At 59.8% G+C, this 55,968-nt stretch carries 56 protein-coding genes, 1 tRNA gene and 4 pseudogenes (2 of these 61 running past the window's edge); 32 read left to right on the forward strand and 29 right to left on the reverse strand.

Going from position 1 to position 55,968, the window contains the following annotated elements:
- A protein-coding gene (ruvX, locus tag AF71_RS14240) for a Holliday junction resolvase RuvX (RefSeq protein WP_018857015.1) crosses the window boundary here: on the reverse strand, positions 1-37 show its beginning. Its footprint begins 458 nt before the window's first position; the window shows 37 of its 495 coding nt (coding positions 1-37); it begins with the start codon at positions 35-37; the stop codon falls past the left edge of the window.
- 115 nt (positions 38-152) lie between these two features.
- Here ruvX and AF71_RS14245 point away from each other — a divergent pair, with 115 nt between their 5' ends.
- From AF71_RS14245 to AF71_RS14260, 4 genes are all read left to right on the forward strand, one after another.
- On the forward strand, positions 153-857 hold the full coding sequence (locus AF71_RS14245; RefSeq protein WP_018857014.1) for a metal-dependent hydrolase: 705 nt from the start codon (positions 153-155) through the stop codon (positions 855-857).
- A 124-nt stretch (positions 858-981) separates the two neighbouring features.
- Entirely contained in the window at positions 982-1,269 is a 288-nt protein-coding gene (gene gatC / locus AF71_RS14250) for an Asp-tRNA(Asn)/Glu-tRNA(Gln) amidotransferase subunit GatC (protein WP_018857013.1), read from the forward strand.
- Between the two features lie 54 nt (positions 1,270-1,323).
- Entirely contained in the window at positions 1,324-2,805 is a 1,482-nt protein-coding gene (gatA, locus tag AF71_RS14255; protein ID WP_018857012.1) for an Asp-tRNA(Asn)/Glu-tRNA(Gln) amidotransferase subunit GatA, read from the forward strand.
- 123 nt (positions 2,806-2,928) lie between these two features.
- Positions 2,929-3,204: a hypothetical protein gene (locus AF71_RS14260; RefSeq protein ID WP_169681818.1), complete on the forward strand. Its 276-nt coding sequence runs from the start codon at positions 2,929-2,931 to the stop codon at positions 3,202-3,204.
- Between the two features lie 37 nt (positions 3,205-3,241).
- Here AF71_RS14260 and AF71_RS14265 read toward each other — a convergent pair whose 3' ends face one another.
- Positions 3,242-3,499, reverse strand: coding sequence for a YjhX family toxin (locus AF71_RS14265; RefSeq protein ID WP_007792755.1), 258 nt, complete (start codon positions 3,497-3,499; stop codon positions 3,242-3,244).
- Between the two features lie 293 nt (positions 3,500-3,792).
- Between AF71_RS14265 and AF71_RS14270 the strand changes: the two are divergent.
- Positions 3,793-4,297 (forward strand): annotated as a pseudogene (locus AF71_RS14270) (GNAT family N-acetyltransferase).
- On the opposite strand, the gene AF71_RS14275 reads toward AF71_RS14270, so the two are convergent.
- Positions 4,289-4,603 carry a DUF1294 domain-containing protein gene (locus tag AF71_RS14275; RefSeq protein ID WP_018857009.1) on the reverse strand — a complete coding sequence of 105 codons (315 nt, stop codon included), beginning with the start codon at positions 4,601-4,603 and terminating at the stop codon, positions 4,289-4,291. The pseudogene AF71_RS14270 and the gene AF71_RS14275 sit on opposite strands and share 9 nt — an antisense overlap.
- A 139-nt stretch (positions 4,604-4,742) precedes the next feature.
- Here AF71_RS14275 and gatB point away from each other — a divergent pair, with 139 nt between their 5' ends.
- The 5 genes and pseudogenes from gatB (at position 4,743) to AF71_RS14300 (ending at position 8,270) form a co-directional block, all read left to right on the forward strand.
- A complete protein-coding gene (gatB, locus tag AF71_RS14280; RefSeq protein WP_018857008.1) occupies positions 4,743-6,245 on the forward strand; it encodes an Asp-tRNA(Asn)/Glu-tRNA(Gln) amidotransferase subunit GatB in 1,503 nt (500 codons plus the stop codon).
- A 4-nt stretch (positions 6,246-6,249) separates the two neighbouring features.
- On the forward strand, positions 6,250-6,753 hold the full coding sequence (locus tag AF71_RS14285) for a GNAT family N-acetyltransferase (protein WP_029792475.1): 504 nt from the start codon (positions 6,250-6,252) through the stop codon (positions 6,751-6,753).
- Between the two features lie 14 nt (positions 6,754-6,767).
- Positions 6,768-7,230 (forward strand): annotated as a pseudogene (locus tag AF71_RS14290) (GNAT family N-acetyltransferase).
- A 104-nt stretch (positions 7,231-7,334) separates the two neighbouring features.
- Positions 7,335-7,733, forward strand: a complete 399-nt coding sequence (locus tag AF71_RS14295; protein ID WP_007792741.1) for an NADH:ubiquinone oxidoreductase subunit NDUFA12 — start codon at positions 7,335-7,337, stop codon at positions 7,731-7,733.
- Between the two features lie 105 nt (positions 7,734-7,838).
- Positions 7,839-8,270 (forward strand): DUF2155 domain-containing protein, encoded by a 432-nt coding sequence (locus AF71_RS14300; RefSeq protein ID WP_029792474.1) that lies wholly within the window; start codon positions 7,839-7,841, stop codon positions 8,268-8,270.
- A 3-nt stretch (positions 8,271-8,273) separates the two neighbouring features.
- On the opposite strand, the gene aat is transcribed toward AF71_RS14300, so the two are convergent.
- From aat to AF71_RS14325, 5 genes are all read right to left on the reverse strand, one after another.
- The gene (gene aat / locus AF71_RS14305; protein WP_018857004.1) at positions 8,274-8,888 is read right to left on the reverse strand and encodes a leucyl/phenylalanyl-tRNA--protein transferase; all 615 of its coding nucleotides are present in this window, start codon (positions 8,886-8,888) and stop codon (positions 8,274-8,276) included.
- A 6-nt stretch (positions 8,889-8,894) separates the two neighbouring features.
- Entirely contained in the window at positions 8,895-10,241 is a 1,347-nt protein-coding gene (accC, locus tag AF71_RS14310; protein ID WP_018857003.1) for an acetyl-CoA carboxylase biotin carboxylase subunit, read from the reverse strand.
- Positions 10,242-10,251: 10 nt separating this feature from the next.
- The gene (gene accB / locus AF71_RS14315) at positions 10,252-10,728 is read right to left on the reverse strand and encodes an acetyl-CoA carboxylase biotin carboxyl carrier protein (protein WP_018857002.1); all 477 of its coding nucleotides are present in this window, start codon (positions 10,726-10,728) and stop codon (positions 10,252-10,254) included.
- A gap of 22 nt (positions 10,729-10,750) precedes the next feature.
- Positions 10,751-11,188, reverse strand: coding sequence for a type II 3-dehydroquinate dehydratase (aroQ, locus tag AF71_RS14320; protein ID WP_018857001.1), 438 nt, complete (start codon positions 11,186-11,188; stop codon positions 10,751-10,753).
- A 144-nt stretch (positions 11,189-11,332) separates the two neighbouring features.
- Positions 11,333-12,091: a DsbA family protein gene (locus AF71_RS14325; protein WP_018857000.1), complete on the reverse strand. Its 759-nt coding sequence runs from the start codon at positions 12,089-12,091 to the stop codon at positions 11,333-11,335.
- Between the two features lie 211 nt (positions 12,092-12,302).
- On the opposite strand from AF71_RS14325, the gene AF71_RS14330 reads away from it, so the two are divergent.
- Positions 12,303-13,460, forward strand: a complete 1,158-nt coding sequence (locus tag AF71_RS14330; protein ID WP_029792473.1) for an aminotransferase class I/II-fold pyridoxal phosphate-dependent enzyme — start codon at positions 12,303-12,305, stop codon at positions 13,458-13,460.
- A gap of 78 nt (positions 13,461-13,538) precedes the next feature.
- On the opposite strand, the gene AF71_RS14335 is transcribed toward AF71_RS14330, so the two are convergent.
- A complete protein-coding gene (locus AF71_RS14335; protein ID WP_018856998.1) occupies positions 13,539-14,543 on the reverse strand; it encodes a 2-dehydropantoate 2-reductase in 1,005 nt (334 codons plus the stop codon).
- A gap of 88 nt (positions 14,544-14,631) precedes the next feature.
- A complete protein-coding gene (locus AF71_RS14340; protein ID WP_029792471.1) occupies positions 14,632-14,847 on the reverse strand; it encodes a hypothetical protein in 216 nt (71 codons plus the stop codon).
- Between the two features lie 195 nt (positions 14,848-15,042).
- Between AF71_RS14340 and ftsZ the strand changes: the two genes are divergently transcribed.
- The 3 genes from ftsZ to AF71_RS14355 all read left to right on the forward strand — a co-directional run bounded on the left by ftsZ (position 15,043) and on the right by AF71_RS14355 (position 17,365).
- Positions 15,043-16,071 carry a cell division protein FtsZ gene (ftsZ, locus tag AF71_RS14345; RefSeq protein ID WP_018856996.1) on the forward strand — a complete coding sequence of 343 codons (1,029 nt, stop codon included), beginning with the start codon at positions 15,043-15,045 and terminating at the stop codon, positions 16,069-16,071.
- A 149-nt stretch (positions 16,072-16,220) separates the two neighbouring features.
- Entirely contained in the window at positions 16,221-17,069 is an 849-nt protein-coding gene (locus AF71_RS14350) for an oxidoreductase (RefSeq protein WP_029792468.1), read from the forward strand.
- 92 nt (positions 17,070-17,161) lie between these two features.
- On the forward strand, positions 17,162-17,365 hold the full coding sequence (locus AF71_RS14355) for a hypothetical protein (protein ID WP_029792467.1): 204 nt from the start codon (positions 17,162-17,164) through the stop codon (positions 17,363-17,365).
- Positions 17,366-17,581: 216 nt separating this feature from the next.
- Here AF71_RS14355 and AF71_RS14360 read toward each other — a convergent pair whose 3' ends face one another.
- From AF71_RS14360 to AF71_RS14405, 10 genes are all read right to left on the reverse strand, one after another.
- The gene (locus AF71_RS14360) at positions 17,582-17,908 is read right to left on the reverse strand and encodes a hypothetical protein (protein WP_018856993.1); all 327 of its coding nucleotides are present in this window, start codon (positions 17,906-17,908) and stop codon (positions 17,582-17,584) included.
- A gap of 2 nt (positions 17,909-17,910) precedes the next feature.
- Complete coding sequence (locus AF71_RS14365) at positions 17,911-18,165, reverse strand: DUF2188 domain-containing protein (protein WP_026371762.1); 255 nt, start codon at positions 18,163-18,165, stop codon at positions 17,911-17,913.
- A gap of 380 nt (positions 18,166-18,545) precedes the next feature.
- Positions 18,546-19,409 (reverse strand): MBL fold metallo-hydrolase, encoded by an 864-nt coding sequence (locus AF71_RS14370; RefSeq protein WP_246733657.1) that lies wholly within the window; start codon positions 19,407-19,409, stop codon positions 18,546-18,548.
- Between the two features lie 191 nt (positions 19,410-19,600).
- Positions 19,601-20,431, reverse strand: a complete 831-nt coding sequence (locus tag AF71_RS14375; RefSeq protein WP_029792462.1) for an alpha/beta hydrolase — start codon at positions 20,429-20,431, stop codon at positions 19,601-19,603.
- A gap of 369 nt (positions 20,432-20,800) precedes the next feature.
- Positions 20,801-21,040 carry a hypothetical protein gene (locus tag AF71_RS14380; protein WP_169681820.1) on the reverse strand — a complete coding sequence of 80 codons (240 nt, stop codon included), beginning with the start codon at positions 21,038-21,040 and terminating at the stop codon, positions 20,801-20,803.
- Positions 21,041-21,197: 157 nt separating this feature from the next.
- Positions 21,198-25,019: a vitamin B12-dependent ribonucleotide reductase gene (locus tag AF71_RS14385; RefSeq protein WP_169681822.1), complete on the reverse strand. Its 3,822-nt coding sequence runs from the start codon at positions 25,017-25,019 to the stop codon at positions 21,198-21,200.
- A 591-nt stretch (positions 25,020-25,610) separates the two neighbouring features.
- The gene (locus tag AF71_RS14390; protein WP_018856986.1) at positions 25,611-26,198 is read right to left on the reverse strand and encodes a hypothetical protein; all 588 of its coding nucleotides are present in this window, start codon (positions 26,196-26,198) and stop codon (positions 25,611-25,613) included.
- A 196-nt stretch (positions 26,199-26,394) separates the two neighbouring features.
- Positions 26,395-26,892 (reverse strand): xanthine phosphoribosyltransferase, encoded by a 498-nt coding sequence (gpt, locus tag AF71_RS14395; protein ID WP_025659992.1) that lies wholly within the window; start codon positions 26,890-26,892, stop codon positions 26,395-26,397.
- A 182-nt stretch (positions 26,893-27,074) separates the two neighbouring features.
- Positions 27,075-27,917 (reverse strand): universal stress protein, encoded by an 843-nt coding sequence (locus AF71_RS14400; RefSeq protein WP_018856984.1) that lies wholly within the window; start codon positions 27,915-27,917, stop codon positions 27,075-27,077.
- 109 nt (positions 27,918-28,026) lie between these two features.
- The gene (locus AF71_RS14405; protein WP_018856983.1) at positions 28,027-28,803 is read right to left on the reverse strand and encodes a competence/damage-inducible protein A; all 777 of its coding nucleotides are present in this window, start codon (positions 28,801-28,803) and stop codon (positions 28,027-28,029) included.
- Positions 28,804-29,019: 216 nt separating this feature from the next.
- On the opposite strand from AF71_RS14405, the gene wrbA reads away from it, so the two are divergent.
- Entirely contained in the window at positions 29,020-29,616 is a 597-nt protein-coding gene (wrbA, locus tag AF71_RS14410; RefSeq protein ID WP_018856982.1) for an NAD(P)H:quinone oxidoreductase type IV, read from the forward strand.
- 68 nt (positions 29,617-29,684) lie between these two features.
- Here wrbA and AF71_RS14415 read toward each other — a convergent pair whose 3' ends face one another.
- Positions 29,685-29,822, reverse strand: coding sequence for a hypothetical protein (locus tag AF71_RS14415; protein WP_018856981.1), 138 nt, complete (start codon positions 29,820-29,822; stop codon positions 29,685-29,687).
- Positions 29,823-30,365: 543 nt separating this feature from the next.
- On the opposite strand from AF71_RS14415, the gene AF71_RS14420 reads away from it, so the two are divergent.
- From AF71_RS14420 to AF71_RS14470, 11 genes and pseudogenes are all read left to right on the forward strand, one after another.
- On the forward strand, positions 30,366-31,616 hold the full coding sequence (locus AF71_RS14420) for a flavin-dependent oxidoreductase (RefSeq protein ID WP_018856979.1): 1,251 nt from the start codon (positions 30,366-30,368) through the stop codon (positions 31,614-31,616).
- 36 nt (positions 31,617-31,652) lie between these two features.
- Entirely contained in the window at positions 31,653-33,398 is a 1,746-nt protein-coding gene (locus AF71_RS14425; RefSeq protein WP_029792490.1) for an iron ABC transporter permease, read from the forward strand.
- Positions 33,399-33,432: 34 nt separating this feature from the next.
- Positions 33,433-34,494, forward strand: a complete 1,062-nt coding sequence (locus tag AF71_RS14430) for an extracellular solute-binding protein (protein WP_049809236.1) — start codon at positions 33,433-33,435, stop codon at positions 34,492-34,494.
- A gap of 38 nt (positions 34,495-34,532) precedes the next feature.
- On the forward strand, positions 34,533-35,588 hold the full coding sequence (locus AF71_RS14435; protein ID WP_246733654.1) for an extracellular solute-binding protein: 1,056 nt from the start codon (positions 34,533-34,535) through the stop codon (positions 35,586-35,588).
- A 96-nt stretch (positions 35,589-35,684) separates the two neighbouring features.
- Positions 35,685-36,791: an ABC transporter ATP-binding protein gene (locus tag AF71_RS14440; protein WP_018856975.1), complete on the forward strand. Its 1,107-nt coding sequence runs from the start codon at positions 35,685-35,687 to the stop codon at positions 36,789-36,791.
- Between the two features lie 42 nt (positions 36,792-36,833).
- Complete coding sequence (locus AF71_RS14445; protein WP_169681824.1) at positions 36,834-37,823, forward strand: ABC transporter substrate-binding protein; 990 nt, start codon at positions 36,834-36,836, stop codon at positions 37,821-37,823.
- A gap of 7 nt (positions 37,824-37,830) precedes the next feature.
- Entirely contained in the window at positions 37,831-38,538 is a 708-nt protein-coding gene (locus AF71_RS14450) for a class II aldolase/adducin family protein (RefSeq protein ID WP_169681826.1), read from the forward strand.
- A gap of 189 nt (positions 38,539-38,727) precedes the next feature.
- The gene (locus tag AF71_RS14455) at positions 38,728-39,669 is read left to right on the forward strand and encodes a LysR family transcriptional regulator (protein WP_018856972.1); all 942 of its coding nucleotides are present in this window, start codon (positions 38,728-38,730) and stop codon (positions 39,667-39,669) included.
- A gap of 448 nt (positions 39,670-40,117) precedes the next feature.
- A complete protein-coding gene (locus AF71_RS14460; protein ID WP_018856971.1) occupies positions 40,118-42,097 on the forward strand; it encodes an ABC transporter ATP-binding protein/permease in 1,980 nt (659 codons plus the stop codon).
- A gap of 323 nt (positions 42,098-42,420) precedes the next feature.
- The gene (locus AF71_RS14465; protein WP_018856970.1) at positions 42,421-42,627 is read left to right on the forward strand and encodes a CsbD family protein; all 207 of its coding nucleotides are present in this window, start codon (positions 42,421-42,423) and stop codon (positions 42,625-42,627) included.
- A 234-nt stretch (positions 42,628-42,861) separates the two neighbouring features.
- Positions 42,862-43,359 (forward strand): annotated as a pseudogene (locus tag AF71_RS14470) (amino acid permease); the annotation flags it as partial.
- A 546-nt stretch (positions 43,360-43,905) separates the two neighbouring features.
- On the opposite strand, the gene AF71_RS14475 reads toward AF71_RS14470, so the two are convergent.
- Both AF71_RS14475 and AF71_RS14480 read right to left on the reverse strand, forming a co-directional pair.
- Positions 43,906-43,990 (reverse strand) — tRNA-Leu (locus tag AF71_RS14475).
- Between the two features lie 53 nt (positions 43,991-44,043).
- Positions 44,044-44,403 carry an antibiotic resistance protein VanZ gene (locus tag AF71_RS14480; RefSeq protein WP_018856969.1) on the reverse strand — a complete coding sequence of 120 codons (360 nt, stop codon included), beginning with the start codon at positions 44,401-44,403 and terminating at the stop codon, positions 44,044-44,046.
- 178 nt (positions 44,404-44,581) lie between these two features.
- Here AF71_RS14480 and ilvA point away from each other — a divergent pair, with 178 nt between their 5' ends.
- From ilvA to AF71_RS14495, 3 genes are all read left to right on the forward strand, one after another.
- Complete coding sequence (ilvA, locus tag AF71_RS14485; RefSeq protein WP_026371759.1) at positions 44,582-45,832, forward strand: threonine ammonia-lyase; 1,251 nt, start codon at positions 44,582-44,584, stop codon at positions 45,830-45,832.
- Between the two features lie 35 nt (positions 45,833-45,867).
- Positions 45,868-46,194 (forward strand): HlyU family transcriptional regulator, encoded by a 327-nt coding sequence (locus AF71_RS14490; RefSeq protein WP_018856967.1) that lies wholly within the window; start codon positions 45,868-45,870, stop codon positions 46,192-46,194.
- Between the two features lie 197 nt (positions 46,195-46,391).
- Positions 46,392-47,663, forward strand: coding sequence for a GGDEF domain-containing protein (locus tag AF71_RS14495; protein ID WP_210258271.1), 1,272 nt, complete (start codon positions 46,392-46,394; stop codon positions 47,661-47,663).
- Here AF71_RS14495 and AF71_RS14500 read toward each other — a convergent pair.
- On the reverse strand, positions 47,660-48,442 hold the full coding sequence (locus AF71_RS14500) for an SDR family oxidoreductase (RefSeq protein ID WP_113470104.1): 783 nt from the start codon (positions 48,440-48,442) through the stop codon (positions 47,660-47,662). The two genes, AF71_RS14495 and AF71_RS14500, sit on opposite strands and share 4 nt — an antisense overlap.
- 104 nt (positions 48,443-48,546) lie before the next feature.
- Between AF71_RS14500 and AF71_RS14505 the strand changes: the two genes are divergently transcribed.
- Positions 48,547-49,125 (forward strand): TetR/AcrR family transcriptional regulator, encoded by a 579-nt coding sequence (locus AF71_RS14505; RefSeq protein WP_169681830.1) that lies wholly within the window; start codon positions 48,547-48,549, stop codon positions 49,123-49,125.
- Positions 49,126-49,172: 47 nt separating this feature from the next.
- Here the strand turns inward: AF71_RS14505 and AF71_RS14510 are convergent, their stop codons facing one another.
- On the reverse strand, positions 49,173-49,787 hold the full coding sequence (locus AF71_RS14510) for an FMN-dependent NADH-azoreductase (protein ID WP_029792480.1): 615 nt from the start codon (positions 49,785-49,787) through the stop codon (positions 49,173-49,175).
- 141 nt (positions 49,788-49,928) lie between these two features.
- On the opposite strand from AF71_RS14510, the gene AF71_RS14515 reads away from it, so the two are divergent.
- On the forward strand, positions 49,929-50,897 hold the full coding sequence (locus tag AF71_RS14515) for a LysR family transcriptional regulator (RefSeq protein ID WP_018856962.1): 969 nt from the start codon (positions 49,929-49,931) through the stop codon (positions 50,895-50,897).
- Positions 50,898-50,931: 34 nt separating this feature from the next.
- Here AF71_RS14515 and AF71_RS14520 read toward each other — a convergent pair whose 3' ends face one another.
- The 4 genes and pseudogenes from AF71_RS14520 to AF71_RS14535 all read right to left on the reverse strand — a co-directional run bounded on the left by AF71_RS14520 (position 50,932) and on the right by AF71_RS14535 (position 54,860).
- Positions 50,932-52,920 carry a bifunctional 2',3'-cyclic-nucleotide 2'-phosphodiesterase/3'-nucleotidase gene (locus AF71_RS14520; protein WP_169681832.1) on the reverse strand — a complete coding sequence of 663 codons (1,989 nt, stop codon included), beginning with the start codon at positions 52,918-52,920 and terminating at the stop codon, positions 50,932-50,934.
- Positions 52,921-53,012: 92 nt separating this feature from the next.
- Positions 53,013-53,342: pseudogene (locus AF71_RS14525) on the reverse strand (PilZ domain-containing protein); the annotation flags it as partial.
- A gap of 69 nt (positions 53,343-53,411) precedes the next feature.
- Complete coding sequence (locus AF71_RS14530) at positions 53,412-54,308, reverse strand: DMT family transporter (protein WP_018856959.1); 897 nt, start codon at positions 54,306-54,308, stop codon at positions 53,412-53,414.
- Between the two features lie 90 nt (positions 54,309-54,398).
- Positions 54,399-54,860, reverse strand: a complete 462-nt coding sequence (locus AF71_RS14535) for an Lrp/AsnC family transcriptional regulator (protein ID WP_018856958.1) — start codon at positions 54,858-54,860, stop codon at positions 54,399-54,401.
- A 156-nt stretch (positions 54,861-55,016) separates the two neighbouring features.
- On the opposite strand from AF71_RS14535, the gene ald reads away from it, so the two are divergent.
- Positions 55,017-55,968 carry the 5' portion of an alanine dehydrogenase gene (ald, locus tag AF71_RS14540; protein ID WP_025659112.1) on the forward strand. 167 nt of this gene lie beyond the right edge of the window, so the window shows 952 of its 1,119 coding nt (coding positions 1-952); its start codon is at positions 55,017-55,019; the stop codon falls past the right edge of the window.

The raw sequence follows: 55,968 nt of genomic DNA on the forward strand, positions 1-55,968 counted from the left end.
GCGCAGTTGCCAGTTCTTCGATCGTCAGCACCGTCATCGTCGTTCCATCCCGTCAAAAGAATTTGAAGCAGTGCCGCTTTTCTTTGTAGCGGCATCGGATATGTCCATAACGAGCAAAGCAGGCTTTTGCATCGGCAATAAAGGAGAATTTCATGAAGATCACTTGGCTTGGTCACTCTGCTTTCCGCATCGAGATCGGAAGGGCAAAAATCCTGCTGGATCCGTTCCTCACGCACAATCCGTCCTTTGCGGGGCAGGCTGCAAAGGATGTTGCCCGCGGCGTCACGCATATTCTTCTGACGCACGGTCACGGCGACCATGTCGGCGACTCGGTTGCGCTTGCCAAGGAAACCGGTGCGGTCGTTCTCGCCAATGCCGATCTCGCCGCCTGGCTAGGTTCGAAGGGCCTGACGAAGATCGAAGCGGGCAACACCGGCGGCACGATCTCGTTCGACGGTTTTTCGGCGACTTTCACCAATGCGCTGCATTCGTCCGCGCAGATCACCGAGGACGGCGTCTCTCATGCGCTCGGCAATGCCAACGGCCTGATGCTGCATTTCGACGAGGAGGCTTCTATTCTTGCCATGGGCGATACCGACATCTTCTCCGACATGGCGCTGATCAACGAACTGCACCAGCCGGATATCGGATTCGTGCCGGTTGGCGACCGATTCACCATGGGCGGCGCGGTTGCCGCTCTCGCCTGCCAGCGTTACTTTAACTTCAAGACCGCCATACCCTGCCACTACGGCACGTTCCCGATCATCGACCAGACGCCCGAGAAGTTCGTCTCCGGCATGGATGGATCGAAGACGGCGGTGAAAACGCCGACGCCGGGCGAAAGCCTTTCTCTCTAGTCGAGGTCCGCTGAACCGCGTCGACTTCGGTCGCGGAATTCTACACAATCCAAAGGCCATGCCCGTTGCACGTGGCGGGCATGGCCTTTATAGCGGGTAGGAAAAATCCTATCCGGAGAATGTCATGTCCGTCGACTTTGCCACCGTTAAGCGCGTAGCGCGCCTTGCCCGTATTGCCGTTTCGGAGGAAGAGGCAAACCGCATGGTTGGCGAGTTGAATGGTATCCTCGGTTTTGTCGAGCAGCTCTCCGAAGTCGATGTCGAAGGCGTCGAGGCAATGACATCGGTCACGCCGATGAAGATGAAGAAGCGCACGGACGAAGTTACCGAAGGCAACAAGGCCGCCGACATCGTCTCGAATGCGCCCGTTACCGATCAGAATTTCTTCCTGGTACCCAAGGTCGTCGAATAAGGCTTTTCGCCGCTTTCCGAACCCGTTGCCATTCCAGATTTGAAGCGAATTACCATGAGCGAACTTACCAGCCTGACCATTGCCGAAGCCCGCACGAAGCTGCGCGCCAAGGAGATCAAAGCGACCGAACTGACCGAGGCCTACATCTCGGCGATCGAGGCCGCCAACGACAAGCTCAACGCCTATGTCAAGGTTACGCCGGAGAAGGCGCTGCAGATGGCCGAAGCCTCCGATGGGCGGCTTGCCAGCGGCAAGGGCGGTGCGCTTGAAGGCATCCCGCTCGGTATCAAGGACCTGTTCGCCACCGAAGGTATTCATACGCAGGCCTGCAGCCACATCCTCGACGGTTTCAAGCCGCATTACGAGTCGACCGTCACCCAGAACCTGTGGGACGACGGTGCCGTGATGCTCGGCAAACTCAACATGGACGAGTTCGCGATGGGCTCCTCCAACGAGACCTCCTACTACGGCGCAGTGATCAACCCCTGGCGTTCGGCCGGCTCCAACCAGCAGCTGGTGCCCGGCGGATCCTCCGGCGGCTCGGCAGCAGCCGTTGCAGCTCACCTCTGCGCCGGCGCCACGGCAACCGATACCGGCGGGTCGATCCGCCAGCCCGCAGCCTTCACCGGCACGGTCGGCATCAAGCCGACCTACGGCCGCTGCTCGCGCTGGGGCACGGTGGCCTTCGCGTCGTCGCTCGATCAGGCTGGCCCGATCGCGCGCGATGTGCGCGACGCCGCAATCCTCCTGAAGTCGATGGCCTCAGTCGATCCCAAGGATACGACCTCCGTCGATCTGCCGGTTCCGGACTATGAGGCAGCCCTCGGCCAGTCGCTGAAGGGCATGAAGATCGGCATTCCGAACGAGTACCGTGTCGATGGCATGCCGGAGGAAATCGAAACGCTCTGGCAGCAGGGAATTGCCTGGCTGAAAGACGCCGGCGCCGAGATCGTCAACATCTCGCTGCCGCACACCAAATATGCCCTGCCGGCCTACTACATCGTCGCCCCGGCCGAAGCCTCGTCGAACCTCGCCCGCTATGACGGCGTCCGCTACGGCCTGCGCGTCGATGGCAAGGACATCGTCGACATGTACGAAAAGACGCGCGCAGCGGGCTTCGGCAAGGAAGTCAAGCGTCGCATCATGATCGGTACCTACGTCCTCTCGGCCGGCTACTATGACGCCTATTACATCAAGGCCCAGAAGGTCCGCACGCTGATCAAGCGCGACTTCGAACTGGCGTTCAACGCCGGCGTCGACGCGATCCTGACGCCCGCAACCCCCTCGTCCGCCTTCGGCGTCGCCGATGAGAATCTCGCCTCCGATCCGGTCAAGATGTACCTGAACGACATCTTCACGGTGACGGTGAACATGGCCGGCCTGCCGGGTATCGCCGTTCCTGCTGGTCTGGACCATGGCGGCCTGCCGCTCGGTCTGCAGCTGATCGGCAAGCCGTTCGATGAAGAAACGCTCTTCAAGACGGCGCATGTGATCGAACAGGCTGCAGGCAAGTTCACGCCCGCCAAGTGGTGGTAACGAGTCGCATCGGTATCAGCCGCCCAAGAGGCGGCCGCTTCGTTGTCGGGTGATTGAGTCCGCTACCTCAGGGGTCGCGGATTTCGCGTTTGTCCATCGCTGGTGACACCCAGGAGGAGGCTCATGTCGGCGTCAGATATCACGCTGATGATCGAAGCATTCGACCGCCTATCGGCGGCAGGTTTCACCGTGGGTCCTGAATGGCAAGCCGCGCATGAAGTCTGCCAGGCGCATGAGGGCGAGGCACCTTTCGACTGGGGGCATGCCATTTGCCACCGCATCGAGGGCGACGACTGGAATGCCGATTATTGGTATCGCCGCGCAGGCAAACGCCGCGGAAGCGGTACGGTTGCCGAAGAATGGTCGGTGATGAAGGCGGCGCTTTCCAAACACCTTTGAAGGGAGCCGCGCGCCATGCGACGCGCGGCTTGGACAGCTATCTGTTGTCCTGTTCTGCTCTTACGAGAACCAGTCCTCGTTCGGTGATCCGGTAAGGCTTGCCGCCCGACGATTTGATGGCCCGCTTCTGCTTCAGTTTCCGAAACAGCTCGAGGCCGAAGCCGGGATAGACCCAGCCGTCGCGAGTGAAGCATTTTACGGCCTCGATTTTCCGGTTGTCGTCGCGTTCGATTTCAATGCGGCCACCTTGGGCCAATAGGTGCAGGATGCGCTGCTCCGTGCGTGAAATATCCATGGAATGTTGATCCGGTCTTGCGCCATGAAGGCGCGCAAAAACGATCTGGCGCCCGAAGAGGCGTCAGGGCTTCGCTTTTTTCGGGCCCGTGCGCGCAAGGAAAACCTGCGGGCAGGGCCTCTACCGGGTCTGAGAAGACGAATTCAACATGCGGCCTTGATACTGGCTAGGCGACATCGCGTCAAGATTTGCAACCGATAGAGGATCTTTCTGCCGCGCCTCGCGCACGAAACGCAAGGCTTGGAGAACGGGGTGATTCGGTGATTTACTTTCGTGGAAACGCGGAGGTAGTGTTGATCCATATTCGCATTGCCCGCGAAGACGAAGCGGAGCTCTTGAGCGAGATCGGAGTAAGCCTGGCAGAAGGCCATGGCGGCCATCGGCGAAGGAGATGCCATGGTCGATGCCGCCCGAAGTGCGTTTTTCAATTTCGTCGCAAGTAGCTGGATCACCGCCACTGTCATCGAATGGAACGGACATCCGGCAGGATGGGCAGCACGCGAGAGCCTCGACGAGAAGATTTCGGATTTCTGGATTGATCCTGCCTTTGTCGGTCATGGTCTCGGAACGGCACTCTTGCAGAATATCGAAGAAGACATCGCAGCGCAGGGGTTCGATACGGCGATGATGCAGACGCACTCAGGGAACTCCGAAGCGATCAGCTTTTTCCAGAAGCATGGATACGCAATTCATTGGCTATCAATTGCCTACAATCCCAAGCTCGATCGTGATGTGCCGTCCGTCGGCCTGTCAAAGTCATTGGAATCTGCGGACGATGGCACTTACGGGCTAGTCTAGCAACTGACCTTCCAGCGTGAAGTAGCCGAGAGCGCCCGATAGCAGAAGCGTGGCCACCACATGAAAGACGACGATCGCTCTGAGGTTCGATCGGAAGGGTTCCTTCCGGGTCTTGTGGCGCAGGAGCCGTTGCGCGCAAACAGCGCCGAGGCTGCCGCCGACGAATGCAAGCGTCAGCAAGGTCCTCTCGCTGATCCGCGTGCCATGGTGGCGAGAGGCTTGCTTGTCGAGGAAATAGATCGAGAACACGAAGGCATTCAGTGCCAGGAAAAGCGCGATGAACTTGAGGATATCGGTTGCCATCATGCGGGTCACGCTAGCGACATTGAGTTAACACGCCCCAAACCGGTTGGCTCCCCGCCGCGGAATAGCCGAAAGCCTTGCACCGGCAAGCCATTTCCGTTACCTCACCAGTTGAACAGAACAGCCTGAAAAGAGCATCTCAATGACCATTGTCGACGTTCGCACGCCCGATCCGAAACGCTTCATTCCCGGCGCCACTGGCGATTGGGAAGTCATCATCGGCATGGAAGTCCATGCGCAGGTGCTGTCGAATTCGAAGCTGTTCTCGGGTGCAGCAACGGAATTCGGCAAGCCGCAGAATTCCAACGTGTCGCTCGTCGATGCGGCCATGCCCGGCATGTTGCCCGTTATCAACGAGGAATGTGTCAGGCAGGCCGTCCGGACTGGCCTGGGCCTGAAGGCGCAGATCAACAAGCGCTCGCTGTTTGATCGCAAGAACTACTTCTATCCCGACCTGCCGCAGGGCTATCAGATCTCGCAGTACAAGGATCCGATCGTCGGCGAGGGCAAGATCATCATCTCGCTCGGCCCCGATCGCCAGGGTCAGTTCGAGGATATCGAGATCGGCATCGAGCGTCTGCATCTGGAGCAGGACGCCGGCAAGTCGTTGCACGACCAGCATGCCACCATGTCCTACGTCGACTTGAACCGCTCGGGCGTCGCGCTGATGGAGATCGTCTCCAAGCCGGATATGCGCTCGTCGGATGAAGCCAAGGCTTACATGACGAAGCTGCGCTCGATCGTCCGCTATCTCGGCACCTGCGACGGTAACATGGACGAAGGCTCGATGCGCGCTGACGTCAACGTCTCCGTCCGTCGTCCGGGCGAAGGCTTCGGCACGCGTTGCGAGATCAAGAACGTCAACTCCATCCGCTTCATTGGCCAGGCAATCGAATATGAAGCCCGGCGCCAGATCGGCGTTCTTGAGGACGGGGGGCAGATCGAGCAGGAGACCCGTCTCTTCGACCCGAACAAGGGCGAGACGCGTTCGATGCGTTCCAAGGAAGATGCGCACGACTACCGCTACTTCCCGGATCCGGACCTGCTGCCGCTGGAGTTCGACGATGCCTTCGTCAAGGCGCTCGAAGCCGACCTGCCGGAATTGCCTGATGACAAGAAGGAGCGCTTCGTGCGCGAACTCGGTCTTTCGATCTACGATGCTTCCGTCCTGGTCTCGGAAAAGGCGATCGCCGACTATTTCGAAGCCGTGGCGGAAGGCCGCGACGGCAAGACGGCTGCCAACTGGGTCATCAACGATCTGCTCGGCGCCCTGAACCGCACGGGCAAGAGCATCGAGGAAACATCCGTTTCGCCGGCTCAGCTTGGTGCGATCATTGACCTCATCAAAGCGGAGACTATTTCCGGAAAGATCGCGAAGGACCTGTTCGAAATCGTGCTGAACGAGGGTGGCGATCCGGCCGAGATCGTCGAAACCAGAGGCATGAAGCAGGTGACCGATACCGGCGCGATCGAACGGGCCGTGGACGAGATCATCGCCGCCAACCCCGATCAGGTCGCAAAGGTCCAGGCCAAGCCAACGCTTGCGGGATGGTTCGTTGGTCAGGTCATGAAGGCCACCGGCGGCAAGGCCAACCCGCAGGCCGTCCAGGCTCTCGTGAAAGCGAAGCTCGGCATCGAGGAGTAAGACCGTGTATTTCGTGCGCACTGCCAGCGAGGGTGATCTCAGCAAGATGCGCACTTTGCTAGATGAGGGTTTTCGCGCAACCTACGCGGGCCTCTACGGCGAAGCAAAGGTGAATGAGATCATTGCTCACCTTTTTTCGCCAGCTGCGCTTCAGGCGCGGCTGGCGAAGAAGAATGCGGAGTTCCTCGTTGCCGACAACGGCAAGGACATCGGCGGCATCGGTTATGCCGCCATGTCCGACGAGATGACAAAAACCGTCATGCTGCACCTGCTCTATGTCCGTCCGCCGCTGCATCGCCAGGGCATCGGTCGGGAGATCTTTGCCGAGTTGGAAACCTGCTTTCCCGATGCCGAAATCATGCGCCTCGAGGTCGAGCCGCGGAACAAGGCGGCGATCGCTTTCTACCATGCTCACGGCTTCGAGGATGTCGGCCGCAATGAAAACGACGGGCCGGGCCAATCCGGCATACCGACGCTGATCCTCGAAAAATTTCTCGAACAGCGCTAGGCCGCAATACGATCATGAGCCAAACCACGATTCGCGAGGCACGCAGCTCCGACGTCGCCGCGCTGGTTGCCATCTTTGCCGCTGATGAACTCGGCGGTCACGGCGACACGACCGCGCCCGAGATATTCGGCAAGTATCTTCGGGCTTTCGAGCGGATTGCTTCATCGCCCGACCAAACGCTTTACGTCGCGGAGCGTGACGGGCAGGTGCGTAGGCACATTTCAGACCATGGTCGTGACGTCGCTGATCGGTCGTGGCTCCTCGTCGATGATCATTGAGGCGGTGCAGACGCGGGGTGACATGCGTGGCCAGGGCATCGGTGCCCAGATGATTGAGTTTGCCATTGCGGAGGCAAAACGTCGCGGTTTGCGGCTCGTGCAACTGACGTCGAATGCCAGCCGCACGGATGCGCACCGCTTCTACGAAAGACTTGGTTTCAAGCAATCGCATCTCGGCTTCAAGATGGCGCTGAAATGAGCCGGTGTGGCACCGGAATCACTGGACAATGCGGATCGCTGGCGGCATAAGCGAGGGATCAAATTCTGGTCCCGCTTGCCTTCCGGCTAGCTCAAGGAAAAGACATGAAGAATCTCCTCGTGCAAATCTTCACCTGGTGGAACGGTCAGACGATCGGTACGCGTTTTGCGACCTGGCGTTTTGGCAAGCGCGTCGGTGAAGACGAATTGGGTAATGTTTATTACGAAGGCGGTATGTCATCCTACGGTCTTCCGAAGCGTTGGGTGATCTACAAGGGTTATGCCGAAGCCTCTGCAATTCCGCCGGGCTGGCATGGCTGGATGCATCATCGCACGAATGTCCCGCCGAGCCAGGAAAACTACGTTGCCAAGGAATGGCAGAAGCCGCATCGCGCAAACCCGACCGGGTCGCCGCAGGCTTATCGTCCGCCGGGCTCGCTCGTCGTTCCCGGCGAACGTCCGCGGGTTACCGGCGACTACGACGCCTGGACGCCTGGCAACTGAGAAGCTGGTCGCCGACCCTGCTTTTAGCCACAATTGACTATTACCCGCAGAATGGCCGCAGCGATTGCGGCCTTCGATTTTCAGACGCTGTGGAGACGGGCAGATATGAAGCTTATCACGCGGATCCAGCTCCTGCGTGCCGCCGGGCTTTCCCTGGTGCTTGGCTCGATCCTTCTGCCGCAGGCTGCCTCCGCTGCCCGCATTGAGAACTCGGTTGCCGTTTTCTCCGGCCTCGACAAGATCACCGGCCGTATCACCACCTTCGACGTCTATGTCAACGAGACCGTGCAGTTCGGTGCGCTGCAGGTGACGCCGAAGGCCTGCTATTCGCGCGATCAGGCGGAAGCGCAGAAGATCGATGGTTTTGTGGAAGTCGACGAGATCACGCTCGACCGTAAGATCCGCCGCATCTTCACCGGCTGGATGTTTGCCGACAGCCCCGGCCTCAATGCCGTAGAGCATCCGATCTATGACGTCTGGCTAAAGGACTGCAAGCAGAACTCGGACGTTCCCGCGCCTGACAAGGCAGCCAACTAGTTCCTAGAATTCAAGGTGCGGCGATTCCATTGCCGCCGTGAGGATGTGGGCGTACTCATTCTTCGGAACATCGATCGCCCCGAACGTCTTCAGGTGCTCGGTCGTAAACTGCGTATCGAGCAAGGTGAAACCCTTGGCGCGCAGCCGTTCCACCAGATGAACGAGGCAGATCTTCGAGGCGTCGGTCCGCCGCGAGAACATGCTTTCGCCGAAGAATGCCGAGCCCAGCGACACTCCGTATAATCCGCCGACAAGTTCGTCGCCGTCCCAGGCCTCGACCGAGTGAGCATGGCCGATACGATGCAGTGTCGAATATAGCGTCTTGATGGTCTGATTGATCCAGGTGCTGGGCCTGTCCCCGGTCTCTGCCGCACAGGCCGCAATGACCGCGTCGAAATCGTAATTGAAGCGGATATCGAACGGCTTGCGCCGGATCGTCTTGGCGAGGCTTTTGGAAACGTGGAATTCGTCGAGCGGCAGGACGCCGCGAAGGTCGGGCTCGACCCAGAATATTTCTGGATCGTCAGCCGATTCGGCCATTGGGAAAAGACCGATAGAGTAGGCGCGCAGGAGGATTTCCGGTGTTATGCCTGGAGACTTCCTGCGCGATCCTGCCATTCTTTGTTACGCCGGTTTCTTGGCCAGATATTTTTCCAGCCAGTGGATATCATAGTCGCCGTTGGCGATATCCTGATTGTCCACCAGATCCTGGAACAACGGAAGCGTCGTCTTGATACCGTCGACGACGAACTCGTCGAGCGCGCGGCGCAGACGCATCATGCATTCGACGCGCGTACGGCCGAAGACGATGAGCTTGCCGATGAGGCTGTCGTAGTACGGCGGGATCTTGTAGCCCTGGTACGCGCCGCTATCGACGCGAACACCAAGTCCACCCGGTGCGTGGAAGTGGGTGATCGTGCCCGGGGAGGGTACGAAGGTCCGCGCGTCCTCGGCGTTGATCCGGCATTCGATGGCGTGGCCGTTGAAGTTGATCTCTTCCTGCTTGACGGAGAGCCCGCCGCCCGAAGCGACGCGGATCTGCTCGTGAACAAGGTCGATGCCGGTGATGGCTTCGGTGATCGGATGTTCCACCTGCAGACGGGTGTTCATTTCGATGAAATAGAACTCGCCGTTCTCGTACAGGAACTCGATCGTACCGGCACCGCGATACTTCAGCTTCCTCATGGCGTCGGCACAAATCTGGCCGATCTTCATGCGCTGCTCGACGTTCAAAGCCGGGGAATTGGCTTCTTCCCAGACCTTCTGGTGGCGGCGCTGCAGCGAGCAATCACGTTCGCCGAGATGGATCGCATTGCCTTCGCCGTCACCGAACACCTGGATTTCGATGTGGCGCGGCTGGCCGAGGTACTTTTCCATGTAGACCGCATCGTTGCCGAAGGCGGCCGCCGCTTCGGTACGGGCCGTCGACCAGGCTTCGATCAGGTCGGCCTCGGACTTGGCAACCTTCATGCCGCGACCACCGCCGCCGGCGGTTGCCTTGATCAGCACCGGATAGCCGATTTCGGCAGCCGTCCGCACCGCATCTTCTTCGGTCTTTACCTCGCCGTCCGAACCCGGAACGACAGGAATGCCGAGCTCCTGGGCGGTCGTCTTGGCGGTGATCTTGTCACCCATAAGCCGGATGTGTTCCGCCGTCGGGCCGATAAAGGTGATGCCGTGCGCTTCCAGGATTTCCGCAAACTTGGCGTTTTCGGAGAGGAAGCCGTAACCAGGATGCACAGCATCGGCGCCCGTGATCTCGCAGGCGGCCACGATCTGGTGGATGTTCAGATAGCTGTCGCGTGAGGGCGGAGGACCAATGCAGACGCTCTCGTCGGCGAGGCGCACATGCATGGCGTCGGCGTCGGCGGTCGAATGGACCACGACACACGGGATGCCGAGCTCTTTGCAAGCGCGCAGCACGCGAAGCGCGATTTCCCCGCGATTGGCGATGAGGATTTTCGAGACCATGACGCCCGCCTTATTCGATGACGACGAGGGCTTGGCCGTATTCGACGGGGCTTCCGTCCTCGACGAGGATTTCGGTGATCTTCCCGGATTTCGGCGAAGGAATCTGGTTCATGGTCTTCATCGCTTCGATGATGAGCAGCGTCTGGCCTTCCTTCACGGTCGCGCCGAGCTCGATGAAGGCGCGTGCACCGGGAGCCGGAGCCATGTAGGCGGTGCCGACCATCGGAGCGCTGACAGTGTTGGCAGGGTTGCGTACCGCCGCTGCCGGAGCCGCAGGTGCTGCAGCTGCCGGGGCCGCTACGGCCGGAGCCGCTGCGAACGCGGGCGCAGCCATCGGAGCCTGAATGTACTGGGTGTTGCCGGCGCGCGAAACGCGGATGCGCAGATCGTCCTGCTCGACTTCGATTTCCGTCAGATCCGTGTCGTTGAGGATGTTCGCGAGGTCGCGGATCAGCGCCTGGTCGATACCGTTTTTCTTCTCAGCCATGAGTGTTTGCCCTGTCTTCTTTTTATGCCGTAAGATTCTTCAGCGCCTGGAGCGCCAGAATATAGCTGTAAGGCCCGAAGCCGCAGATGACGCCTTTCACCGCTGGCGCAATCATCGACTTGTGGCGGAATTCTTCCCGCGCGTGAACGTTGGAGATATGGAGCTCTATTACCGGAATGGAAATAGCGCGAATTGCATCGTGGAGCGCGACCGACGTATGCGTGTAGGCACCTGCATTGATCGCGACACCAACGGCCTTGTCGTTCGCTTCATGGAACCAATCAACGAGCGTGCCTTCGTGATTGCTCTGGCGAAAATCAATATCGAAGCCGAGCTCACGCCCGGCCGCCTTGCAGTCCGCCTCGATATCCTGAAGGGTCTTGCCACCATAGATGCCGGGCTCTCTTTTGCCGAGCATGTTCAGGTTGGGGCCGTTCAGGACGAATATCGTTTGCGTCATCGAATGTTCCAATAAGTGCGGGACGGCAACCTATAGACTCCCCACGGGCCTAATGAAAGCCCTTTGGGAAGCGCAGCCCGAATCACGCCATATTTGTCCACATGGCTGAAACGCTTCGATTTTGGCGATTTGATGAGCGTCGCCTCAGCAACTCGTCTTGCCGCAGGCGCGCATATTCTTCACCTTGGCTTCAAGGTCGTCGAAGCCAACCGCGCCTTGAACGAGCTCGTTGCCGACCACATAGGACGGTGTGCCTGTGATGCCGAGGCTCTGAGCAAGGTCATAGGTTTCCTTGACGGAAGCATCGCTGGAGCTCTTGGCCATCTCATCCCTTATCTGCTTTTCGCTGACGCCAAGGGACTCTGCGACTTCGAGAGCGCTCGCTTCGTCGGCGCGGCCGTCGCGGCCAAGCAATGCGATGTGGAACTGGCTATATTTCTGCGGCGCCAGTTTGCGGAATGCGTCGGATACCTTGTGTGCGGCAACCGATTCCGGTCCGAGGATTGGGAATTCCTTGAGCACGAAGCGGACGTTCTTGTCTTTTTCGAGCATCGTCTGCATGTCCGAAAGCGCATGCCTGCAATAGCCGCAATTGTAATCGAAGAATTCGACGATCGTGATGTCGCCCTTCGGGTTGCCGATCGCCAAGTCATACTTCGAATCGAAGATCGTCGACTTGTTGTCAGCAATCACGGCGTTGGCTTTAACGAGGCGCGCCTGCTCCTGCTTCTTCTGCAGCGCATCCTGAACATCGAGCATGATCTCTGGATTTTCGATCAGGTATTGCTTGATGAACTCGCCGAACTCCTTCTTCTGCGCGTCGTCGAGTGCTGCCGCCGGATAGGCAGTTGCCACCGAGGCAGTGAGCGCGAGCGCGGTGAAGATTTTCGGAAGTATGGCCATTATATCCTCGTCATCAGCAGTTTACATGCGTCGGTTCTAGGCGTCGAATAACACTGCCCGGTTAACGGCGGCACGCCGCTGCCGCCAAATTACGGTGCGTCCGGTCGTCTTCAAACAGGAATTTTCGCATCCGCGGTTCAATCGCGGGATTGTGATGACCCGATTATTGCGGCAATTGTCTGGCCGCAAGCAAAGTTAGAGAGAAGCGATCTTGTTTTCCATTTCCCAACGCAGCGAAGTCGAACCCTTTCATGCCATGGATGTTCTGGCGGAGGCGACAAGGCGGCGAGCGAACGGCCATCCGGTCATTTCCATGGCCGTCGGCCAGCCATCCCATCCGGCGCCGCGGGCCGCGCGGGAGGCAGCGCAGGCTGCGCTTGTGGAGGGCAAGATCGGCTACACGGACGCGCTTGGTACGACGAGACTGAAACAAGCGCTGGCCGACCATTATCGCGGCCGTCACGGGCTGAAGATCGATCCTGCACGGATCGCGATAACGACGGGTTCTTCCGCCGGCTTCAATTTGGCGTTTCTCTCGCTGTTCGATGCCGGCGACGCGGTCGCGATTGCCCGGCCGGGCTATCCCGCCTACCGCAACATCCTCGGCGCGTTGGGGTTGAGGGTGATCGAGGTGCCGGTAACGGCCGAAACCCACTTCACGTTGACGCCCGAGAGTCTCGAGGCCGCGCAAACGGCAAACAATGTCAGGCTGAAGGGCGTTCTGCTGGCGAGCCCCGCCAACCCGACAGGTACCGTGACCGGCCGCCAGGGGCTGAAGTCCTTGGCCGACTATTGCGCGGCCAATTCGATCGCGTTCATTTCAGACGAAATCTACCACGGACTGACCTTTGCCGGCGAAGAGACCAGCGCGCTGGAATTGACCGACGAGGCGATCGTCATCAACTCCTTCTCCAAATATTATTGCATGACGGGATGGCGGATCGGCTGGATGGTGCTGCCCGAGCGGCTGGTGCGCCCGATCGAGCGCGTCGCGCAAAGCCTCTACATCTCGCCGCCCGAACTCTCGCAGATCGCCGCGACGGCCGCTCTCGGCGCGGCCGCGGAACTCGATGTCTACAAGGCGAGCTACGCGGCCAACCGCGATTTTCTGCTGAAGCGTCTGCCGGAGATCGGCCTGTCCATCGCATCGCCGATGGATGGCGCCTTCTACGCCTATGTCGACGTAACGCGCTTTACCAATGATAGCATGGCCTTCGCGAAGCGGATGTTGGCGGAGATCAACGTCGCCGCGACGCCGGGCCTGGATTTCGACCCGCTGGAAGGTAATCGCTCGATGCGCATGTCCTACGCCGGTTCCGAAGCCGAGATCATCGAAGCAATCGAACGTATCGGAGCGTGGTTGAAATAAGTTTCTTCTAATGGAGAGTCCTCTGGAGACTTGCTAAGGCAATTTCTGAGCGGCTTCGCGGCGGGCCGCCCTACTTAGTTAGCCGATTTGGCAATTCTCACGGTCGAGCTGCGACACCAGCGCCAGGATCGTTTCTGAAACCGGGGTCGGCGTTGCCGTCAGGCGGCCCAGTGAAACGACCATTCCCACCAGCGGCGTAGTCTCGAGCGACTTTCCCGCCAAGAGGTCTTGGAGCATAGAGGTGCGAACGGGCCCGATCTGTCGGGCCTGTTCCAGTCGCTGCTCGACGGACATCCCGACATTCGCGCCGAGCGCCTCTCCGACCGCCTTTACCTCCTTCATGACCTTGCCGATCTGGTCGGTGATTGCCGCATCGGCCATCAGGTTGGACATCAAAGATCGCGTCAGCGCACTTATCGGGTTGAAGGAGGCGTTGCCCATCAGCTTGCTCCAGATGTCGTCGCGAATTCGGCTCGAGAGCTTCACGCCGATATCGGCGCGCTGCAGCAGCGCTTCGACGTTGCGCAAATCATTGCTGATGTCGCCGGAGGGCTCGCCGAGGATGAAATGCCCTTTGTTGCTGAGCCTGATCTCACCGGGCTTGCTGACTTCAGCGCCCTGATGGGCGACGCAGCCGATGACGCGTTCCGGGCCGACAAGTCGCCATAGTTTGCCGCCCTCATCGAGCTCATCGAACTGTAGTTCCGCATGCCCACTGTCCTGATCGCGATGAAAATACCACCACGGAATGCCGTTGAGGATCATCATCACGCGTGTGCCATCTTTCAGCAGAAGGCCGATTCCCTCTGCGGCGGCGCTGAGCTGGTGGCCCTTTAGCCCGGTGATGAGGAGATCCTGCGGCGGCAATTCCCTCGGATTGTCGGTCGCCGTGAGGTTTATGGTGAGGGGTGCTTCTACGTCCGCCTCCATGAGACGCAATCCATCGCGTCGGATGGCGTCGAGATGAGCGCCGCGGGCAACGACCGAAACTGTCGCCTCTGCGCCGATTGAAGAGGCAAGCTTGGCAGCGATGGCGCCGCCGAGTGCACCGGCGCCGAAGATGCAGATATTTCTGAAGGACATGCGATGATCTTTCCGCGATTGGTGGTCGCGCTGAACTTAGGTCATCCCTTTCTCAAGGCGAGTGATATTTTGAAGCCGCCGAAAGGTTTTAGTGGCCGCTGCCGGGAATAAGTTCGTTCCGGCGAAGCTGGTCGATGGCCGCCACGGCATCTTCGGCAGACCAGCCCGCGCGGATGGCCGCAGCGATCATCCGGACTTCGGCCTCCTCTTCGATCTTGAGGAACAGTGGTTCTAAGGCCTCTTGAGCCGTAAGAATATGCTCGTTGGGAGGGGTAACTGAGTGGCGGGTGGCTGGCGTGATCATCTGCACGGTGCTCCTCTCTCTGACAGGGGATGATTCAAAATAAAGCGCGAATGCAAAAAAGGTTCCGGATAAAGTTTCAAGGACGCTTCATCTTGTTCTTTCGCCCCGGCTCTGCCTTGTTGCGCCACTACGCTAATGCTCGATTCGGCTCCATAAGAGGTGGAGCCACGACGAAAACGCACGAAGGAGATTGCGATGTCGAACGCCAAGAACGGAATTTCCGAAATGCGCCCCAGAATTACAGTAATTGGTGTCGGCGGCGGCGGCGGCAATGCCATCAACAACATGATAGCGGAAAATCTCGAAGGCGTCGATTTCATTGCGGCCAACACCGATGCACAGGTATTGGCGACCTCCAAGGCACCCCGCCGTATCCAGCTCGGCGCCCATGTGACCGAAGGGTTGGGCGCCGGCTCACTGCCGGAAGTCGGCCGCGCAGCTGCAGAAGAATCGATCGACGAGATCATGGACCATCTGGCCGGTTCCCACATGTGCTTCGTCACCGCAGGCATGGGCGGCGGCACCGGCACAGGTGCTGCACCTGTTATTGCCAAGGCTGCTCGCGACGCTGGCATCCTGACAGTCGGAGTCGTGACGAAGCCGTTCACGTTCGAAGGCAATCGCCGCATGAAGACCGCTGATGCCGGTATCGAGGCGCTTCGCGAGGCAGCCGATACGGTGATCGTCATCCCGAACCAGAACCTTTTTCGCATCGCCGATGCAAAGACCACCTTCGCCGATGCCTTCATGACCGCCGACCGCGTGCTTTATGCCGGTGTTGGCTGCATCACCGACCTGATTGTCAAGGAAGGCCTGATCAATCTCGATTTCGCTGACGTGAAGTCCGTCATGCGCGGCATGGGCCGGGCAATGATGGGCACCGGCGAGGCTTCGGGTGAGGGGCGCGCGATGAAGGCCGCGGAGGCTGCCATTGCCAACCCGCTGCTCGACGATATTTCCATGAAGGGTGCCAGGGGCGTGCTGATCTCGATTTCCGGCGGCTCCGACATGACGCTCTTCGAAGTGGACGAGGCGGCAAGCCGTATCCGCGACGAGGTCCAGGATGAAGCCGATATCGTTGTTGGAGCAATCTTTGATCGCAACCTGGACGGTAAGTTCCGCGTCTCCGTAGTGGCGACGGGCCTCGACGGCGTGGCCGCTGGAACGCAGGCCCGTCCTAGCGTCGCGCTCGGCCAGGACATCCACACGCGTACGCTCCAGTAAGTCTCCTATCGCCTGCGCGTCCGATCGGGCGCGCAGGCTTGTCCTGATCCACGCAGTTTTCGGCGTACTCATTCGCTGGAAATGTCAGGCGGCGGCCCTAAATCCGCTCTCGCCCATTCAGGCGTCCCCGACAGCATCAGGAAAATCATATGTCTCAGGACAAGTCTCCCGTCTGGCTCATCACCGGCTGCTCTACCGGCTTCGGCCGTGAGCTTGCGAAACTCACCATTGCCCGTGGCTGGCCGACGGTCGTGACGGCGCGCGACAAGGCGCGCGTTGCCGATCTGGCAACCGCTCATGAAGCGAACACGCTGGCGCTGGATCTCGATGTGACCGATCCGACTCAGGTCAAAGCGGCAGTCGCGGCCGCCGAGCAGCGTTTCGGCCGCATCGACGTGCTGGTCAACAATGCCGGCTATGGCTACCAGTCACCGGTAGAGGAGGCGGAAGAGCAGGAAATCCGCGATCAGTTCGAGGCGAACGTCTTTGGCCTGTTTGCGATAACCCGCGCTGTCCTGCCCGGTATGCGGCGGCGCCGGCATGGCCACATCATCAACATCACCTCGGTTGCCGGCTTTATCGGCTTTCCTGGCTCCGGCTTCTATGCCGCTAGCAAGCATGCGGTGGAGGGTTTTTCCGATGCACTCCACGCCGAGGGCAGGCCGCTCGGCATCAAGGTGACCTGCGTCGCGCCCGGTCCGTTCCGCACCGATTGGGCGGGCCGGTCACTCCGGCAGACGAAGAGCACAATTCCGGACTACGCGGAAACCGCGGCAGCCCGCATGCGGCAAACAGCTGAATACAGCGGCAAGCAAGCCGGCGATCCCGTGCGCGCTGGCGAGGCGATGATCCGGATCACGGAAGTGGAGAACCCACCGCGGCATCTCGTGCTTGGCGAACTTGGCTACAACAACGTCACCAAAAAGCTGCGCGAACGGCTGGCGCAGATCGAGGAATGGCGCGAAACGAGCCTGGGAGCCGATTTCCCGAAAGAGTAAGGTCCTCAAGGCGTGCCAGAGCGCTCCGTCGAAGCACTGCGTCCGCGACGGGTGCATGACGTTACGCAACTGGTATGGTGGAGGAATATTGAATGGTGAAGATCGCCTATTGTATCGCCGGCGTGCTGATCCTTTTCGGGCTGGTCTGGATGGCGCAGGGTAGCGGCTATTTTCCCTACCCGGCGGAAAGCTTCATGATCAACCAGACGTCATGGGTCTATTGGGGCGCGCTGGCTGTCGTCGTCGGACTTGTTGTGATTGTGGTGACGAGGAACGCGCGGCACCGGTCGCACTGAATTCAGCGGCACGCGAACTGGCCCGGAGTGCAACATACGTCGTCAAGCGCGGCAGCCAACGACTGGGGCACCGAACGGATGGTCATGCAAGCGGCTTGCATGTCGTCACTGACTGGTGATTTCGGGGTGACTACTGCCGCCATAAAACAGTTCGCCGGCGAAAGAAGGCCCTAGCCATGTTTCCGCCGGCGAAGATTGTAACGAGTAAATAGCGGTTTATACGCGGCGCGCGCGAACGTCCGCCATGTCGGGCCGTGTGCCGTCAGGAGCGCGAAGGCCGTAATGCTTGCTTGCGAATACCCATTCCACATTCCCGGGTTCGAACGGGCGGCGCGGGTTTCTCAGTGCCATCCGGCGCTCGGAGAGGCTGCGCGGCAGGGTGTCGATCATATCATTGACGAAGGTTTCAACGCTGTCTTTCCAGCGAGGCGAGATCGAAACATCGACGCCGCCAAAGCGATGAAAGTCGGGATGTTTCCGGGAATAGCATGCGCCGAGCATCCACGCATGCTGCTGCTTCAAAAAGCGTTCTTTGATAGTCATTCCTAGTCTTTTTCCTTGGCGTCATCGACGACATCGGCCTCGGGGCGGTCGCCTCCGTTCGACCGTTCCGCTGTCCAGCTGCCGTCTGCACGCTGATATGTAATGTCCGCATCCTGGCCACCGAGCTTTTGTCGCTCCGCGGCATGTTTAGCCGCTGCCAATGCTTCTTCGTGAGTTGGGAAAGTTTCCGACCAGACATCGTCCAGGCGGTAGGCCCAGGCGCCATCATGTTCGGCGACGTGGTAGGTAATCGACATCGATCGTTCCTTCAAGGACTTTTCGCAGGAATTTGCGTAGAGGCTCCATGCAGATTGAAAGGCCGAAACGCGGCTCGCCATATGCTTGTTCCGTCGCGGTCTGGCCTGTGTGAGGCTGGATTCAAAGCGAATGGCGACCTTGCGCAAGCGCGGAACGCTTCATAGGCTTGGGGCGTTGATGGATTCGTTCAACGCCTCTTCATAGGAAACTCATGCGCGCTCAGTCGAAGCCGTTCGTCGTCGAAGTCAAATCCTCCCGCCGCCCAGAACGTCGCCAGTCAGCGTCGATCTTGCAGCCGTTGCCGAGGAGATTGCGGAAGAAATGCCGCAGCAATCTGCCGCGCTCGAGGAAACCGCCGAGGCGCGATAATTCGGCGATCCTAAGCCGGCAGAAATCGGTAGGAGGCATCCTTGCGCTCGGCATATCCGACGGCCGGATAGGTCCAGTGATAGCCGAGCATCTTGAGCTTTTCGCTCGCGGCGCGATCGAGCAGCATCTGGCGGTTTTTCAGCGCGATCTCATGCTCGGTGTCGAAGCCGAAATGCCAGGCGGGATGCTCGAAGAAAATCACGTCGTTGGTACAGGCGTCGCCTGTGATCAGCAGGCCGCCGTCGCCCGCCAGTTCGATCGAGACATGGCCCGGCGTATGGCCGCGGGTTTCCAAAATCCGCATTCCGGGAATGATCTCCTGATCCGGGCGCAAGAGCGTCAGCCGGTCCTTGACCGCAAACAGGTCACGTTGCGCGCCTCGCGCAAAATCATGAAGCGCCGACGGCATGTGCATCTCAAAGTCCTTGTGGGTCCAGAAGTCCCACTCGGCTTCGCTGACAAAATACTGGGCGTTCGGATAAAGCACCTTTCCATCGGCTGTCGTCGTCGCACCGGAGTGGTCCGGATGGGCATGGGTGAAAACCACCTTGGTGATCGCTTCGGGCGCGATCCCAAGCGATTGCAGGTTTGCGGCCAATTTGCCCGCGCTGGCCTGGAAGCGGTTACCCGAGCCAGTGTCGATAAGGATCAGGTCGTCGCCATGGCGGATCAGCGGGATGTTGGCCTGGACCGGAGCGGCCGCCGAACTTCCGCCCAGCCGAGGCATGATCGCCTTGCGCTCTTCAGGCGTGGCGTCGGGCAACAAGATCTCGACTGGGAGCGTGAGAAAACCGTCGCTGACGACCGTGATGTCGAACGTGCCATGCTTGAAGCGGTGGAAGTCGGCTGCGACGGCGCTACGTGACGCGAGCATCGCTGCTGCCGCGGCCGTCAACTTCAGCAGATCGCGGCGGGACAAGCCGTCCGAAATGGTATCTCGCGTTATCACAAGCGCCTCCCTTGAAGAGAAAATATCCGGCGTGCCGCAGGCGGGGCGAAGAGGACCCGCCTACGAGTGTTGTCTTGCCTCCGTTCCATCAGAAGGCCGGCGGTCGAGCCAACATCTCAGTCCAGGAAGAATTCCAGCAGATCGGCGTTGATCACATCCGGATGCGTCGTGCACATGCCGTGCGGGAGGCCGGCATAGGTCTTCAGTATGCCGTGCTTCAAGAGCTTGACGGACAGCGGTGCGGAGTCGGCATAGGGAACGATCTGATCGTCGTCGCCGTGCATGACGAGCGTCGGCACCGTGATCTGCTTCAGATCCTCGGTGAAATCAGTTTCGGAGAAGGCCTTGATGCAATCGTAATGCGCCTTTGCACCACCCATCATGCCTTGCCGCCACCAGTTCTCGATAACACCCTGGCTGACCTTGGCACCCGGGCGGTTATAGCCATAGAACGGGCCTGCGGGCACGTCGAGGAAGAACTGCGCGCGGTTGGCGACGAGCGCGGCACGGAAACCATCGAAGACCTCGAGCGGCAGGCCACCGGGGTTCTTGTCCGACTTGACCATGATCGGCGGCACGGCGCCGATCAGCACCGCCTTGGCGACGCGTCCGGGCTTTGCGCGGGCGACGTAGTGGGCAACCTCACCGCCGCCGGTCGAATGGCCGACATGGATTGCATTCTTGAGATCGAGCGCATCTGTGAGGGCCGCGACGTCGGCGGCATAGGTGTCCATCTCGTTGCCCTGCCACGTCTGCCTGGAACGGCCATGGCCGCGCCGGTCGTGGGCAATCACGCGATAGCCCTTGTCCAGAAAGAACATCATCTGCGCGTCCCAATCGTCAGCGCTGAGCGGCCAGCCGTGATGGAAAACAATAGGCTGGGCGGTGGCTGGACCCCAATCCTTGTAGAAGATTTCGGTTCCGTCCGTGGTCTTGATGAATGGCATGATGAAGTCCTCTTTCTGGATGTGATTGCATTGGTGGTAAAGGCACGCAAGCATCCTGCCGGTGCCCATATTGTCGGGCGTCGGGCAAAGCCTGACTCGCGTCGCTGCCCCTCTACGTCCTCGTCATGACGCGACGTTAGCGGCGCTGCGAGCCAACGGTAATTTGACCAAAATCAAGAAGAAGGGAAGATGCCATGTTGAAGAATGGCAGTGATGCTTGCGTGTATAACACCCCTGTGGACGGATAGCGCCGGTAACGCGCCCGTACAGAAGCAACATCGGTTTCGAGGGCTGGTCTGGCGTGGAGCCCTCGAATTGGGCCTCAACATTAAGCTGGGCCCTGGTTATGCCGTTGCGCCTGGCGTTGACTTACTGAGGCGTTGGGCAGTTCGAGAGCAGGGTGATGCCGAACCTGGGGCAGGTCGCCCGCAGACGCTCAATTCCCTTCGCAGTCGGTGGCCCGAAGACTTCGTCACGTCCGTCTTCCTTGATAAACTGATCGAAGAGAGCAGGGGTGTCGATCAGGACGTGCCTGCAATGATTGTCGCTCGGGTTCATAAGCTGGTGCGGAATGCCGCGTGGGAAGAAGGCGCTTTCGCCGGCGGTCACTTGCCGAGGTTGCCGTTGATCACAGCAGAAGAGCGGCCAAGGGCCGCTCTTTGACTTTTGTCTTCGCGTCAAGTTCCCGACCTGGGTCGGACAACGTTCCGGCGGGTGAGGGGTGAAAGCTATCATCATCATCACCAACCGCCGGAATTGCCGGTTATCAGCTGCAGCCGCTCGTCGCGCCGCAGGTGTCGCACTTCTCGCAGGTGCCGTTGCGGACCATCGTGAAGTTCTGGCATTCGGAGCACATGTTGCCCGTGTAGCCCTGCATGATGGAGCGGGCGCGGCGTTCGGCTTCGACCTTCTTGGCCTCCGTCTTGGCCGATGCCGCGTCGGCGGCGGCCTTGTCGGAGAAGAGGGCGGTTGCCTGCTGCTGGGTCTCGGTTGCGATCTCCTCGGCCACTTCCTCGGCGATCTCTTCGGCCAGTTCCTTTGCCCGCTCCTCGTAGTCGCGCTTGAAGGCGACGATTTCAGAGGAGGAGACGGCAAGCGTCGGCTCGATCTTGCGGGCGGCAGCACCCGCAAAGGAGGTCACCGTGGCGCCGGAGGATGCGCGCGCCGGGGCCGCCGTCGCGGCACCCTTCGGCTCCCCGCCTGCCTGACGCTCGTTGCCCGTTACCAGGGTCGGCTTGTAGCCACGGGTCCAACCGGTCGAGACGAGGTTCGTCTTGCCTTCCTGGATCCCCCTGCCGAGCGCCGTGTTGGAGAAGTCGGACGTATCGACATGCGCCAGATCGTGGCGGCCGAGGTAGGAGACGGCGAGTTCGCGGAACACGTAGTCGAGGATCGACGTGGCGTTCTTGATCGCGTCGTTGCCGATGACGATGCCGGCCGGTTCGAACTTGGTGAAGGTGAAGGCCTCCACATACTCTTCGAGCGGCACGCCGTATTGCAGGCCGAGCGAGATGGCGATCGCGAAGTTGTTCATCATCGCACGGAAGGCCGCACCTTCCTTGTGCATGTCGATGAAGATCTCGCCGAGACGGCCGTCGCCGAATTCGCCGGTGCGCAGGTACACCTTGTGTCCGCCGACGGCGGCCTTCTGGGTGTAACCCTGGCGGCGGTTCGGGAGCTTCTCCCGCTCGCGGGTGACGCGTTCGACGACACGCTCGATGATCTTCTCGGTGATGGTGACGGCCTGGGCGGCGACCGGCTGCTGCAGCAGATCGTCCAGTGCGTCCTCATCGCTTTCGTCTTCGATCAGCGAGGCGTTCAGCGGCTGCGACAGCTTGGAGCCATCGCGGTAGAGAGCGTTTGCCTTCAGGCCGAGCTTCCAGGAGAGCATGTAGGCGCTCTTGCAATCGTCGACCGTCGCGTCGTTCGGCATGTTGATCGTCTTGGAGATCGCACCCGAGATGAACGGCTGGGCAGCAGCCATCATGCGGATGTGGCTGTCGACCGAGAGGTAACGCTTGCCGATCTTGCCGCAAGGGTTGGCGCAATCGAAGACGGCGAGGTGTTCGTTCTTCAGGAACGGTGCGCCTTCCAGCGTCATCGCGCCGCAGACGTGAACGTTGGCAGCTTCGATGTCCTTCTTGGCAAAGCCGAGGTGCTCGAGCAGGTTGAAGCTCATGTCGGCAAGCTGTTCGTCGGAAACCTTCAGCGTCGTCTTCAGGAAGTCGGCGCCGAGCGTCCACTGGTTGAAGACGAACTTGATGTCGAAGGCCGACTTCAGCGCGGCGTTGACGGCTTCCACCTTATCGTCGGTGAAGCCCTTGGCCTTCAGCGTCGAGGGGTTGATGGCCGGCGCCTGGTTCAGATTGCCGTGGCCGACAGCGTAGGCTTCGATCTCGGCGATCTGGCTCTCGGAGTAGCCGAGCGTGCGCAGGGCTTCCGGAACGGCGCGGTTGATGATCTTGAAGTAGCCGCCGCCGGCGAGCTTCTTGAATTTCACCAGTGCGAAGTCAGGCTCGATACCGGTTGTGTCGCAATCCATGACGAGGCCGATCGTGCCGGTCGGCGCGATGACGGTTGCCTGGGCGTTGCGGTAGCCGTGCTTTTCGCCGAGCTCGAGAGCCTTGTCCCAGGCGCTCTTGGCATGAGCCGCCAGATCCTGGTCGGGGTTCTCGGAGTGGACGAGCGCGACCGGGTTGATCGACAGGCCTTCATAGCCAGACGTCTCGCCGTAAGCGGCGCGGCGATGGTTGCGGATGACGCGCAGCATGTTTTCGCGGTTCGGCGCGAACATCGGGAACGGTCCGAGCTCGGAAGCGATCTCAGCCGAGGTGGCGTAGGAAATGCCGGTCATGATCGCGGTCAGGGAGCCGGCAATGGCACGGGCTTCGTCGCTGTCATAGGGAATGCCGGAAGACATCAGCAGGCCGCCGATGTTGGCGTAGCCGAGGCCGATCGTGCGATATTCGTAAGAGAGCTCGGCAATCCGCTTCGACGGGAACTGCGCCATCATCACGGAGATTTCGAGAACAACGCTCCACAGGCGAACCGCATGCTCGTAGTCTGATATGTTGATGCGCTTGGTGGCGGCATCCTTGAACTGCATGAGGTTCAGCGAGGCAAGGTTGCAGGCCGTGTCGTCGAGGAACATGTATTCCGAGCACGGGTTGGATGCGCGGATCGGGCCGGCAGCCGGGCTGGTATGCCAGTCGTTCATCGTCGTGTTGAAGTGCAGGCCCGGATCGGCCGATGCCCAGGCGGCGTAGGAGATCGACTCCCACAGGTCGCGCGCCTTCAAGGTCTTCATAACCTTGCCGTCCTTGCGGGCCTTCAGCTGCCAGTCGCTGTCGCTTTCAACGGCGCGCAGGAAGTCGTCCTTGATCGAGACCGAGTTGTTGGAGTTCTGGCCGGATACGGTAAGGTAAGCTTCGCTATCCCAGTCCGTGTCGTAGGTCTTGAACTCCATATCCTTGTAGCCCTGGCGGGCGAACTGGATGACGCGGCCGATGTAGTTCTCCGGAACCTGGTCCTTCTTGGCAGCGCGGATTTCGCGCTTCAGGGCAGGGTTCTTGTTCGGGTCGAAGCAATCGCCGTTGTCAGCCTCGCAGTTGACGCAAGCCTTCATGATTGCCTTGAGGTGCTTGGCGACAACTTTGGAACCGGTGACGAGGGCAGCAACCTTCTGCTCTTCCTTCACCTTCCAGTTGATATACTCTTCGATATCAGGATGGTCGATGTCGACGACCACCATCTTGGCCGCACGGCGCGTCGTGCCGCCCGACTTGATGGCGCCGGCAGCCCGATCGCCGATCTTCAGGAAGCTCATCAGGCCGGAAGAACGGCCGCCGCCGGACAGCTTTTCGCCTTCGCCACGCAGGTAGGAGAAATTGGAGCCGGTGCCGGAGCCGTACTTGAAGAGGCGTGCTTCGCGGACCCACAGGTCCATGATGCCGCCTTCGTTGACGAGATCGTCTTCAACGGACTGGATGAAGCAGGCGTGCGGCTGCGGATGTTCGTAAGCTGACTTCGACTTCGTCAGCTTGCCGGTGAAGGGGTCGACATAGAAGTGGCCCTGACCGGGGCCGTCGATGCCGTAGGCCCAGTGCATGCCGGTGTTGAACCACTGCGGGGAATTCGGGGCAACACGCTGGGTGGCAAGCATGTAGGCAAGTTCATCCTTGAAGGCTAGGGCGTCTTCCTCGGAGGAGAAATAGCCACCCTTCCAGCCCCAGTAGGTCCAGGTGCCGGCGAGACGGTCGAAGACCTGGCGCGCGTCGGTTTCGGAGCCGTACTGCTGGTCCTTCGCAATATCCTTCAGAGCTGCTTCATCGGCAACCGAACGCCACAGGAAGGAAGGAACCTCGTTTTCCTCGACCTTCTTCAGCTTGGCGGGAACGCCGGCCTTGCGGAAATACTTCTGCGCCAGGATGTCGGCGGCGACCTGGGAGAACTGCGCCGGAACGTCGATGTTCTCGAGGCGGAATACGATCGACCCGTCCGGGTTCTTGATCTCGCTCGTCGCCTTGCGGAATTCGATGTCCGCGTAAGCGCTCAGTCCTGCCTTCGTGAAACGGCGTTCTATGCGCATTTCTCTAACCTCTAGCTTGCGCGCCCCGTCCCCGTCGACCAAGGCGCAAGTTTCCACCTCCGGCCGCGCCGTGAGGAGCGCAGCCAGTTCTCGTTTCCGTACTATCACAGGAGTGTCATCCGGAGATGCTTCTCCCGTATCTTGTAGTGATCGTGGCTGCAAACACTAAATATAGTATTAACAGCTTATTATCGCCAGCCCCGGATGTCACTTTTCCGGAAGATAAAAATCGCGCACGAAACCCCTCATGGCGGTCGCCCTTCATGGACGCAACACCCTGATTCTACGCTCGATTTTTGGAGGGAACCGGCCTCGTTAATTCCGGTCCAACTGCCGTCGCAACATCGGAACCTATTAAGTTTGAATCGTGCGATTCCGTCAAGAGGTTGTTTTTAATGAAGCGTTCACCACAACATATTGTGGATCGGGCTGTGGAGAATGGGGAAAAGAAAGTCGTGCAAGAAATTCAATGGGTTGCGAGCTTTCGTCGTCCCGGAGCGTAAAAAATCTAAGAAAAGTTGCGACCGTGTTGATTTGGTTGCAGCTTTTGCCGGCCAAATGCGACAGCCGATTCGTTCATGTTAATTTCAATCACAATGCGTCGATCGCAATCGTCACCGTTGCGATGCCTATAGGCTGTCCGTTTTCATCATTGATGACGAAACTTGCCTGCGTTTCCAGCAATTGTGTCTGTTCATCGCGCTCGGCCCGATCAATGAATATGTCGTCGGACTGTCTTCCGAATGTTTTCAGGAACTTGTCTTCGTCGCCCTGCCAATAGTCGCTGGTTATCGTGCCCTGGCCGACATTGAGTCCGTGGCGATCGGTCACGAAGAATTCAACGATGGCGCCCTGCGAATCATCCTGCTTGGATTTGAGGTATCGCGACACCGGCTTGTTGAGCAGTTGCCTCACCATCTGCCAACCGCCGGCCAGAACTTCGGACCGATAGGTGTTATCCAGCACCTGGATGTCCATGTCGCTGATTTTGCTGAATTTGGTATTCTGAGCTTCGATCGCCTTCTTGACGATCGCGACATTCACCATCGGCTTGACTGTTGTCTCGACATATTTCCGAACGACGGACACATAGGCCGGCTCCGCCGAAGCGGTCAAATGCGAGAGACAGAGACACAAACCGAAAGCCGCCGCTATCTCGACATAGCCCCAACGCATCATATTCATTCCAAGGTCGCGCCCCGCGACTTAACCTCTAACGCAAGTCCGCAACGCGACAAGGGTGCCGCGCGGGAATTGCTTTGAAGGATAAGGTCAGCGCGGCCGACGCGATAGCGGAATCCGATGGGTTAGTTAAACAAAGATTGGTGCAATTTGAAATTGTCACCAATCTGTTTGGTTGCGCCGCGGATAGCGCTCAGCCGCGGCCGGCCTTGGAGATCGGTTCCTGATAGGTGAACCCCATGTCCCAGGGGAAGTAGATCCAGGTGTCCTGGCTGACTTCCGTAACGAACGTATCGATCGTCGGCACGCCCTGGGGCTTCGCGTAAACGCAGGCGAAGTGTGCCTTGGGCAAGATCGAGCGAACTTCGGAGGCGGTCTTGCCGGTATCGGTAAGATCGTCGATGACCAGGACGGATTCGCCTTGGTCGGCGGTCAGCTCCGGTGCAATGCCCTTCAGGAGCATCATTTCGCCCTGGTTCACGTAGTCGTGGTAGGAGGCGACGCAGACCGTTTCGATCAGCCGGATATTGAGTTCGCGCGAGATGATTGCCGCGGGTACGAGACCGCCGCGCGTGATGCAGACGATCGCCTTGAAATCGCGCTTGAGCCCGGCGAGACGCCAAGCGAGCGCGCGCGCGTCGCGGTGGAACTGGTCCCAGGAAACGGGAAAGGCTTTATCGGGAAGAGACATGGTGTGCTCCGCGGCATGAATGATGACACGCCGTTTGCCGGCGGCCGGACAAGGCATTCCGCGATCGGCCAAACGCAAATCGCGCAGCCGAGACTGCGCGATAGGAGGACCGAAGCCGGAGCTCGTCATCGGTCGCCGCAATTAACGGATTCCGGAGGCAAAACGCAAGCCCCTCGCGATTCTTATCGCGACAGCAGCGTCAAGGCCGTCATTGATTGCAGCAGCGTTCTCGTGGTGCCGCCGAAGATCAACTGCCAGAGACGCGAATGCGTGTAAGCGCCCATGACGAGCAGGTCGATGCTGCTGTCGGAGAGGCGGTTCTCGATGACAGCCGAGGCGGACTTGTCAACGCTTTGCGCAGTTGCCAGAGTTACCTTGACGCCGTGACGGGAAAGAGCCGCAGCAATGTCGGCGCCTGCGACGGCCGCAGACTGAAGTGCATTGTCGACGGGATCGACGGAGAAAATCTCGACTTCGGCGGCCGCCTTCAGGATGGGCAAGGCATCGAACGCCGCACGCGCGGCCTCCCTTGAGCCGTTCCATGCGACGAGGACACGCTTGATCGGTTTCGGCTGGCGCATCACAAAAGGAATCATCAAAACCGGGCGACCGCTTTCGAAGAGATAGTTGTCGATGTCTACGTGACTGTCGGACGGCTTCAACGGATCGGCCTGTGAGGCGATGAGCAAGTCGGCGCTTCGGGCGCTTTCGATCAGCGGCGCCGAGCCGTAGCCGGTGGATGAGGCGAAGCTGCGCCATTCATGGGAAACGCCTTCAGCCTGCGCCTTCCTGCGGAAGATGCGTTCGATTTCGAGCGTTTGCGCGCGCGCCATGTCCTGCAGCGCCTGCACGGCGACGGGGTCGGGTATCTCCATCGGTGCTACGAGCGGCACGACCGCGACGGTTTCCGCATGAAGTCCGATAACGTAGGCATTGGTCTGTGCGGCAATGGCAAACGCAAAATCGGCCACGGCTGTCGCGTTATCGACGGTATCGAGAATGGCAAGTATGGTTTTGTAAGACATCAGCAATTCTCCTTACGCGGATGAAATCGACTAATTTTCAACGAGAATGCGCCGGCGAGGGCGCCGCTTCTTTGATGCATATCAACGGCGAACCGGGATCACCTCGATGCTACGCCTCTGCCGAGCGGTTTTCAGCCACCTCCTTTGATTGGCGGATGGTCTCGATCATAGCGCGCACATCATCTCCCGCTGCATCGACCGCATCCTGTGAGCGTCCGCGGACGACGATTTCCGTTGAGAACGCCTGGCCAATATAGCGGGGATAGGAGCCGATGCTCGTCTCCGGATGAGCTTTCTGGATCGCAGCAAGCGGTGTACCGATGTCGCCTTCACCATAAGGGCAGGAGATACCGAGCGAGAGCACTCGCGTGCCGGTCCGCAATGTCGGGATGACCGCGTCGACCATGGCCTGGAAGACCTGCGGCACGCCGGCCATGACATGAACATTGCCGATCACGAACCCGGGCGCGGTCGAGACCGGGTTGGGGATATGGCGCGCCCCTTTGGGCATGCGAGCCATTCTCTTTCTGGCCTCCGTAAATTCGAGCCCGCGGCGCGCGTACATCTCGCCGAGCAGGGTCATTGCGTCAGCATCGTATTCGCAGGGCAGCCCGAACGCTGCGGATACGGCATCGGCGGTGATGTCGTCATGGGTCGGTCCGATACCTCCCGAGGTGAAGATATAATCGTACTTTGCGCGCAACGCATTGAGAGCCTCGACGATGGCATTCTCCTCGTCACCGACGATGCGCACTTCCTTGAGGTCGATGCCGGAAAGCGTCAGCATGTCAGCCAGGTGGCCGATATTCTTGTCCTTGGTGCGGCCGGATAAGAGTTCGTCGCCAATGGCAAGCATGGCGGCGGTGACAATCGTCTCATTGGTCATTGGAAATTTCCGAACATTTGCGTTCCCACATAGGTAGCGCCCTTCGCCTGTCTTGCAAACCGTGTCGCCGCCGCCAACTTGGGAAATGGCTGCAAGCAAGTTTTCGTCTATGACCATTGAACAGTGCGTTCTGCCGCGTGGGGCTATGTTCGACACACACCGCTGCTACAACTCCGCACGTTCACGAATTTAAACGCAATTGATGGAGTTAGATAAATGGCTAAGGTACTCGTGCTCTACTACTCGGCTTACGGCCACATCGAAACCATGGCATACGCCGTCGCCGAAGGCGCAAAGTCGGTCGGCGCGGACGTCACCGTCAAGCGCGTTCCGGAACTGGTTCCTGCTGAGGTTGCCAAGGCGTCGCACTACAAGATGGACCAGTCTGCCCCGATCGCCACGGTCGACGAACTTGCCGATTACGACGCGATCATCGTCGGTGCGGGTACGCGCTTCGGAACCGTTGCTTCGCAGATGCGCAATTTCTGGGATCAGACGGGCGGCCTCTGGTTCGCCGGCAAGCTGGTCGGGAAGGTAGGCTCTGTGTTCACGTCCTCGGCCACGCAGCACGGCGGCCAGGAATCCACCATCCTCGGCTTCATCCCCACTTTCCTGCACCAGGGCATGGTCGTTGCCGGTCTTCCCTATGCTTTCCAGGGCCAGATGGGTGTTGATGAAATCAAGGGCGGTTCGCCCTACGGCGCATCCACCATCACGGATGGCGATGGATCCCGCCAGCCTTCAGCTATCGAGCTTGAGGCAGCCAAGTATCAGGGCGCTCACGTCGCCAAGATCGCTGCAAAGCTCGGCTAAATCAGTCCTCACTAGCAGGCGCGGCCATTGGGTCACGCCTGCTTATACCGGGCAACGAACTTGCCAATTCAGCCGTAGAGGTTGTGCAGCTTTGCTGCGAAGAAAAGAAGCGGTATTCCGACGACCGCAATCGCGATCATGAACGCCGTTCCTGCCCTGAACAATTTGAGACGTCGCGCTCTTGTGCCATCCCAATCGTAAACCATTGCCATACTCCCACAAGACTAGCTTACAACTATGCGCAGCCCCAACCGCGGTCCTTCTGGCGCGCGCATACAAGCACATTCGCAAGAGATTATAAAGGCCAAGGGACGTTGCCGTCGGAAGTCGGTGCCCTCGGGCATGATAGTGCGAGCGACGGGATCGAAGCCACGTGCCCTATAGCAAAGGTCAGGCCAGCCGCACTTGAGTGTTTCACGGTGAGGGACCTCAGTCATCTGTTTTCGCTATGACCTCAAAAAATCTATCTATTTGATGAATGTCAATTTTGTTTCTAGGGTCCTTCCAACATCGGATGGTTCTTTCGAGTGAGGACGCGCGAGTGGTTCGGGCGATGAAAGAGCAACCGGTGCCTATCGGAGGATGATCGGCAAAATCTGGAATAACTGCCGCTGGAGCGTTGCTTCGGCGAACGGGTTTCCATTGCCTGCAGCTTTCATCTGAAGCGACATCGGCATTTTCCAATCCTGTTGGACGATGCCCTATTCGAACTTTGCCGGGTTTCCCGGCCAGGACATTTGGAGTCGACTATGGAAGTCACGATTGTTGGTGGTGGGATCGGGGGGCTGACGCTTGCTCTGATGCTGCACGAAAAGGGAATCCCATCCCGTGTTTACGAGGCCGCGCCCGAGCTGAAGGCGCTCGGCGTCGGCATCAATCTTCTGCCGCATGCCTCCCGCGAACTATGCCAGCTCGGCCTCGAGGAAGAGCTTGCGAAGGTCGCCATCACGACCCGCGAGTCCGGTTTCTACAACCGCCATGGCCAGCATATCTTCACCGAGCCGACGGGTCGCCATGCCGGCTACGAATGGCCGCAATTCTCCATCCATCGCGGCGACCTGCACATGGTCCTCGTCGAGGCCTTCAAGCAGCGCATCGGCGCTGACCGCCTGATGACCGGCTGGTCCTGCACCGGCTTCGACCAGGACGACAGCGGCGTAACCCTGCATTTCGTCGATCCGCGCGACGGTTCCGCCCGGCCTTCCGTCAAGGCCGAAATGGTTGTCAGTGCCGAGGGAATCCACTCCAGGATCCGCAAGCAGCTCTATCCGAACGAAGGCCCGCCGCGGTATTCCGGCATCAACATGTGGCGCGGCGTCACGCGCTGGAAGCCGTTCTTGACCGGCGCCAGCATGGTGCGCGTCGGCTGGCTTAACACCGCCAAGGTGCTGATCTACCCGATCCGCGACAATATCGACGCCGAAGGCAACCAGCTCATCAATTGGGTCGTCGACATCGAGACCGACAAGTACAAGTCGCAGCGCGACTGGAACAAGCCGGGCCGCCTCGAAGACTTCTTCGACGTCGTCAAGGACTGGAAATTCGACTGGCTCGATTGCCCGGCGATGTTCAAGGCCGCCGATGCGATCCTCGAATATCCAATGGTCGACCAGGACCCGCTGGACCAGTGGACCTTCGGTCGCCTGACGTTGCTCGGCGATGCCGCCCATCCGATGTATCCGCGCGGCGCGAATGGCTCGGCCCAGGCGATCCTCGATTGCCGCGCGCTGACCGACGCGCTCGTCCGTGAAGGCGATCCGATCAAGGCCATGCATGCCTATGAGGCGATCCGCCGCCCGGCAACCGCCAAGGTCGTGCTGACAAATCGCGCCAATCCGCCGGATGCGATCCTGCGCGAAGTCTTCTTGCGCACCGAGGACAAGCCGTTCGATCATATTGACGACGTCATTAGCCGTGAAGATCTCGAGCAGCTCTCCACAAACTATCAGCGCATTGCCGGTTATCATAAGGATAACCTCGCTGTACCGGCCGGGTCCTGACGGACCCGGAGGAAAGACGTCGGTTGGGAGGCCTTCATGTCATTGCAGGAAAGTACTTACGCCAAGATCGCGCAAAACCATGGACCCCTTGCGAGGATCAACGCGAAATGGCTGGTCATCGCGGCCGTGATCCTCGCCGTCGCGTGGCTCGCCCTCGTGCCGCTCGTCTTTCTGATCTGGCAGAGCTTCATGACCCCGGCGGCAGGCGATGTGCCTGCCGTCTTCACCCTCGATAATTACACAAAGGCCTTCAGCGACAGCCGCATCCTGCCGCTGTTCCGCAATTCGGTGATTTTCGCGACCGGCACAGCCTGTCTGTCGCTGACGATCGGCACGCTCTTCGCGTGGCTGAACGAGCGAACGAACACACCCTTCAAGATGCTCTTCTATGCGGCTTCGATCGTGCCGCTCGTCATCCCGTCGATCCTCTTCACCGTCTCCTGGATCATGATGGCGAGCCCGCAGATCGGCCTCTTCAATCTTGTCCTGAAAAATACCTTCGGCATCGCCGGACCTGTCTTCAACATTTACTCGATGGGCGGGATGATCTGGGTCGAGGGCCTGCACTATTCGCCGGTCGCCTTCCTGCTGATGTCGGCGGCCTTCCGCGCCATGGACCCGTCGCTCGAGGAATCGGCGCTGATGTCCGGTGCTTCGATCTGGCAGATCCTCTTCCGGATCACGCTGAGGCTTGTCTGGCCGGCGCTGGTCGCAGCCTTCTTCATCATGTTCACGCGCTCGATCGAATCTTTCGAGGTCCCTGCGCTGCTCGGCACGCCTGTCGGCATCGAGGTCTTCACGTCGTCGATCTATGACGCGATCCGCGAATATCCGAGCAATGTCGGCCTCGCTTCGGCCTATGCGATCCTTCTTCTGGTGATTGCCTCCTTCGGCATTTATTTCCAGTCGCGACTGTCGACCAAGGGCAGCAAATATTCGACCGTCACCGGAAAGGGTTTTCGCCCGCGGCCGTTCGATCTTGGCCCGTGGCGCGTTCCTGCCGCCGTCCTGATCGTCGTCTACATGGTGCTGGTGATTATCCTGCCGTTCCTGGTGCTTCTCTGGTCGTCCCTGAACAAATATTACAGCGTGCCCTCCTGGAGCGCGATGCACCGGCTTTCCTTGAATGCCTATGTGACCGTCATCAACTATCCGGCCGTCGGCCAGGCGGTCTGGAACAGTGCGATCCTTGCCTTCAGCGCGGCGACCGGCCTGATGCTGTTGACAGCCGTGATCTCATGGATCGTCATTCGCACCAAGCTGCCGGGCCGCTGGCTGCTCGACAACCTTGCCTCGCTGCCGATGGTCTTCCCCGGTCTCGTGCTCGGCCTGTCGATCATGATTTTCTATCTTTATCTGGATATCGGCGTGTACGGCACGACCTGGATCATCCTGATCGCCTATCTCACCCGCTTCATGCCCTACGGCATCCGCTACAACACAACGTCGATGCTGCAGATCCACAAGGATCTTGAGGAATCCGCCGCCATGAGCGGTGCCTCCTGGGGCCAGAGCTTCTGGCGCATCGTCTTACCGCTCCTGAAGCCAGGCCTGGTGGCGGGCTGGATCTACATCGTAGTCGTCTCGATCCGTGAACTGTCGAGCTCGGTCCTTCTCTACAGCCCCGGCTCTGAGGTGGTCTCTGTGGTGATCTGGGAGCTCTGGCAGAACGGCCAGTATGTCGAACTCTCGGCCTTCGGCGTGATGATGATCCTGGTGTTGTTCACGATCGTCATGCTGGCCCAGTGGGTCGGCAAACGCTTCGGCGTCAAGGAGGCTTGAGGAGAAGCCTCGAGGATTGGCATGGGAGGACAAAATGCCTGAATTCATGAAGAATGTGCAGCGGCTCTGGCGCTGTGGGATGCTATTGGGAACCATTGCTGCGGCCGCCTTGGCCACTGGGGCCCACGCCCAGTCCAGCATCGACCAGATCGCCGGCTATACCGGCGCCGATCGGATGGACAAGCTGGTCGCCGCCGCAAAGCAGGAGGGCGCTCTAACGCTCTACACCGTCACCCCCGTCGAGGATGTGACCGTCATTACCAAGGCATTCGAAGCCAAGTACGGCATACCGGTGACCTTGTGGCGTGGCAGTTCCGAAGACGTCCTGCGGCGTGCCGTCGGCGAGTTGAAGGCCGGACGTCATGATGTTGATGTTATCGAGACGAACGGACCGGAACTCGAGGCGCTTCATCGTGAAAAGCTACTGCAACCGATCCAGTCGCCGCTCTTTGCGGACATCTTTCGGGATGCCGTCCCGCCTCATCACGAGTGGATCGGCAGCCGGCTGAACATCATCACCGCGGCCTACAACACGAATGCAGTCAGCGAAGCGGACCTTCCGAAGACATGGGAGGAACTGCTTGATCCGAAATGGGCCGGCAAGCTCGGCGTCGAGGCCGTTGCCTATGACTGGCTCGCGACGGCCGCCGGAACCTTTCCGTCCAAAGAAAAGGGGATGGAATTCTTCCGCAAGCTATCGCAGACCGATCATCCGGGGCTCTACAACGGCCATCCCCTGCTGACCAATCTCGTTGTTTCCAGCGAGGTGCCGCTCGGCCTGACGGTCTATCTCTACAAGGTCGCGCAAATGGAAAAGGACGGTGCTCCGATCAAGCGGTTCATGATCGGCCCGGCTATCGCCCGCATCAATGGCCTTGGCGTGGCGCGGACAGCGCCCCATCCAAATGCCGCGATCCTGTATCAGGATTTCACCCTCACTGAAGGACAGAAGATCCTGGCGGAGAGACAGTTTACGCCGACCAATATCAAGATCGCGCCGCTGCCTGAAGGCATGCAGGTCAAGGTGATCAATCCGGATGCCGCCCTTGATAACCTGGGCGATTGGCGCGGCGAATTCGAAAAGACGTTCAAGTAATTCCATCGGCGATCAAACCGAATACTCGGGAGGAGAAAATGTTGCGATCGTTTAAAATGACTTCGGCCATCCGCTTGCTTGGCGGAATGGCGCTGCTGGGAGCCGTTGCCACAGGCTCTGCTTATGCGCAGTCGAGCCTTGCTGACCTCGCCAATTACAACGGCCCCGACCGCTTGGAGAAGCTAGCGGAGGCGGCCAAGGCGGAAGGCGAGCTGACGCTCTATACGGCAACGCCGGTCGAGGACGTCGCCGCCATCACCGATGCCTTCACCGCCAAATACGGTATCAAGGTCACCACTTGGCGTGGCAGCTCGGAGGACGTGCTGCGCCGTGCCGTCACCGAGATCAAGGCCGGTCGCTATGATGCCGACATCATCGAGACGAACGGGCCGGAACTCGAGGCCCTGCATCGCGAGAAGGTTTTCGAGCCGGTCAATTCGGCCACCATGGCCGATATCTTCCCGCAGGCCGTCCCTGCCCACAAGGAGTGGGTCGGCAGCCGCCTGAACATCATCACTGCCTCCTACAACACGCAGCTCGTTTCCGACGCCGACGTGCCGAAGAGCTGGGATGATCTGCTCGATCCCAAGTGGTCCGGCAAGATCGGTCTCGAAGCCGAAGCCTATGACTGGCTGGCGACGATCGACCAGAGCTTCCCGAGCGAGCAGCAGGGTCTAGACTTCTTCCAGAAGCTGGCCAAGACCAACGGCATTTCGCTCCGCAAGGGTCATACGCTGCTGACCAACCTTGTCGTCTCCGGCGAAGTGCCGGTGTCGCTGACGAACTACCTCTACAAGGTCGACCAGATGAACAAGGACGGCGCGCCGATCCAGAAGCTGCAGCTCGGTCCCTCCGTCGCCCGCGTCAACGGCCTCGGTGTTGCCAAGACGGCGACGCATCCCGCCGCCGCGCTGCTCTTCCAGGAATTCACGCTGACCGACGGCCAGAAGATTCTCGCCGATCGCGGCTTCACGCCCGCGAATGTTAAGCTGGTGCCGCTGCCGGAAGGTCTGAACGTCCAGGTCGTCGATGGGGCGAAGATGCTGGATCAGCTTGCCAAGTGGCGCGATACCTTCAATGCGACTGTAAAATGAACGGGCAGGGCGCCCCTCGTCCGAACGTGGGGGCGCCAGCCTGATAGAAATTATCGGATCGATGATCCGACCGGCAGGGAATGTGAGGAGAATACCATGCTGAGTGTGCAGGGTCTGAGCACGGAATATGCGGATGGCAAGGGCAAGGTCGTCAAGGCCGCCCAGGACGTGTCCTTCGAGGTGCCGCAGGGCAAGCTCTTTACGCTGCTCGGTCCCTCGGGCTGCGGCAAGACCACGACCCTGCGTTCGATCGCGGGCCTCGAACGTCCCGTCAAGGGCGCGATCACCGTCGATGGCAAGCCGGTCTTCGCCGCCGGCAAGGGCATCTTCGTGGCGCCCAACCATCGCAATTTCGGCATGGTCTTCCAGAGCTACGCCATCTGGCCGCATATGAGCGTCTTCGAGAACGCCGCCTTCCCATTGCACGTCGGCAAGACGAAATTCTCCAAGAAGCAGATCGAGGAGAAAGTCGAACGCGTGCTGAAAGCCGTCGCTCTTGGCGACTACGCCGGCCGCGAAGCGACCAGGCTTTCGGGCGGTCAGCAGCAGCGCCTGGCGCTCGCCCGCGCCCTGATCATGGAGCCGCGCCTGCTGCTTCTCGACGAGCCGCTGTCGAACCTCGACGCCAAGCTGCGCGAGATGATGCGCTTCGAGCTGAAGCGGCTGCAGCGCGAGCTCAACCTGACGACGCTCTATGTCACCCACGATCAGCAGGAGGCCCTGGCGCTGTCGCACCAGATCGCTGTGATGAATGCCGGTCAGGTCGTCCAGCTCGGCACGCCGCGCGAAATCTACGAGGCGCCCGCCGCCCGCTTCGTCGCCGACTTCATCGGCTCCAGCAACTTCCTCGAAGGCAAGGTGCTCGGCCGCGGTCAGGAGAGCGGCAGCTGGGCCGTCGAGACGCCGGCCGGCAAGATCGACGTCAGCGCCGAAGAGGCGCTTGACCTCAAGGACAATCTGACGGTCGCCGTGCGCCCGGAGAACATCCACCTCGTCGAGCCGGGCAACGGCGAGAGCCTTTCCGGCAATGTCCTCGACGGCATCGTCGACAGCAAGGTCTTCCTCGGCGAATGCGTAGACTACATCGTCAATGTCGGCAAGGCGAAGCTTCTGGCGCGCGTCCATCCGAGCGTCAGGACGCCGATCGGCGGGCGGATCCTCGTCAATATCAAGCCCGCGAAAGTCAACGTTATCCTGCGCTGAATGCCAGCGCCTGTTTCCAGTGCCATATCCCAGGACAATGCCATGAGCCGCAAGCAGCTTTCTATCGCCACGACCGACTATGACCATTTCCGCGATCTGCGGCTCGGGACCGTGGTGCCCGAAGGGATCGACCTCACCTGGTCAATGCTCAGCCATCACGAGATCTTTGCCCGCTTCACCTTCAATCGCGAATGGGACGTCAGCGAGCTTTCCTTCGCCAAGTTCATGGCGCAGGTGAGCCGCCCCGACAGCGACATCATCGGCCTGCCGGTCATCTGTTCGCGGCTCTTCCGTTTCAGCTCGTTCTACGTCAACAAGGCGAGCAACATCAAAAGCGTGGCCGACCTCAAGGGCAAGCGCGTCGGCTCGCCGGAATGGGCTCATTCGGCGGCCGTCTACATGCGCGGCTGGATGCATAACGAAGGCGGCGTCAAGCTGCAGGACGTCCACTGGTATCAGGCCGGCGCCAATGCGCCGGGCCGCGAGGAGAAGGTCGATCTTGCCTTGCCGGAAGGCGTGACGCTGACGCGCGTCGCCGACAAGTCGCTGTCGGAGATGCTGGCCTCCGGCGAGATCGACTGTGCCATCATCGCCCGCCCGCCGACCTGCTTCCTCGAAGAGGACCCGCGCGTCGAACGCCTCTTCCCGAACTTCCTGGAGATCGAGGAGGATTATTACCAGGAGAGTGGCGTCTGGCCGATCATGCACATCATCGCCATGAAGAAGCATCTTCTCGACGAAAGCCCCTGGATCGCCCGCAATCTCTACAACGCCTTCGAGGAATCCAAGCGCCGCAGCCTGGAGCGGCTCTTCGATCCGGCGGTTTCGCGCTATCCGCTCGCCTGGGTGCCGACCTATGCGCGGCGCATGCGCGACATCTTCGGCAGCGATCCCTTCCCCTTCGGCATCGAGAAGAACCGCAAGACCTTCGAGCAGATGCTGCTCTACACCCACCAGCAGGGCATCGCGAGCCGCCTGATGACGCCGGACGAGATCTTCCCGGCGGGCATCATGACCAAGGTTGTCGTGTGAGGCTGCCATGAGCGAACTTGCCAGCGATCTCGCCGAACTCGTCACCGCCAATCACATCCTCGCCCGCGAGGACGTGCTCGATGCCTTCGGCCATGTCAGCCTTCGCTCGCCGCAGGCCGACGGCGAATACTTCATCTCCCGCTCGCGCAGCCCCGAGCTGGTCGTGGTCGAGGATCTGCAGCGCTACGATCTCGACTCGAAGCTTCTCGGCGACGACGAGCGACGTGGCTATATCGAACGCGTCATCCATGGCGGCATCTACAAGGCGCGGCCGGACGTCAAGGCTGTCGCGCATTTCCACTCGCCGGCGATTATGCCCTTCTGTGTCGCCGATATCGCCTGGAAACCAGTGACACATCTCGGCGCGACGATCGGTACCGGCGTCGCTCTCTGGGACAGCCAGGCGGAATTCGGCGATACCGACATGCTGGTTTCCACCGCCGATCAGGCAGCATCGCTTGCCCGGGCGCTCGCAAACAGCAATGCCGTCTTCCTGCGCGGTCACGGCGCAGTCGTCGTCGGCGGTTCGTTGCACGAGCTCGTCATGCGCACGATCCAGCTCTGCCGCAACGGTGATGTGCTGCTGCGATCGCTGCCCTTCGGCGGCGTGACGCCGCTGACGGCGGGTGAAATCGCGCTTTCCGGCGCGAAGAACCTCGAACCGCCGGTGCTCGCCCGCGCCTGGGATTACTGGGCGACGAGGGCCGGACACTGAAGCCACGCGATCTGCGGCTGGCGATTTAGTGATTTGCAAGCCGCGGCTTTCCTGCCAGACTGAAAGCTTGCCGCCGGAATCGCGCCCGGATACCGGGGGATGGCGACCTTCACGGAACGTGGAAGACCAGAGCCCGAGACCGGAAGCGTCTTGCGGTTGTCAGCCCATGGCCGTGGAGGAGATGGCCCCTTGCGAATTCGCCAAATCGAATCCTTTGTCAGCGTCTGCGAAATCGGCAGCATCACGCAGGCCGCCGCCGCGCTGAACATCGTACAGCCGGCGCTCGGCGCACAGATCAACGCACTGGAGCAGGAGCTCGGCGTGCAGTTGCTGGAGCGCGGCCCGCGCGGCACGACGACGACGCCGGCTGGCCAGTATTTCCTCGAAGAGGCCAAGGAAATCCTCGATCGACTGGCCACCGTCCGCCGTACGATCAAGCAGTTCGACCCGGCGCAGGAAGAACACATCTCGATCGGTCTCACCTCCAGCCTCTCGGCGCTGCTCGCCGGTCCGCTGGCACAGGAGTTCGGCCGTCAGAACTGGTCCGCCAAGGTCCAGATCGTCGAGGAGATGAGCCACCTGCTCGGCGAGCGCGTCGCCCGCGGCGATCTCGATTTCGCACTCGCTTTCAATGTCGAGCCGCGCAAGGGTATCAAGCAAACGGCCGTCCTCCGGGAATCCGTCTTCTTCATCACTGGCCGAAAGTCCGAGTTCGGTCAGGAGGGACCGATCAACCTGATCGAGCTTGCCAAAGCGACCTTTGTCATTCCGACCGAGAAGGGCCAAATCATCAATCTCTTGAGACATGCGATGGAATTCTTCCACCTGCCGCTGAAGGTTGCCTACCAGATCGAATCCATGGATGCGATCAAGGGTCTGATCCTCGAAGGCAACGCCTGCGCCGTGCTGCCCTATGGCACCGTGGCGCGCGAAGTGGAAGCGGGCACGCTGATCGCCCGGCGCATAGTCAATCCGCCGCTCGTGCGCACGCTCTATCTGATCCAGCCCTCTGGCCGGCCAAAGCCCGCACATGCCGGCTCGGCGCTGCACATCATCCAGGGCTTCATCAGCCATCTAGCCAAGAACGAGGCCTTCGAGATCGTTGAGCAGGAAGTAGCGCCAGCTGTGTAAGCTATCTTGCGTGCATAACACGAAATGGTGGCTGATTTCGCCCTATGCGAGCTGGGGCTCACCGAATGCGCGGAGACGATCACGCGCTTGCCACGAGGCGGTCAACGCGAGAAAGAGAGCCCTGCTGTCGCGGTCGCAGGGCAGGCGCGCGTGTATATAGGAAACTCTCGGTCGCGGACTTTGTTCCCATTGTCCTGTCCCCCAAAAGCCCGCCAGCACACGCGGGGAACTTGGAAGTTGAAAGTTGCGAAACGAGAGGCAGGAAGAAAATCGCTGTTCCTCCAGGTCAAGCGAGCGACCTCTCTATTGGTTCCCTCACCGAGATCCACCACCGTCGCCGGCCTTCATCCCGACACGCAAGCGCTCGCGGCGGGCAGCACCTTCAGCTTCTTCCCGGCTCGAGATTGGCATCATGAAACCTTTTGATTTTTAAGCCGTTGTCGCGCTTATGTCAGACGCTGAATTAGATCAGAAATCGGTCGACGGCTCCGAGCAGCACAGTGCCGAGAGATCGCGCCAAGAGAAGGCATCGACTGACGAGGGCGCGCTGCCCCCAGAAGTCGTCGAACCCGACCCAGAGCTGACGCCCGAGGAGGCCGAGCGGGCGCGCAAGAGATATTTGCTGACGCGCTTCTGGATCAGCGCGCGCGGTTACTGGGGCCGCGGCGGGGAATGGCTCGCGTGGCCGTGCTCAATTGGGCTGCTCGCCTTAATCGTCACCAATGTCGGCTTCCAGTATGGAATCAATATCTGGAATCGCGCAATCTTTGACGCAATTGAGCAACGCAATGCCCATACCGTATATTTCCTCAGCGCCGTGTTCCTGCCCCTCGCGCTCGGAAGCGTCGCTCTTGTCGTTACACAAGTCTTTCTCCGCATGCTGATCCAGCGCCGCTGGCGTTCCTGGCTAACGACCGCGCTTATCGGGCGCTGGCTCGCCAACGGCCGTTACTATCAGTTGAATCTCATCGGCGGTGACCACAAGAACCCGGAAGCCCGCATTTCCGAGGATTTGCGGATTGCGACCGAGTCACCCGTCGACTTCATCGCTGGTGTCATTTCCGCATTTCTGTCGGCCTCGACCTTCATCGTGGTGCTCTGGACGATCGGCGGGGCCTTGACCCTGACAATTGCAGGTTCGACCGTCACTGTTCCTGGTTTCCTTGTCATTACCGCCGTTTTCTATGCGGCTATCACGTCCAGCTCGATGGCCGTCATCGGCCGCCATTTCGTCCACGTTTCCGAGGTCAAGAATCAGGCGGAAGCCGAATTTCGCTACACGCTGACGCACGTGCGGGAAAATGGCGAAAGTATTGCCTTGCTGGGCGGCGAGGAGGAGGAACGTAGCGACCTCGACAAGACGTTTACCCATGTTCTTCGCCAGTGGGCGCTCCTTTCACGCCAACACATGCGCACAACGCTCGTGTCCCAGGGGTCGAGCCTGCTTGCGCCAGTCGTACCCCTTCTCCTTTGCGCACCAAAGTATCTCGAAGGCAGCATGACGCTTGGACAGGTGATGCAGGCTGCCTCTGCCTTCGCCATCGTTCAGAGCGCGTTTGGATGGCTGGTCGACAACTATCCGCGTCTTGCCGATTGGCACGCCTGCGCTCGGCGCGTCGCTTCGCTGATGATGTCGCTCGACGGCCTGGAGCGCGCCGAACAGAGTGATGCCTTGGGGCGCATCCAGCACGGTGAAACTGAAGGCGATGCGATGCTTAGCCTCAATGATCTCTCGGTGTCGCTTGACGACGGTACCGCCGTCGTCAAGGAGACCCAGGTCACGGTCGAACCAGGCGAGCGGGTCCTCGTGGCCGGAGAGTCCGGTTCGGGCAAGAGCACGCTGGTGCGGGCCATCGCAGGCCTTTGGCCGTGGGGTGACGGCAGCGTCAACTTTCATGGCGACAGACGACTGTTCATGTTGCCGCAGCGGCCTTACATCCCCTCCGGGACGCTTCGCCGGGCGGTTGCCTATCCCGGCGCCGCCGATAGCTGGCCGCTCGATAAGATCAAAGCGGCTCTCGACAAGGTGGGACTCGACTATCTGAACGACAGGATCGAGGAAGAGGCGCCATGGGACCAGACGCTGTCGGGTGGTGAAAAACAGAGGCTCGCGTTTGCGCGCCTCCTGCTACACAGTCCGGATACGATCGTGCTGGATGAGGCAACGTCGGCACTCGATGAGAAAAGCCAGGACAAGATGATGGAGATGATCATCCATGAATTGCCGCAGATCACGATCATAAGCGTAGCGCATCGAGCTGAGCTGGAAGCCTTCCACAGTCGCAAAATTACATTGGAACGGCGGGAGGGCGGCGCAAAGCTTGTCAGTGATATTGATCTTCTCCAGCGCAAGAGAAAGCGGAATTTGCTTTCGCGCCTTGTCGAAAACCGGCACTCCCGGCCGAAAGGCAGTACGACGCCCGGATAGCAAGGGCAGGGATCATTCCAAGATAAGCTCGCTGAGCGGGAACTCGCGTCTGTGACCCGATATGACAAGGATGCCTTGTGGCACCAGTTCAACTTGACGGCATCCCGAAACCTCATTTTGCCGACATGGCCGTTGAGTGCGGCGTGGTGGAGCGGCCAGGTTATCTTCGGTGCAACAAGTTGGCCGAAGCCGTAGATCGCTCAACGCGCAGGCCAACGGCCCGCCCATGCCTGCACTGATCCTTACCGGTTGCCGCATCGACGCTTCGGGAACACTTGGCGGTGAAGCCCGTTACTTCCTCATCCACAATAGGAGGAAATACAATGGATTGGAATCGCGTCGAAGGAAACTGGAAGCAGATGAAAGGCAAGGTCAAGGAGCAGTGGGGCAAGCTTACGAATGACGACCTTGATCAGATCGCCGGTAAGCGCGAACAACTGGAGGGCAAGATCCAGGAGCGCTACGGCATCGAACGCGACCGAGTTCGCCGCGACATCGATGAGTGGTACGGAAACCAGACCTGGCACTAGATTTTAGCGGGCCCCGGGCTTCCGGGCCTTTTCTTTCTGAACTCTCCAGTCTTTGCCAACGCCTCGACCGTTTTCGCCTCGTTTGGCGAGCGCGAGTTGCCGACGGCAATCGACGGTGAAGCCCGGCCATGCCGACCAAGGGCCCAGCCCGATGCGATGACCGTCCGAGAGGGGCTAGGCTGTACCGGACTTCAACGATCTCCGTTATCCGAATTCTGCATACAGCGTCGGCGCGTCTACTCGCGCTACGCCCGCAATCGGTCGGATGTCGGCGTCGCCACGGTGTTCGGCTTCCTCGGCGTGCCTGCTCGTGTTGGTCACGATCCTGTCCTACGGCGTGCTGTTGCGCCCTGATCTCGCCCCCCTTCGCAATCCTTCGATGGCGGGCGTGCTGCAGGCCGTGGTTGGCCGGTGGGGCGACGTCTTCGTCAGCATCGGCCTGCTGATTTCGGTCGCTGGGGCATATCTCACGTGGGTGCTCCTCGCGGCTGCAATCCTCTATTCCGCCTCGAACTACGACACCATGCCGCGCTTTCTTTCCCACGAAAACAAGAACGGCGTTCCTTCGATGGCCCTGTGGCTTACCAAGTCGTCCAGATCTTTCTCGTGTTGACGCTGTTTGCAGAATACGCTTTCCATCTGGCGCTTGAGTTGACGAGCTCGATGATCCTGGTCCCCTATATCCTGGTCGCGGCCTACGGGCTCCACCTGGCCCTGACCGGTGAAACTTACGATCGCGACCCTGAGGGACACACGGGCGATCTTCTGCGGGCATCCATCGCCGTGCTGACGACTGCCACGGCGCTGATCTAGGCTTTCACTGGCTACCGCGATGCAAAAAGCGGATCACAACGTCGTGCCGTTGCCCGGACGAGCACCCAAAGGCTGTGCCTGTCCAGCAGGCCGCACCTGGACTCGCCAAGGACACCGGCGCGTCGCCAGCATGTTGTCTACGGCGTGTGTACATTTAGGATTTACCGGCGTCCGGAATGACAATGGTTGTATTCCTCATTCAGGAAGCTCAGGCCGTGCTCAAAGGTGGCGCATCAACGGATGACCTATGTTAAAAGGTGAGATAGGACATCCGGGAACAGTTCTCACGTTTCGTCCGGAGGACCAATGGACGCTGCTATACTCATGACCGTAGATCATTGTTATCAATCGATCGCCGGGCGCCTGCCGGTTTAATCCACACCCTCAGGCCATGTGCAGCGCCCTACATAAAGTTCGTCCACTCCGGGCGGATTTCTGGATGTACTTGACATAGCGATTTCGATTTGGTGCGAGCGACGGGGATCGAACCCGTATACCTTGCGGTGAGGGATTTTAAGTCCCTTGCGTCTACCAGTTTCGCCACGCTCGCGCAGGCATCTCCTTCAACGACTGAGGCGATTCAGTCAAGAGCGACGCGGCTCCTCATGTTTGCGCGGGACGCGCTGCAATACGGACCCGATTCAAAAGGCAACCGGCAAACACGCCGGCGGATGCGCCGACAATCTTGACCGCGGCGTCGTGGAAGCGCGCATGGCGCGTCGGCGACAGGTATTGCAGATACTCGACTGCCAAGGCGCCGGCGGCCAGGAGAAGCGCGACCGCGATCCAATGCCGCGGATAGGCGAGCGCGAACATGAAGCCGGCCAACGAATAAGCCAGAGCGCGGTCGAGATTGACTGACGTGACCGTATGCGGGCGCAACCCGATCGGCGACAGGGTGACGAAAATAATGGCCGCGAAAAGCAGCCAGGCAATCGGTCTTGCAAATTTGCTTGAGATCATCCGGGCGATGTAGCCGCATTGCGAGCGAATTGATAGCGCACAATCGCGTTATTGCGCGAACGGCGGCAGCCGATACAAAAGATGACTTCGCAAGTGGAGAATATTGGCGGATATGGGCTTTTTCCCGTTGCGCGCTTATGCCATAGCGGGGGTCGGTAACAGCAATGGACGAACGATTGTGACCAGACAGGATGTCGAGAGCGCCGAGGCGGCCATGCGCAGCCTATTTCCAGCAACGCCACTGCAGCTGAACGAGCACCTGTCGGCGCGCTATGGCGCCGACATCTGGCTGAAGCGCGAAGACCTTTCACCCGTGCGTTCCTACAAGATTCGCGGCGCCTTCAATTTCTTCCGCAAGGCGATCGCCGAGGGTGCTGGCGGCAAGACCTTCGTCTGCGCCTCGGCCGGCAATCATGCCCAGGGCTTTGCCTTCGTCTGCCGCTATTTCGGCGTGCCTGGCGTTGTCTTCATGCCGGTGACAACGCCGCAGCAGAAGATCGACAAGACGCGCATCTTTGGCGCGGAGTTCATCACCATCAAGCTGACGGGCGACTTCTTCGATCAATGCTACAAGGCCGCCCGCGATCACGTCGAGGCGATCGACGGCGTCATGGTGCCGCCGTTCGACCATCCGGATATCATCGAAGGCCAGGCGACGGTTGCCGCGGAAATCCTGCAGCAACTGCCCGAAGGGACCACACCTGATATGGTCGTCATGCCGGTCGGTGGCGGCGGACTGGCGGCTGGCATCACTCGTTATCTCGATGATTTTGTGCCAAAATCCGGCTTCATCTTCACGGAGCCGGCCGGCGCGCCGAGCCTGAAGCGAAGCATCGAAGCAAGGCAGGTGGTGACGCTCGCGAAGGTTGACAATTTCGTCGACGGTGCGGCCGTTGCGCGGATCGGGGATCTGAACTTCGCCGCCCTGGAAGGCTTTCCCACCGAGCAGGTCATGCTGATGCCGGAAAACGCCATTTGCGTGACCATCGGCGAGATGCTGAACGTAGAGGGAGTCGTCCTCGAACCGGCGGGAGCACTATCGCTGACCGCAATTGCCGCGATGGATCCGGAAGTGCTGAGAGGCAAGACCGTCATCGCCGTTGTCTCCGGGGGCAACTTCGATTTCGAACGCCTTCCCGATGTCAAGGAGCGCGCAATGCGCTATGCCGGATTGAAGAAGTACTTCATCCTGCGGATGCCTCAGCGACCCGGCGCCTTGCGCGACTTTCTGAACCTGCTTGGCCCCGACGACGACATCGCCCGTTTCGAGTATCTCAAGAAGACGGCTCGCAATTTCGGCTCGGTATTGATCGGTATTGAGACCAAGGCGCCCGAGAATTTCGCGCAGCTCATCGCGAACTTCGAGAATGCGGCCATCGGCTTCGAGGACATCACCGAAAACGAGATCCTCGCAAACCTCATCATTTAACTTTTCCGGCACGCGCTGCCATGATAAGGCGAAATATGGCTTCGATCTTCTCCAGTATTTTCTCAATGTTTTCAGGCGGCGGCAAATCGCCTGACGCGCCGGTTGGCGTCTCTTCCGAGCCGCAGCTCTATGGGGACTGCACGATCTATGCCGAGCCGCAAAAGGAAGGCGGCCAGTACCGCCTTGCCGGCCGGATCGAGAAAACTGTCGGGGACGAGGTCCTCGTACGCAATTTCATTCGCGCCGACATGTTCGGATCTTCGGATGATGCGATCGAGTGCACGGTGCGCAAGGCGCAGCAGATCATCGACCAGAACGGGCCGTCATTGTTCAACGACGGCGCAAAAGTTCGCCAGGTCTGATTCGCTTTCCGCGGCGTCGGTAGGACGATACTAATACTCACGCAATCTTAAAGGATTACGAGGAATCTTGGTGTCCGCAGCCTTGCAGGACAGCCACGTGCCTTACGACAAACACAGACCACCGCTCATGTTCGCCGCCATTAATTGCTGGTGTGGTGGACCGCCTCTGGATGCGCGCTGGCTGGTGAGAGGGGCAGCTGATGGAAGCCTTTAACCTGCTGCTGTTTGCCATTGCCGCCGTTGGCTATTTCACGCTCATGGTGACGTTACTGCACTTCCGCCAGCGCCTCGGCCTGGGCATGTTTCTCACTGCCCTCGGTGTCATGCACTTCATGGAAACCTACCTGGCGGCAGTCTTTTATGTCGCGCTGCCGTTCGGCATTGCGTCGCCCGGTTCGTCGGTATTCTTCACTGGCAAGCTGATGATGATTCTCATGCTGTATCGGCAAGAGGACGCTGCTACCGTTCGCCAACCGATCTACGGCCTGTTTGTCGGCAATATCCTGACGGTCGCAGTAGCGTGGCTGATGCAACTGCATACGCCGATCGAGCTCCCTCGGGGCGACAACGCGAACTTCGATTTCCTCAAGGAAATGGGATGGCTCATGGTTTGGGGGACGACGCTCCTCTATCTCGATTCCATCGGCATTATCCTGCTGTACGAGCGCCTCGGTCGCTTCCTGAAGCACTGGATCATCGTGCGCTTTATGATCTGCGGCTTCGTCATCCTCACATTCGATCAGATCGGGTTCTTCGGTGCGCTCCACTACTTCCTCGAGATTCCTGCCTCTGCCTTCTGGGACGGATGGAAGGGCAAGATGTTTGCCGTCTGCATCTATGCGTTGCTCTTCGCCGTCTACGAAGTTTGGATACGGCGCGAAGGCATTCCCGCGAGCGTGCGGCCGATCAGTGATGTCTTCAGTGACCTGACCTTCCGGGAGCGTTACAACGATCTGCTTGATCGTACCGGCAGGGACGTGCTGACGGGGGTCTACGATCGCGCGCGAATGGAGATGGAAGCGCCGGTCATGGTTCGTGAAGCACTGCGGCAGGGACACTCCGCCACTGTCATCATTCTGGACGCGGACCATTTCAAGGAGGTCAACGACCGCTTCGGGCATCTGCAGGGAGATGAGGTGTTGAAGGCGATCACGCTTCGTCTCGGCAGCATTTTGCGATCGGCCGACCGTGTCTTCCGTTTTGGCGGTGAGGAATTCGTCGCGGTCTGCCCGGCAACCGACCATGCCGAGGGAATGGGGCTGGCCGAACGCTTGCGCTGGACGATCGCGAATAGCGTCAAGACGCCGGATGGCGAGCCCGTGACCGTCAGTATCGGCGTGGCGACAGCCGATACTGACGGCGCGAGCTTCACAACGGTTCTTTCGGCCGCCGACCAGAGGCTCTACCAGGCGAAGAAAAGCGGCCGCAATTGCGTGGTCGGCAAGTCCGGACTCGAGAAGTTCGATTAGCCGATCGATGCGCGGAATATTTTGGCGCCGGACGGGGCGCTCGTCGCGCCGCCATCGACCACAATTTCAATCCCTGTGACGTTGGTCGAATCGCTTGACGCGAAATAGAGCGCGGCCTTGGCAATTTCCTCCGCTTCGCTCATTCGGCCGAGCGGGCTCATTCCGCCCAGCCGGGCTTCAAGCGCCGACATTGCATCCGCCGTCGACGCCACCGGTTGCCAGATCGGTGTCTTGGTGCCGCCTGGCGTGACCTGGTTGACGCGGATGCCGCGCGGCGCAAGCTCGGAAGCCATATTGCGGGTCATGGCACGTACCGCACCCTTCGTCGCTGCATAGGCTGAATAGCCGGGCGCACCAAGCACCGCATGAACCGAGCCGTTTAGGATGACCGAGCTGCCGTCGTTCAGATGCGGCAATGCCGACTGGACCGTAAAGAAGACGGAGGTCAGGTTCGTGCTGATGATCGTGTTAAATTGCTCCAGCGACGTTCCACCAAGGGGAGTCGCACCGCCAATCCCGGCGTTTGCAAAGAGCACGTCAAATTTGCCGAACTTGGCGGCGGCTTCCGCAAAGGCCCGTTCCGTGGCCGCGACGTCCGTTACATCAAGCCTCAGCGCAAGCACGTTGCTGCCGAACGCCTTCTCGGCGGCGGCGAGTGTCTCGGTATTCCGGCCGGTGATGATCACCTTCGCCCCTTCGTCGAGGAAGACCTTGGCAGTTGCAAGACCGATGCCGCTATTTCCGCCCGTGATGAGGGCGACCTTGTTCTGCAGACGCATTGCATGACTCCTCTTGGAAAATTGCGCTATCTGGATTACGATATGAATCCAGAAGGATTATGATCGTAATCTAAATCTGTCAACCGGTGTGGGGAGAGATTTTTATGGGCCACTCACAGCAGGACAAGCGCAAGACACACGAGCGGATCGTCGTAATTGCATCGAAGCGTCTGCGTGAGAAGGGGCTGGATGGCGTCGGCGTCGCGGATCTGATGAAGGAGGCGGGGCTGACCGTCGGTGGCTTCTACAAGCATTTTGCGTCCCGAGACGAACTGGTGGCCGAGGCAATGCAATCGGCCTTCGGCGCCTGGTCGGCGAAGGTTCGGTCGGAGGGGCGGACTCCAGAGGACATTCCGTTGCAGGAGTATGCGGCGATCTACCTGAGCGGAAAACACCGGGACGATACAGCCGGCGGGTGTCCCTTTGCGGCCCTGACGGCCGATCTGGCCCGCAGTGGCGAGAGGTGCCGATCGCTTGCGACAGATCAGCTGAAGACGAGCGTAAACAACATGCAGGCGCGCATTGACGCCACCGATGAGGCAGAGGCTCGCAGCAAGGCGATCATCATGTCCTGTCTCATGAGTGGAGCGCTGGGCCTTGCACGGATATCGAACGATGAAGCCTTTGGCGACGAGATCCTCGACACCGTGAAGGCCTTCGTGAACGAGTTCGGCACAAAATGAAAACGGCCGGTGAGAACCGGCCGTTTCAACATCGATTTCGACACCGATTAGGCGGCGAGGGCGATTTCCTCAGCGCGGGCCTTGGCAGCGCCAATTGCCTTCTCGGCAGCTTCCGGACCAAAGGCGAGGCCTTCGACGTAGATCGTTTCGACGTCGGTGATACCGAGGAAGCCGAGGACCGACTTCAGGTACGGTACAGCGTGGTTCATGCCTGCTGCCGGGCCCTGCGAATAGACGCCACCGGAAGCAAGAACGACGTAGACCTTCTTGCCGGTGGCAAGACCAACCGGGCCGCTTTCGGTGTACTTGAAGGTAAGGCCGGCGCGGGCGACGTTGTCGATCCAAGTCTTCAGCGACGAGTAGATGTTGAAGTTGATGAGACCCGTACCGATGACAACCGTATCGGCTGCGAGCAGTTCGGCGACGAGTTCGTCCGACGTCTGCACGGCAGCGGCTTCCTCAACGGTGCGATCATCGGCAGGCTTGCGGATGGCTGCGGTGAAGAGATCATCGATGTGCGGCAGCGGATTTACACCTAGGTCGCGACGAACGACGGCGCTGCCCGGCTGCTGAGCCTTGATCTTTTCGGCAAGGTCAGCGGCGATCGTGGTCGAAAGAGAGTCTACACGCGGGCTGGAAGTCAAAAGCAGAATGGAAGGCATGATTGAATTTCCTCTCGAATTTTCGTTCGCGGCCGTTCTTGGGAGCTTCGAGCCGCTGTTTCGAAGCAGAAAATAGGACTGGCCGACTATCGAAAAAACTGTGATAATGTCGATCAAAATCATCGATAGATTGGATGAAAGATGCTTCCGAACCCCACACTCGACCAGTTGCAAGTGTTCCTTACCGTTGCGGAAATGGGCAGCTTTTCGGCTGCTTCGCGCACGCTAAATCGCGCTCAATCGGTCATCAGCTACACGATCGCCAACCTCGAGGCGCAGCTGGAGGTGCCCCTTTTCGAGCGTTCGGGTGCGAGGCAACCGAAGCTGACGGAGGCGGGCAGGGCACTCCTCGAAGACGCACGGCGACTCGTCTCTGATCTCGAGGTGATGCGCGCCCGCGTAAAGGGGCTGAAGGAAGGGTTGGAGGCCGAGGTCTCCGTCGCGATCAGTGTCATGGTGCCGTCAAAGGCGATGGTTGAGGTCCTGCGCGAGTTTCGCAACGAGTTCCCGTCCGTCGGGCTCAATCTGGCGGTCGGTGAACTCGGCGTGGTGATGGATCTCGTCTCAAACGGCAAGGCGACGATCGGGATCGGCGGCGCCATCCTGCAGCAGCATGATTCGCTTGTGACCGAGCGCATCGGCCATTCCTTCATGGTGCCGGTTGCGTCGAGCGCTCATCCTTTGGCGCGGTTGGGCCGGCCGTTGACGCTGGCCGATGTCCGCGACGAGACGCAGCTTGTTGTCACCGACCCTTCGGGATTGACCAAAGGTCGCGACTTCAATGTGCTTTCCTACAAGACGTGGCGCGTTAGCGATATCGCGACGAAGCACTCTCTTATTCGCGGGGGTCTCGGCTGGGGTGGTCTTCCGGCGTCGCTTATTCGAGACGAGTTGAGAAGCGGAGCGCTTGTACACCTGGATCTCCAGGCCTACGAGCAAGGCGAGTATCCAATTTATGCGATGCGACGAATCTCAACCCCGCCCGGACCGGCTGCCACCTGGATGGTTGACGCCTTTCGGTCCAGGCTTTCGCAATGCCCAAGCCATGCCGACTTCACCGCCGAGGTGGCGGAGTATGCAGCGCGCGATCTCTCCCTAGCGGCGGAATAGGCGAGGCGCAAGGGCCTCGCCGGGAGCTGAACGCCTAGAAAACCAGACGGAATTTGGCGAATCCATCGGTGCCTTCACCTGCGTCCTCGATCTTCACGCTTTTCACGTCAGCGAGGAACTGCTTGGCCTTCGGACCGCTCTGGAAGACGGCCGTCGTTCCCGGCAACGGTTTGAAGGTCCAGTTGCCGTCGGCCGACGGATTGATTGTGCGCTCTTCATGGACGAAGCGGACGATAACGTCACGATTGGTGTCCGGCGCCTGGAAGACGACCTTGTCGGCGGCGATTTCCGGAAACTTGCCGCCGCCGCCGGCGCGGTAGTTGTTGGTGACGACGACAAATTTCTGCTTGAGATCAATAGGCTTGCCGTCGAACTGCAGATTCTGGATGCGGTTCGCATCGGCATTTATCAACTTGCCGTCATCATCGAACCTGCGCGGTTGCGACAGGTCTATCTGGTAGGTGACGCCATCGATCACATCGAAGTTGTAGGATGGGAAGGCACTGTTCAGCAGGTCCGTGTCCTTCGATCCCGGTTTCACCTCGTTGAACATGGCGGCTGACATTTCCAGCCAATTCTTCACCTGTTCGCCAGTGATGGCGACCGCCTGAACCGTGTTGGGGTACAGGTAGAGATCAGCGACGTTCTTGATCGCGATATCGCCGGCGGGCACGTCGGTATAGTAGTCCGCGCCGCCGCGACCGCCGGCCTTGAACGGCGCTGCGGCCGACAGCACGGGCAGGTCCTTGTATTCGGTGTCGGCAAGCATCTGCTTGATGTACCAGGTCTGTGCCTGGCTAACGATCTGGACGGATGGGTCGTCGGCAACAAGCGCGAAATAGGAATAGAGCGGGGCCGATGTCTTGCCGACCGGAGTGCGCACGTAGGCAAGGGTGGCCTCATGCTCAGCCTTCGCAGCTTCGATGACGTCCTTTTTGTCGGCGACGTCGGCGATGACTTTCTTCTTATCATCGCGGTGGTAGATCGGCCGCGCTTCCGAGGTGAAGTCGACAATTCTCCAACCTTTGCCGTCCTTTTCCAGCAGGAGGTCAATGAGGCCGAGATGGGAGCCCCAGAAGCCCGCCATCACAGCAGGCTTGCCATGCAACGTGCCTTTCACCGGATCGGCATTCTGAATGCCATCCCAGGTCTTGGGACCGGGGAAGACGAGGTGCTGGTGCCCGGTAAAGATCGCGTCGATTCCATCGACCGCGGCAAGATGCAGCGATGCGTTCTCCATCTTCTCGGAGGGGGCCGCGCCGTCGATGCCGGAATGAGAGAGCGCGATCACGATACCCGCGCCTTCCTGCTTCATGACCGGCACCCAGGCCTTGGCCGCCTCGACGATGTCGCGCGTCTGCGCCTTGCCTTCGAGGTTCTTGATATCCCACAGCATGATTTGCGGCGGCACAAAACCGATGAAGCCGATCTTGATAGGGCTCTCGTTGCCGGCGCCGTCCTTGATTGTCTTCTCGACGATGAGATAGGGCTTGAAAAACAGCTCGTCCTTGGTCGGATCGGACGCGAGCTGGCCTTTGGTCAGGTTTGCGCAGACGAACGGGAAATTTGCCCCGTTCAGCACCTTGAACATGAAATCGAGGCCGTAGTTGAATTCATGGTTCCCGAGCGTGCCGACCGTGTAGCCGAGCGTGTTCATCGCCTTGATGACGGGATGTAGGTCACCGTCCTTCATCCCGCGTTGGTAGGCCATGTAGTCGCCCATCGGGTTGCCCTGCAGCACGTCGCCATTGTCGATCAGCAGCGAGTTGGCAGCTTCCGCCCGGATGTTGTCGATGATCGTCGCGGTGCGCGCCAGGCCCATCGTGTCGTTCGGCTTGTCGGAATAGTAGTCGTAGGGAAAGACGTTGACGTGAATGTCGGTCGTTTCCATCAGGCGAAGATGCGCCTGATTGGCGGCTGCGCGCGCGCTGAAAGGATGAAGAAGGATGAGCGCTGACGTGGCGGCCAGGCCGCCAAGCAACGAGCGGCGGGTCACTGGTGGCATTTCCAGAATGGAAGACATGAAAACTCCTTCGAAAATCACGCGTCGCCCAGCCATGGCGAGACTAGGGTGATTTGCGAAGGAGTAAACCCTGAAAATGACAGGAATTATCGCGAGAGGACTGGCTTTACTTCCTTGTGGAAGAACCGGAAGTATGAGGCCACCTGCGCACGGGCATTGGAGTTCGGGTCGAACTGAATTCCGAGGCGACCATTATGGCTCCAGCGGATGATGCCGTGAAGCGTGCCGAGGTCTTCGGCGATGATTTGCACGCGGCTGCCGGCCGCGGCGTGGATCGGCGACCGGATCTCGACGGCAACGCCAGTAACCGACATATCGAGGATGCGAGCATCAACTTCTTTGGTGAGATAGCGGACCTTGCCGAATACACGGCAGGACCGCCGCTCGGCCTTTCGGGCAATGATATTCAGATTACGCTGCATGTTACGCTCCACCAGAACATGTAAGTGAAATCTACTGGAGGAACATTAAGAATGCTCTAATTGATCGATCTAGAATTGCGGAGAGCCCCGCTGCAAACGTCCTCTGCGCGCAACGACGTGTTCGCGCCACACGGTGAAAATGCCTGCCGCCACGACGATGGCGGAGCCAACGATCATGGTGAGGCTCAGCTTCTCGCTGTAGATCACCACGCCGATGATCGATGCATAGACGAGTTGCAGATATGTCAGCGGCTGCACGGCGGCAGCATCCAGCATATCGTAGGCCCGGATGAGAAAATAATGGCTCGAGATGCTGGTCAGACAGACAAGCGTCATCCAGCCCCAGTCCCACCCCGACATCCAGGTCCAATAGAAAGGGCCGACAAGCGTCATGGCGATGCCGCCGACGACACCCGTGTAGAAGAAGCTCGTCATCGCCGAGTCGTCCCGACTGACAAGCCGCGTAGCGATGACGTAAAATGCGAATAGGAAGCATGAGAAGACAGCAAGCAGCAGCTTGACGTCGAAAAACTCGCCTTCCGGCTTCAGGATCAACAGCACCCCGACCAGACCCGCACCAATTGCCGTCCAGCGGCGCCAGCCCACCCGTTCGCCAAGGATCGGCATCGAGAGCAGCGCAATCAGAATCGGGGTTGCGGAAAAGATTGCCTGCGAGTGGGCTAGGCCGATCAGGGCGAAGCAATTGATGACAACGACAACCTGAGAGGCCAGCAAAACGCCCCTGAAGACCTGCAGGAGCGGCCTCTTTGTCTTGGCTGTCTGCTTGAGGCCACCCCTCATCTTGCAAGCAAGCGCAATGGTGAATGCGGCAAAGGCCCAGTAGCGGATCATGGTGATGAAGACGGGCGGATAGGCGGAGGCCAGGTGCTTCGAGATGCCGTCCTGCAGCGAGAAGATGGTGATCGCCAGCAGGACGAAAATATAGCCTTGGGTTTTGGATTTCATGCGTACGGGGTCTTATTGTGGGGGGATCAGGCAGAGGACGACGAAGCCGCTGCTCCGATTCTGCGACATTCTGCCGATTTCAGCTCTCTGTCAAAGCCCGACATTTGGCCTGTCGATGACTTCACGCAGGGCGAAGCTGGAGTTGATCTTTACGACATGCGGAAGCGCTGAGAGCCAGTCGCGATGGATGCGCTCGTAGTCCTCGAGGTCGCGCGCGGCGACGCGGAGAATGTAATCGTATTCGCCCGACATCAGATAACAAACCAAAACGTTCGGACAGCGTTTCACCGCGGCTTCGAATTCGGAGAGCGTCTTCGCAAATTGGCCCGACAGGGAGATGTGCACGATCGCGATCATCTTGTAGTCGAGCGCCTTGTGAGAGACGTGGGCGTGGTAGCCACGGATGACGCCGCGCTTCTCCAGTATATCAAGCCGCCGAGAGCAAGCCGATGGCGACAGTCCAACCTTGGCTGCAAGGTCGGCATTGGTAATGCGGGCGTCGGACTGAAGCGTCTTCAGAATCGCAAGATCGATGGCGTCGGGTTCTGACATTCGAAGAACTTTCGATTATTTGCTCTAATTCGCAATATTCTTCGAAAATCACCCGCTGCGCAAACCTTCTTTGCAAGGACATTTCGCGGGTGTGGTGGTTGGATTTCCCGGTCAAAAACACTCCGCGAAGCGGACATAATGAGAGAGGAACGCTCAATGCGTGTCGGTTGCCCGAAGGAAATCAAGAATCATGAATATCGTGTCGGACTGACACCTGCATCCGTTCGTGAATATGTCGCCCATGGCCACGAGGTCTGGGTTGAGACCAAGGCGGGCGCCGGCATCGGTGCTGATGACGCGGCCTATGCGGCCGCTGGCGCAAAGATTGCCGCCTCGGCCAAGGAAATCTTCGAGAAGTGCGATATGATCGTCAAGGTCAAGGAGCCGCAACCCTCCGAGTGGGCGCAGCTTCGCGATGGCCAGATTCTCTACACCTATCTTCACCTCGCGCCCGACCCGGAACAGACCAAGGGTCTCCTTGCGTCCGGCGTCACCGCTGTTGCCTATGAGACGGTAACGGACGATCGGGGCGGTCTGCCCCTCCTTGCGCCGATGTCCGAGGTGGCCGGACGCCTGTCTATCCAGGCTGGCGCGACCGCCCTGCAGAAGGCCAATGGCGGGCTGGGTATCTTGCTCGGCGGCGTTCCCGGCGTGCTGCCGGCGAAGGTCGCTATTATTGGTGGCGGCGTCGTCGGCCTGCATGCCGCCAGGATGGCCGCGGGCCTCGGCGCCGATGTCAGCATCCTCGACAAGTCACTGCCGCGTCTCCGCCAGCTTGACGATATCTTCGGCGGTCGCGTCCATACGCGCTATTCCAGCATTCAGGCTCTGGAAGAAGAAGTTTTCGCGGCAGACCTCGTCATTGGGGCCGTGCTCATTCCGGGCGCCGCCGCGCCGAAGCTTGTGACCCGCGAAATGCTGTCGGGTATGAAGCGAGGCTCTGTCATCGTCGACGTTGCCATCGACCAGGGCGGCTGCTTCGAGACGTCGCATGCAACGACCCATTCCGAACCGACCTACGTTGTCGATGACGTGGTGCACTACTGCGTCGCCAACATGCCAGGCGCCGTGCCGGTCACCTCGGCACATGCCCTGAACAATGCAACGC

Source organism: Rhizobium sp. 57MFTsu3.2 (genome assembly GCF_012932765.1).
In the GTDB taxonomy this organism is placed as follows: Bacteria; Pseudomonadota; Alphaproteobacteria; order Rhizobiales; family Rhizobiaceae; genus Rhizobium; species Rhizobium altiplani.

Excerpts from the sequence above, each read along its gene's own strand:
- AF71_RS14520 (WP_169681832.1), bottom strand. The coding sequence starts at position 52,920 with ATGTCTTCCATTCTGGAAATGCCACCAGTGACCCGCCGCTCGTTGCTT.
- AF71_RS14480 (WP_018856969.1), bottom strand. The coding sequence starts at position 44,403 with ATGATCTCAAGCAAATTTGCAAGACCGATTGCCTGGCTGCTTTTCGCG.
- AF71_RS14530 (WP_018856959.1), bottom strand. The coding sequence starts at position 54,308 with ATGAAATCCAAAACCCAAGGCTATATTTTCGTCCTGCTGGCGATCACC.
- AF71_RS14510 (WP_029792480.1), bottom strand. The coding sequence starts at position 49,787 with ATGCCTTCCATTCTGCTTTTGACTTCCAGCCCGCGTGTAGACTCTCTT.
- gatA (WP_018857012.1), top strand. The coding sequence starts at position 1,324 with ATGAGCGAACTTACCAGCCTGACCATTGCCGAAGCCCGCACGAAGCTG.
- AF71_RS14420 (WP_018856979.1), top strand. The coding sequence starts at position 30,366 with ATGGAAGTCACGATTGTTGGTGGTGGGATCGGGGGGCTGACGCTTGCT.
- AF71_RS14500 (WP_113470104.1), bottom strand. The coding sequence starts at position 48,442 with ATGCGTCTGCAGAACAAGGTCGCCCTCATCACGGGCGGAAATAGCGGC.
- AF71_RS14490 (WP_018856967.1), top strand. The coding sequence starts at position 45,868 with ATGGCTTCGATCTTCTCCAGTATTTTCTCAATGTTTTCAGGCGGCGGC.
- AF71_RS14355 (WP_029792467.1), top strand. The coding sequence starts at position 17,162 with ATGGTGAAGATCGCCTATTGTATCGCCGGCGTGCTGATCCTTTTCGGG.
- AF71_RS14275 (WP_018857009.1), bottom strand. The coding sequence starts at position 4,603 with ATGATGGCAACCGATATCCTCAAGTTCATCGCGCTTTTCCTGGCACTG.
- AF71_RS14260 (WP_169681818.1), top strand. The coding sequence starts at position 2,929 with ATGTCGGCGTCAGATATCACGCTGATGATCGAAGCATTCGACCGCCTA.
- gpt (WP_025659992.1), bottom strand. The coding sequence starts at position 26,892 with ATGTCTCTTCCCGATAAAGCCTTTCCCGTTTCCTGGGACCAGTTCCAC.
- AF71_RS14295 (WP_007792741.1), top strand. The coding sequence starts at position 7,335 with ATGAAGAATCTCCTCGTGCAAATCTTCACCTGGTGGAACGGTCAGACG.
- AF71_RS14350 (WP_029792468.1), top strand. The coding sequence starts at position 16,221 with ATGTCTCAGGACAAGTCTCCCGTCTGGCTCATCACCGGCTGCTCTACC.
- aat (WP_018857004.1), bottom strand. The coding sequence starts at position 8,888 with ATGGCAGGATCGCGCAGGAAGTCTCCAGGCATAACACCGGAAATCCTC.
- AF71_RS14460 (WP_018856971.1), top strand. The coding sequence starts at position 40,118 with ATGTCAGACGCTGAATTAGATCAGAAATCGGTCGACGGCTCCGAGCAG.
- AF71_RS14535 (WP_018856958.1), bottom strand. The coding sequence starts at position 54,860 with ATGTCAGAACCCGACGCCATCGATCTTGCGATTCTGAAGACGCTTCAG.
- AF71_RS14405 (WP_018856983.1), bottom strand. The coding sequence starts at position 28,803 with ATGACCAATGAGACGATTGTCACCGCCGCCATGCTTGCCATTGGCGAC.
- AF71_RS14505 (WP_169681830.1), top strand. The coding sequence starts at position 48,547 with ATGGGCCACTCACAGCAGGACAAGCGCAAGACACACGAGCGGATCGTC.
- AF71_RS14415 (WP_018856981.1), bottom strand. The coding sequence starts at position 29,822 with ATGGTTTACGATTGGGATGGCACAAGAGCGCGACGTCTCAAATTGTTC.
- AF71_RS14370 (WP_246733657.1), bottom strand. The coding sequence starts at position 19,409 with ATGCTCGCGTCACGTAGCGCCGTCGCAGCCGACTTCCACCGCTTCAAG.
- AF71_RS14265 (WP_007792755.1), bottom strand. The coding sequence starts at position 3,499 with ATGGATATTTCACGCACGGAGCAGCGCATCCTGCACCTATTGGCCCAA.
- AF71_RS14360 (WP_018856993.1), bottom strand. The coding sequence starts at position 17,908 with ATGACTATCAAAGAACGCTTTTTGAAGCAGCAGCATGCGTGGATGCTC.
- AF71_RS14400 (WP_018856984.1), bottom strand. The coding sequence starts at position 27,917 with ATGTCTTACAAAACCATACTTGCCATTCTCGATACCGTCGATAACGCG.
- AF71_RS14450 (WP_169681826.1), top strand. The coding sequence starts at position 37,831 with ATGAGCGAACTTGCCAGCGATCTCGCCGAACTCGTCACCGCCAATCAC.
- accC (WP_018857003.1), bottom strand. The coding sequence starts at position 10,241 with ATGGTCTCGAAAATCCTCATCGCCAATCGCGGGGAAATCGCGCTTCGC.
- gatB (WP_018857008.1), top strand. The coding sequence starts at position 4,743 with ATGACCATTGTCGACGTTCGCACGCCCGATCCGAAACGCTTCATTCCC.
- AF71_RS14515 (WP_018856962.1), top strand. The coding sequence starts at position 49,929 with ATGCTTCCGAACCCCACACTCGACCAGTTGCAAGTGTTCCTTACCGTT.
- AF71_RS14335 (WP_018856998.1), bottom strand. The coding sequence starts at position 14,543 with ATGTCCTTCAGAAATATCTGCATCTTCGGCGCCGGTGCACTCGGCGGC.
- AF71_RS14325 (WP_018857000.1), bottom strand. The coding sequence starts at position 12,091 with ATGGCCATACTTCCGAAAATCTTCACCGCGCTCGCGCTCACTGCCTCG.
- AF71_RS14435 (WP_246733654.1), top strand. The coding sequence starts at position 34,533 with ATGTTGCGATCGTTTAAAATGACTTCGGCCATCCGCTTGCTTGGCGGA.
- AF71_RS14465 (WP_018856970.1), top strand. The coding sequence starts at position 42,421 with ATGGATTGGAATCGCGTCGAAGGAAACTGGAAGCAGATGAAAGGCAAG.
- AF71_RS14300 (WP_029792474.1), top strand. The coding sequence starts at position 7,839 with ATGAAGCTTATCACGCGGATCCAGCTCCTGCGTGCCGCCGGGCTTTCC.
- AF71_RS14245 (WP_018857014.1), top strand. The coding sequence starts at position 153 with ATGAAGATCACTTGGCTTGGTCACTCTGCTTTCCGCATCGAGATCGGA.
- accB (WP_018857002.1), bottom strand. The coding sequence starts at position 10,728 with ATGGCTGAGAAGAAAAACGGTATCGACCAGGCGCTGATCCGCGACCTC.
- wrbA (WP_018856982.1), top strand. The coding sequence starts at position 29,020 with ATGGCTAAGGTACTCGTGCTCTACTACTCGGCTTACGGCCACATCGAA.
- AF71_RS14365 (WP_026371762.1), bottom strand. The coding sequence starts at position 18,165 with ATGTCGATTACCTACCACGTCGCCGAACATGATGGCGCCTGGGCCTAC.
- AF71_RS14390 (WP_018856986.1), bottom strand. The coding sequence starts at position 26,198 with ATGATGCGTTGGGGCTATGTCGAGATAGCGGCGGCTTTCGGTTTGTGT.
- AF71_RS14425 (WP_029792490.1), top strand. The coding sequence starts at position 31,653 with ATGTCATTGCAGGAAAGTACTTACGCCAAGATCGCGCAAAACCATGGA.
- AF71_RS14375 (WP_029792462.1), bottom strand. The coding sequence starts at position 20,431 with ATGCCATTCATCAAGACCACGGACGGAACCGAAATCTTCTACAAGGAT.
- AF71_RS14440 (WP_018856975.1), top strand. The coding sequence starts at position 35,685 with ATGCTGAGTGTGCAGGGTCTGAGCACGGAATATGCGGATGGCAAGGGC.
- AF71_RS14430 (WP_049809236.1), top strand. The coding sequence starts at position 33,433 with ATGCCTGAATTCATGAAGAATGTGCAGCGGCTCTGGCGCTGTGGGATG.
- AF71_RS14340 (WP_029792471.1), bottom strand. The coding sequence starts at position 14,847 with ATGATCACGCCAGCCACCCGCCACTCAGTTACCCCTCCCAACGAGCAT.
- ftsZ (WP_018856996.1), top strand. The coding sequence starts at position 15,043 with ATGTCGAACGCCAAGAACGGAATTTCCGAAATGCGCCCCAGAATTACA.
- AF71_RS14385 (WP_169681822.1), bottom strand. The coding sequence starts at position 25,019 with ATGCGCATAGAACGCCGTTTCACGAAGGCAGGACTGAGCGCTTACGCG.
- AF71_RS14445 (WP_169681824.1), top strand. The coding sequence starts at position 36,834 with ATGAGCCGCAAGCAGCTTTCTATCGCCACGACCGACTATGACCATTTC.
- aroQ (WP_018857001.1), bottom strand. The coding sequence starts at position 11,188 with ATGACGCAAACGATATTCGTCCTGAACGGCCCCAACCTGAACATGCTC.
- gatC (WP_018857013.1), top strand. The coding sequence starts at position 982 with ATGTCCGTCGACTTTGCCACCGTTAAGCGCGTAGCGCGCCTTGCCCGT.